Source organism: Paenarthrobacter sp. RAF54_2 (assembly GCF_052113945.1).
In the GTDB taxonomy this organism is placed as follows: Bacteria; Actinomycetota; Actinomycetes; order Actinomycetales; family Micrococcaceae; genus Arthrobacter.
The window spans coordinates 1-56,021 of the sequence record NZ_JBFRDV010000037.1 but is presented as its reverse complement, the minus strand read 5'-3'; the positions used below and the strand labels follow the sequence as shown (position 1 = coordinate 56,021).

Genomic DNA, 56,021 nt, shown 5'->3' with positions numbered 1-56,021 from the left:
TTATGGCCCCAACATTGTGGGTGCGGCGCTCTCCGTCGAGCGAGCCTACGACTACTTCATTGCATGCGATCCAAACCCGCAGGTGAACTACACCGTCCAGTGGCTGCGGGACGGTAAGCCGGTGGGGCCCAGTCCTGGGTATTCCCCAGCGCTCCATGCACTGACCATTGATGATGTTGGAACCAGGATCTCGGCGGTTGTCAGCGGTGCTCAGGAGTGCCCGCCCGTCCGGGTGGACGATCCAAGGGTGATCCGGAAAGAACCGTCACGGGCCGAGGGCTTCACGGGCCGGGGTGCCTTTGAATTGGAGGCCCGCCGCTCGGATGGGGTGCTGTTTTCGTATCTGGGCCAGGACGCGTCGCAAGGCTGGAAGAGCGTCCTGCGAATCGGGCCGGGCTGGGAGTCCTTTACGAGAATTATCGCCCCAGGAGACATCACCGCGGATGGCCTCAACGACATCCTGGCTACGGACCTCTCAGGCGCCCTCGTTCAGTACGAAGGTTATGGTGACGGCGCGTTCACCGCCCACTATCGAAATGTCGTCGGCTCAGGATGGAATGCGATGGATAAGGTGGTGGGTCCCGGGGATTTCGATGGAGATGGACTGAACGACCTTTTGGCGAGCGACGCCAAGGGAGACCTCTATCTATACCCCAGGGTTGACAGAAGTTCGTGGAGTCCGCGGGTAAAAGTCGGCCAAGGCTGGGGCACGATGGACTTGATTTTCGCGCCGGGAGACTTCAACGGTGACGGCAACGTAGATGTCATGGCGAAGGACAAGGACGGCCGGCTGTTCCTGTATGGCGGCAATGGCCGCGGCGGATGGATCACGCCGAGGCAGGTAGGGCAAGGCTGGAATGCCTTGTCCAAAATCGGAAGTGTCGGGGATTTCAACCACGATGGGTTCAGTGATGTCCACGGCGTAAATGCTGCCGGTGATCTGTTGATGTACTACGGCGATGGTCGTGGCGGGTGGAAAGGCGTGGAGACAGTGGGCCGCGGCTGGGGCGGTTTCAACGGGCTCTACTAAGGAAGCTGTCCGGCTGTAGTTGCAAGAGCTGGGAGAAATGTGGGCATGATCTCATGGAAAAATGACAGCTTCCGGCGTGCAAGCGCTGCGGGGCTCTTGGCGGTGCTACTTGCGGTTTCGGCAGTGGCCCCCGCCGCAATGGCCATCGATCCTGATGACGTCCACCTTGATGGGCGAACCATTGTGGGTTCGTATCTGTCGGTGGCCGGGTCCAACTACTTCGAGGGCTGCAGCGGAAGTTGGAAGCCCGACATGACAATTCAATGGCTGAGGGACGGCGTGCCCGTTCCTGTTGTTCCACCGGAGAACCCGTATTTGTATCGTTTGAGAACCCCTGATCTCGGTCACCGTATTTCTGCAGTCGTCACGGGATCGCCCGTGAACTGTGCCGATCGGACAGTAACCACGCCTCCATCGGACCCCATCAGGAAGGAACCCATGAGGGCCGAGGGCTTCACGGGCAGGAACGCCTTTGAGGTCATGGCACGCAAGCCTGACGGGACCCTGATGCTGTACCTCGGACAGGACAACGCAAAGGGTTGGAAGGACGTGCGGCAGGTTGGGCCAGGCTGGGAAGGCTTCAGCAAAATCATCGGGGCCGGCGATTTTGGGGCCGATGGTGTCAACGACCTCCTCACGCAGAACACTGAGGGGAGGATGTTCCAGTTCAATGGCACCGGCGACGGCGGCTTCCACACTTATCAGGATCCCGGAATCGACTATGGCTTTGGACCGGGGTGGAATGCCTTCGACAAAGTGCTGGGACCCGGCGACTTCGATGGCGATGGCCTGAATGACCTCCTCGCCAGTGAGGCCAATGGCGATCTTTACCTCTACCCTTCAGGTTTTGAGCGAGTCATCAAGCCGGGAGTTTACGTCGGCCATGGCTGGGACGTCATGGACCTCCTGATCGGGCCTGGGGACTGGGACGGCGACGGCAAAGTGGACGTCCTCGCCAAGGACAAGAGCGGGAGGCTCTACTTCTACGGCGGGGATGGCCACGGCGGCTGGACCACTGTGCGGCAGATCGGCCAGGGCTGGAACGCCTTGACGATGGTCGGCAGTGCTGGCGATTTCAACCGCGACGGTTTCAACGATGTCCACGGCGTGAACGCCGCTGGCGATCTGGTGATGTACTACGGCGATGGTCGCGGGGGCTGGAAGGGTGTTGAGACTGTCGGTTGGGGCTGGAACATCTTCAATGGGCTCTACTAGTCGGGGGCAACGTGTCGAGAAGCAAGTCAATCGCAAAAGCAGTGCTGCTGGCTCTGGCGCTCGCATTTTCTGCAACGGGTCCGGCCGCGTCCGCAGCAGAGGTGCCGGACGTGGAAATATCGGGCAACCCGATCGTGGGCGCGGTGTTGATCGTGGATGGGGCCCAGGAGTACTTCGAAGGCTGCGGCGGAAACGGGGACCCTGGGTACTCCATTCAGTGGCTTCGCGACGGGGAACCGATCGCACCGGATCCCCGTTTTAGCCCGTACCTCCATGTCGTGGAATTGGACGACCTCGGCGGTCGGATCTCCGCGGTGGCCAGCGGCTCGCCTGCCGCATGCGCCGGCCGGAAAGTGGTGACGCAGGAAACCGCAGTGGTAGAGAAAGAACCACTGCGGGCTGCAGGATTCACGGGGCGCGGAGTCTTCGAACTGCTGGGCAGAACCCATGACGGGACGCTCATGCTGTACCTCGGCAAGGACACATCAAAGGGATGGAAGGAAAGCCGTCGGGTAGGCCCGGGATGGGGACTGTTTACCAGGTTCATTGCCGGGGGCGATCTGACCCACGACGGCATTGCCGATCTGATGGTCGAGAACACCTCGGGGACGCTCTACCGGTTCCCGGGAACAGGCGACGGCGGATTCCACACTGATAACGCCAAGGGCACCTGGGAGTGGAGCGCCATGGACAACGCGATTGGGCCCGGTGACTGGAACGGGGATGGACCTAACGATCTGCTGGCCAGCGACGCAACTGGCGATCTTTTCGTCTTCCCTTCCCAGCCGTTCGGCGGCTGGGGTGCTCGGGAAAAGGTCGGCCACGGCTGGGACGTCATGGACCTCCTGATCGGCCCCGGGGACTGGGACGGCGACGGCAACGTGGATGTGCTGGCCAAGGACAAGACCGGGAGGCTCTACTTCTACGGCGGCGACGGCCACGGCGGCTGGACCACCGCTCGCCAGATCGGGCAGGGCTGGAATGCCTTGACAATGATCGGCAGTGCTGGCGACTTCAACCGGGACGGTTTCAACGATATCCATGGGGTGAATGCGGCTGGCGATCTGGTGATGTACTACGGCGATGGCCGCGGGGGCTGGAAAGGCGTTGAGACTGTCGGTTGGGGCTGGAACATCTTCAACGGGCTCTACTGAAACGCCACCAAAGCAGCCCCAACCAAACCAGCCCCTACTGAACCGGCCTTAGCCGCAATCCCTGCATGCCGCCGTCGACGGCCAGTGAGGTTCCCGACGTCGAACCGGACAGTGGGCTCGCGAGGTAGGCCACCGCGCCTGCAACCTCGGCCGGGTCCACCATCCGGCCGTGTGGTTGACGGGCATTGAGTGCGGCGCGCTCAGCTGCCGGGTCAGCGGCGGAATCCAGGAGGCGGCCCACCCAGGGCGTGTCCACAGTGCCTGGATTTACGCAGTTCACGCGGATGCCCTCGCGAACGTGGTCGGCAGCCATGGCAAGCGTCAACGACAGCACTGCGCCCTTGGACGCCGAGTACAGGGCCCGCTGGGGAAGCCCGGCGGTCGCGGCGATTGAGCAGGTATTCACGATCGAAGCGGCCGGCGACTCGCGCAGGTACGGCAGGGCAGCACGGCTGACGCGCGCAATTCCTACGACGTTGATGTTCAGCACCCGGAGCCACTCGTCGTCGTCGTTCGCGGCGATGTCACCTTGGGCGCCAATGCCGGCGTTGTTGACCACGATGTCAAGGCGACCGAACTCCTTGACAACACTCTCGACGGCGGTGCGCACCGAGGCGTCATCGGCCACGTTGCATTCCACGCCGAAGTGCGGGCTGGTGTCCGGTGTCAGGTCCAGGACGGCAACCTGCGCGCCGCCGGCGGCGAGCCGGTCCGCGATGGCCGCACCAATTCCGGAGGCCCCGCCGGTCACGAGTGCTGCCAGGCCTTCGAATTCCTGGCCCACTGGGGATGCCATCATGCGTTGACGTGGGCGGGGGCGGCGGAAACGGTCCCGGCCTGCGCGCGGTAGTATTCCTGCCGCTGGCGTCCCAGGCCGTCAATCTCCAGCTCCACCACGTCGCCGGGCTGGATGTAGGGGAATCGACCAGACAGGGCCACACCCTCGGGTGTGCCGGTGATGATGACGTCGCCAGGCTCCAGGACCATGTACTGGCTGAGGTGGTGAACGATCGTGGCGGGATCGAAAATCATGTCCGAAGTGTTCGAGTCTTGGCGGGCTTCGCCGTTCACCGAGGTCCTCAGCCGGAGGTTGCTGGCATCCACCTCAGATGCGGGAACCAGCCACGGGCCCAGGGGAGTGGAGGCGGGGAGTGACTTGCCCTTGGTCCATTGTCCCGCGGCTCCGGGGATCTGGTAGTCGCGCTCGGAGAGGTCGTTGGCCACTGCGTAGCCGGCGATGCATGCTTCGGCCTCGTCCAGAGAGGAAAGGTAGGACGCTTCCTTGCCGACCACTAATGCCAATTCCACTTCCCAGTCATACTTTTCCGACGACGGGGGGATGGGGGCAGCGTCGAAAGGACCGCTGATGGTGTTGGACGGCTTCAGGAAAACCACCGGTACCTCGGGCGGCGTGGCCCCGGATTCGGCGGCGTGCGCGGTGTAATTCAGGCCAATGCAGATGACGGAGCCTGGACGGGCCACGGGCGCTCCGATGCGCACCCCGTCCGCGGAGATTTCAGGAAGTTTCCCGGATTCCAGGGCTTCGCGGGTGCGGGTGAAGCCGCCCGAGGCGAGGAAAACGCCGTCGATGTCGTTGGTCAGCGGCGAGAGATCGAAGTATTTCTCTGTGCCGTCGGCGTCCTGGGCGATGACGGCCGGTTGTTCGTTTCCGGCCGTACCCAGCCTGGCGAATTTCAAGGTCATGGCTTCCTCCGTGCGTTTGGGACTAACATCCGAGCTCTAGTGTGCTGTTTCACTACATAATACGGAAATGTGACCCATTGACAAGGTAGACATCGGATGTTTAGCTCTACCTAGATCACAGACCGGCTGCCAAGCAAGGAGCGCAATGAGCGTCATTACCGCAGTGGACACTTTCGATATCCGCTTTCCCACCTCGCAGGACCTCGATGGCTCCGACGCCATGAACCCGGACCCCGACTATTCAGCGGCGTACCTGATCATTCGCACCGATGCCGGTGATGGTCATGAAGGCCACGGCTTTGTGTTCACGATCGGGCGCGGAAACGAGGTTGAGACGGCAGCCCTCGACGCTCTTCGGGGCCACATCCTGGGGCGAAATGTGGAGGATCTCCTGGGAGACATGGGCGCCACGTGGAAGCTGATGGCCCACGATTCCCAACTCCGATGGCTTGGCCCGGAGAAGGGCGTCATGCACATGGCGATCGGCGCGGTGGTGAACGCCCTCTGGGATCTGAAGGCCAAGCGGGCGGGCTTGCCGCTCTGGGAACTGCTCGCCGCCATGAGTCCTGAGGAACTCGTGGCATTGGTGGACTTCAGATACCTCAGCGATGCCCTCACGCCGGATGAAGCGCTGGGGATCCTGCGCGCAGCGGAGGCGGGCAAGGAAGTACGTAAAGTGGCACTTCGCGCTGAAGGCTACCCCGCATACACCACGACGCCGGGCTGGCTGGGTTACAGCGACGAGAAACTGACCCGCCTGGCCAAGGAAGCCGTGGCCGACGGGTTTGCGCAGATCAAGCTCAAGGTAGGCGCCTCTTTGGAGGACGATATCCGGCGCGTGGGAATTGCCCGTGAGGCGGTGGGTCCGGACATCAGGATCGCTGTGGACGCCAACCAGCGCTGGGATGTTCAGGAAGCCATCGATTGGATGGCCCACCTGGCCCCTTACGACATCGCCTGGATCGAGGAACCCACCAGTCCCGACGACGTCCTGGGGCACGCGGCCATTGCCCGCGGTGTGGACCCTGTCCCTGTGGCCACCGGGGAGCACGTCCAGAACCGGGTGATGTTCAAGCAAATGCTTCAAGCCGGTTCCCTCCAGGTCCTGCAGATTGATGCAGCCCGGGTAGCTGGAGTCAACGAGAACATCGCCATTCTGCTGCTGGCTGCCAAGTTCGGTGTGCCTGTCTGCCCTCATGCCGGTGGTGTGGGGCTGTGCGAGGCCGTTCAGCACCTGTCCATGTTCGACTTCGTCGCCGTTTCAGGGACAAAAGAAGGCAGGATGATCGAGTTCGTGGACCATCTGCACGAGCACTTCATCACCCCCGTGGATGTCCGAAGCGGCGTGTACTGGCCGCCGTCGGCTCCTGGCGCGGGCAACGAAATGGTCCGTGAAACACTGGCCGAATACGCGTTCCCCGACGGCCCCGTCTGGGCTCGATAACGTACCGCGACAGCACGTGCACGCTCACAAGGAAGTGATCGCATGACCCAGCAAGCACCACCACTGCTCTCCCTCCACGGAGTCAGCAAGACTTTTCCCGGAGTCCGCGCCCTGAACAACATGGGACTGGAGCTTCGCCACGGTGAAGTCCTTGCGCTCGTGGGAGAGAACGGTGCCGGAAAGTCCACGCTGATGAAGCTTCTGTCGGGCATCTATACACCGGACAGCGGTACTTTCGAGCTGAACGGTACGGCCTTTGTGCCGGACAGTCCCAAGCACGCGCAGGAACTGGGCATCAGCATCATCCACCAGGAATTCAACCTGATGCCGGACCTCACCGTGGCGCAGAACATTTTCATCGGCCGCGAACCCCGGCGCTTCGGAGTGCTGAACGAGCGGGCCCTTAACCACCAGACGCAGGAGCTGCTGGACAGGATCGGCCTGCAGCTGAATCCCCGTCAAAAGGTGGGGCAGCTGACGGTGGCCAAGCAGCAGATGGTCGAAATCGCGAAAGCACTGAGCCACGATTCCAAAGTGATCATCATGGACGAGCCGACGGCAGCCTTGAATGACGCCGAGGTGGCAGCGCTGCACCAGATCATTCGTGGGTTTATCTCTCCCGGCACCGGCGTCATCTACATCTCGCACCGCATGGACGAACTCAAGCAGATCTCACAACGCATCACGGTGATTCGCGACGGCGAGTACGTCGACACAGTCAGCACGGCGGAGACCACCATGAAGGAAGTCATTTCCCTGATGGTGGGGCGCCAGATTTCGGGAGAACAGCGTCCGACGGCGGTCCCCGCCGAGGTGGCTAACGACGTCGTGCTTTCGGTTGAGGGGTTATCGACGCGAACCCTGCTGCGGGATGTCGGCTTCGACCTCCGACGCGGCGAAATCCTTGGCTTCGCAGGGCTCATGGGAGCAGGTCGGACGGAAGTGGCGCGTGCCTTGGTTGGCGCTGATCGTGCCACGTTCGCCCGGCTAGAGGTACGCGGCGCTGATGCGGTCATCCCGAACCCTGCTGCTGCCGCGAAGCTGGGCATCGGCTACCTGTCCGAGGACCGCAAGCATCTTGGCCTCATGCTTGAGCGGGACGTGAAGGAGAACATCATGCTCTCTTCGCTCGCCGCGAATGCACCGGGCGGGTTCATCAAGGATTCCGCGTTGCGCCGGACCGCTGAGGAATACAGCAGGAAGCTGCGGATCAAAACGCCATCCATTCACCAGCTGGCGCGCAATCTCTCCGGCGGCAACCAGCAGAAGATCGTGATCGCCAAGTGGCTCGTCAAGGATTGCGACATTCTCATCTTTGATGAACCCACGCGAGGAATCGACGTGGGTGCCAAGGAGGAAATTTACAGGCTCCTTAACGAACTGGCCGCCGGTGGGAAATCGATCATCATGATCTCCTCGGAGCTTCCCGAGATCCTGCGCATGTCCCACAGGATCGCCGTCATGGCCGAAGGCCGGATCACAGGCTTCCTCAGCAACGCTGAAGCCACCCAGGAACAAATCATGGAGCTGGCCACCCGCCGCGCCATCGCCACACCAGGAGCAATGACAGCATGAGCCTTGTAGAGACCCCCGCGTCCCGCAACCAGGGTACAAAGCCCGGACCCGCCGAACAGAAGCCGGTACGTGATCTCGCTACGAGGTTCCGTTCCTCCCTTCAACAGCTCCTGGCCTTCGGTTCACTCATTGTCCTGGTGATCTTTTTCGGCGCAATAAACTCGCGATTCCTGGTGCCGAGCAATCTTTCGGACATCCTGCTCTCCACAGTGGTGATCGGGTTGCTGGCCCTCGGCGCAACGTTCGTGATCATCACCGGCGGCATTGATCTCTCCGTCGGTACCGGCATGAGCCTGTGCTCGGTGATGACAGGCGTGATCCTGACCTATCTCGGGCTGCCGCTGTGGGCCGGCGTCATTGGCGGCATCCTGATGGGAGCCGTGATCGGTGCCGTCAACGGGTTCCTGATCTCCTTCCTGAAGATTCCACCGTTCATCGCCACCCTGGCCACCATGCTCGTTGCACAGGGAATGGCGCTGGTAGTCTCCGGAACCAAGCCGATCTATTTCACCAGCACTGAAGGCTTCGCCAACCTTGCCCTTGGCAAGCCCATCCCGGGCCTGGTGGTTCCCAACGCGGTATTCATCTTCTTCGCAGTGGCCGTACTGGCAGGGCTTGTCATGAGCAAGACGCTCTTGGGCCGCTACACCTTTTCCATCGGCTCCAACGAGGAAGCCACGGCACTTTCAGGCATCAACGTCCGCAACTGGAAGTTGTGGATCTACACGGCTGCAGGAGCTTTCACAGGCCTGGCCGGCGTCATCATCGCAGCCCGCCTCAACTCCGCCCAGCCGGGGCAAGGCATGGGCTACGAGCTGCAGGCGATTGCCGCCGTCGTGATCGGTGGGACATCCCTGGCCGGAGGCAAAGGCTCCATCGTCGGAACAGTGATCGGCGCCCTCATCATGTCCGTCCTGACCAACGGCCTGCGCATCATCTCCGTGCCGCAGGAATGGCAGAACGTGGCAATCGGCGTCGTGATCCTCGTAGCGGTCTATCTGGACATGCTGCGCAGGAAGGAGACCGCCAAATAGCCGCTGCGCTTCCGCTCCAACCACATGCATCCTCTCCAGAACGCATCCTCAGAAAAAGGGAGTCTTCAATCGTGAGCAAGTCCATCCACAACCGCCGTTCCTTTCTTACCCTCACCGGCCTCGCCCTCGGTGCCGTCGCTATTGCCGGCTGTGAGGCACCAGCCGGATCCGCCGGCGCCAGCGGAGCAGCAGCAGACGGCGCCAAGCCGTACATCGCCGTCGTGTCCAAAGGTTTCCAGCACCAGTTCTGGCAGGCCGTTAAGCAAGGCGCGGACAAGGCTGCCAAGGAATTCAACGTCGATATCACCTTTGAAGGCCCGAACACCGAGAAGGACGTTGACCAGCAGATCCAGATGCTTACCACTGCCCTGGGCAAGTCGCCTGCAGCTATCGGCTTCGCAGCGCTGGACTCTCAGGCCGCCACGCCCCTCCTGGAGCAAGCCAAGAGCAAGAACATCCCCGTCATTGCGTTCGACTCCGGCGTCGACTCCACCATCCCGGCCACCACGGCCTCCACGGACAACAAGGCTGCAGCAGCTGAGGCCGCCAAGCACCTTGCTGAATTGATTGGCGGGTCAGGCGAGATCGCCATCATCGGCCACGACCAGACGTCCAAGTCCGGCACCGACCGCCGCGACGGCTTCAAGGAATACATCGAGAAGAACAACCCCGGTGTCAAGATCGTCGCCATCCAGTACGCCGGTGGCGACCAGCTGCTCTCGGCAGACGCAGCCAAGGCAATCATCACCGCCAACCCGAACCTCAAAGGAATGTACGGAACGAACGAAGGCTCGGCAATCGGCGTCGTCAAGGCCGTGGAAGAACTCGGCCTCAAGGGCAAGCTGACGATCGTCGGATTCGACTCCGGCAAGGCGCAAATCGACGCCATCAAGTCCGGACTCATGGCGGGCGCCGTCACCCAGAACCCGGTCGGCATCGGCTACGAAACCGTCAAGGCAGCCGTTGCCGCCATCAAGGGTGAGAAATTGCCGAGCAAGATCGACACGGGCTTCTACTGGTACGACTCAAAGAACATCGACTCCGAGACCATTAAGCCCAACCTCTACGAATAGAATCACGCCTGGATTGGGTGGGGCCTGTGCCCCTCAGTGCCCCTCCCAATCCTGCCCTGTCGCTCCAAAAGCACCGCCAACTCCCGGCACACGGAAGGTATCCCGTTGATCCAGCACGCACCTTGGTTTGAAGAGTCCCGCTTTGGCATGTTTGTCCATTGGGGCCTCTACGCGCTGCCTGCCCGGCACGAGTGGGTGATGAACCGGGAGGAAACCACTGTGGAGGAGTACTCCAAATACTTCCGGCGCTTTGACCCCGATCTCTACGATCCAAACGAGTGGGCACGCGCAGCGCGTAAGGCCGGCATGAAGTACGTGGTCCTCACCACCAAGCATCACGACGGCTTCTGCCTGTGGGACTCCGCTCTGACCGACTACAAAGCCACCAACACGCCAGCCGGCCGTGACCTGATCGCACCCTACGTTCAAGCGCTGCGGGCTGAAGGGCTCAAAGTCGGCTTCTACCACTCGCTGATCGACTGGCACCACCCCGACTTCACCATCGATGGCGTGCACCCGCAACGCAACATCACCGACGTCGAAAGCCTCAACGCCGGGCGCGATATGGCACGCTACCGCGAGTACCTGCACGGCCAGGTCCGTGAGCTCCTCAGCAACTACGGCACCATCGACTACCTGTTCTTCGATTTCTCCTACGACGAAGACGAACACGCCGGCTTCTGGGGCGCCAAAGGCGCCAAGGACTGGGACTCCGAAACGCTGCTCGCCATAGTGCGGGAACTCCAGCCAGGCCTCGTGGTCAACGACCGCCTGGGTATCCCCGGAGACTTTGTCACCCCTGAGCAGTACCAGCCAGCAGGTCCCATGATGGTCGACGGCGCCCCGGTCAGCTGGGAAGCCTGCCAAACGTTGAACGGCAGCTGGGGTTACGACCGCGACAACCTCAACTACAAATCCGTGGACCTGCTGATCCGAATGCTGGTGGACGGCGTCTCCAAGGGCGGAAACCTTCTGCTCAACGTAGGCCCAACAGGCCGCGGCAGCATCGACCCCCGGGCGCTCGCCTCCCTCGAAGGGATCGGCGAATGGATGCAACTGCACTCCCGCTCGGTTTATGGTGCAGGAACTTCGCAGTTCACAGCACCACCGGATACCCGCTACACCCAGCGCGGGAACCGGCTGTACGTGCACCTCTTCGCCTGGCCCTTTGAATACGTCCATCTCCCGGACCTGGCTGGCAAGGTGGAGTACGCCCAACTCCTCAACGATGCGTCCGAAGTCTTCCTGCAAGAAGGTGACCCCGGACAGCAAGCCATCAACATCACCCCCGGCGGCCAGCCGGCCGGGACGCTGACCATCAAGCTCCCCGTCCAGCGGCCCGACGTCGCTGTGCCCGTGCTTGAGCTGTTCCTGAAGCCGGGGGACTTCAATGACTGAAAGCATCGCCCTCCACACCCGCCTCAAACCCGGAACCGAGGAGGAATACGCCCACGCCCACGCGAACATCCCACCCGAACTGGTCGAAGCCCTTAAAGGAGCCGGCGTGCGGAATTGGCGGATCTGGCGGAGCGGGCTGGACCTTTTCCACGTGGTGGACGTCGAGGACTACCAAGCCATGCGCCATGCGCTCGCGGATCATCCGGCGAACGTCCCTTGGCAAGCCCGGATGGCCGAACTCCTTGAGGTTCAGGACGATTACTCCGGGAACGATTCGGGTATCCAGAAAGTATGGGAGCTGCCATGAACCTGGAACCACTTAACCTCGGCCGGCTCGGATTCGGTGCGGCCGGCATCGGGAATCTGTACAAGGCCATCCCTGATGGGGAAGCCATGGCCACTGTCCTGGCCGCTTGGGACTCCGGCTTTCGCTATTTCGATACCGCACCGCACTATGGCCTGGGCTTGTCTGAGCAGAGATTGGGCGCTGTCCTCCGGGACAAACCCAGGGACGAATTCGTCATCTCCACTAAAGTGGGCCGCTTGTTGGAAGCCAACACCGGCGGCGCCGCGGCAAAGGACGGTTCAGTAAAGGACGACGAAGGCTTCGACGTCCCCGCCACCACCAGGCGGGTGTGGGATTTCACCGAAGCCGGCATCCGCCGTAGCATCGAGGATTCCCTGGAACGTCTGGCCTTGGACCATGTGGATATCGCGTACCTCCACGATCCCGATGTTCACGATCTCCAGGCCGGGATCTCCCAGGCCCTTCCAGCGCTGGAGAAACTGCGCGAAGAAGGGGTGGTCAAAGCCATTGGCGTTGGCACCAACTCCGCGGAGGCAGCCTTGGAGTGTGTCGAGGCCGCGGACCTGGACCTCGTCATGCTCGCAGGCCGCTACACACTGCTTGAGCAGCCCAGCGTCCCGCTGCTTGACCGGTGTGTGGAGCGCCGCACCGGCGTCGTAAATGTTGGCGTCTACAACTCCGGACTGCTGGCTCGTCCCGAAGTGCCCGACGACGCGCATTACAACTACGACCGCGCCCCGCGTGAAGTGGTTGAGCGTGCGCGGGCGCTTGCTGCGGTCTGCCGGGATTTCGGCGTTGAACTTCCGACGGCGGCGCTCCAGTTCCCGCTGCGGCATCCGGCCGTGGTGAATGTGACAGTCGGAGCCAGCAAACCTGAACAAGTCACCTCGAACGCCAACCGTATGCAGGAATCCGTGCCGGAAGAATTGTGGGACGCGTTGGAGGCTCTGGGGCGTGATTGACGCGCATCTGCACCTGTGGAACCTGGATGCCTTTGTAACCGGAGGTGTCCGACCCTACTCGTGGCTGGGCCCGCAGCACGGCGCGCTGTTCCGCAACTTCGGGGAGGATGAGGCCGCCGAGGCCTTGGCAGCAGCTGGGATCAGGGGAGCCGTGCTGGTCCAGGCAGACGACACGCTTGCCGATACCCAGAGCATGCTCGGCGTGGCCGCCCGCCATCCATGGGTGCTCGGCGTCGTGGGGTGGGTCCAACTGGACTCGCCGACCCTGGCTGCGGAGCAGCTGGACGCGTTCACCGCGCATTCCATGTTCAGGGGAGTCCGGCACTTGGTGCACGACGATCCCCGCGATGACTTCCTTAACCTGCCTTCGGTACGGAAATCCCTGGCCTTGGTTGCTGCACGCGGCCTGGCCTTCGATGTTCCCGATGCCTTCCCGCGTCACCTCGGCGCCACCGTCCGGCTTGCCCGCGAACTTCCTGAGCTGACTGTGGTCCTGGATCATCTCGGGAAGCCACCCCTGGCGGACTCGGTCGCGATGGACACCTGGCGCTCTGATTTTCGACAACTCGGGCGGCTGCCCAACACTGTGGCTAAATTGTCCGGGTTGCACCTGCCGGGCGTCGAGTATTCCGCCGATTCGTTGCGGTCACTGTTCGACGAAGCGCTGGAAGCCTGCGGCCCTTATCGCTTGATGATCGGCAGCGACTGGCCAGTGAGCACCCTCGGTGCGCCCTACGGCAGGACGCTGGATGTGTTGTTGGAACTCGTGTCTTCACTGAGCGTCCCGGAACAGCATGCTGTGCTTGAGGCGACAGCCATTCGTACCTACCGGCTACCGGTAACGCCGCTTCCCCAGGATTAGGGCTTCCCAGGGACTACGCTTTCCAGGGATTAGAGCGCCTGCCGCAGCCAGTTCTCCACGCCGCTGATGTGGACTGTCACGAGTGCCCGAACCAGCTCGGCATCGCCGCGTTCCAAGGCGTCGGCGATCGCGCGGTGTTCGGCAAGGGTGTGCGCCACGGCTTTTTCCTGCGTCAGGCCGCGCCAAATCCGCGCACGAACGGTGCTGCTGGACAGGGCTTCCAACAGGCTGCCAAGGTAGTCGTTCCCAGCGGCTTCGGTAATGATGCTGTGGAACTCGAGGTCGTGGGCAACCAGTTCTTCGACGTCGGTGTTTTCATCGATGCCATCCATGGTGGCGCGTAATGCCGTGAGCTCGGCCGGTCCAATCTTGCCGGCAGCGAGGTGGGCGGTGGCGGGTTCCAGGATTCGTCGGACCTCAAAGAGTTCCAGGATAGAGCGGTCTTGATGCAGGTCAACCACAAAAGCCACAGCTTCGTTGAGCAGCTTGGCGTCAAGGCTGGTGACGTAGGTTCCATCGCCGCGGCGGACGTCGAGCACTCGGATCAGCTCCAGCGCCTTTACCGCTTCACGCAGTGAACTGCGCGAAAGCCCGAGCGCCCTGGGAACAACCACGGCTACTTGGGCCCGTTAGCCAACGACGGCGGCACTCAGGTTCCGATGTTACGGAACCCGGGTGCCGCCGTCGGGCGCTGCTTGGGGCTTGTTAGGAGTCGCCGCCGCGCATGGGGCGGTTGGCAACCACCGGAGCGCTGCCGGTGTAGCCGTCGCGGGTCGCAGCAAGCTCGTGGATCTGCTTGCGGCACAGGTACCAGCCGACCACCATCAGTGCGCATGCGATCGCGGTGACCAGCATGGTGAGTGGGGAGTCGATGAAGACCATCACCAGCACGCCCACCAGGAACAGGAGCGAGAGGTAACCGGTATACGGCGCACCAAACATCCGGAAGGACGGGCGCTTGAGCCAGCCCTTGTCTGCCCAGCGTTTGAGCTGCATCTGGCACAGGACAATGGTTGCCCAGGTGACGATGATGCCCACCGAAGCAACGTTCAGGACGATCTCGAACGCCTGTGACGGGACGAGGTAGTTCAGCGGAACGCCGAGCAGCGAGACGCCTGCGGTGATCGCGATGCCACCGTAGGGGACACCAGCCTTGTTCATGCGCTGGGCAAACTTCGGTGCGGAGCCGGCAACGGACATCGAGCGCAGAATACGGCCGGTGGAGTACAGGCCGGCATTCAGCGAGGACAGTGCGGCGGTGAGAACCACAAGGTTCATGATGACGTCCACGCCCTGGATGCCGATGGATCCGAAGAACGTTACGAACGGGCTGACGCCCTTCTCGTATGAGGTGTACGGGAGCAGCAGAGCCAGCAGGATGACCGAGCCAACGTAGAACACTGCGATACGGAAGACCACGGAGTTGATGGCCTTGGGCATGATCTTCTCAGGGTTCGGGGTTTCACCGGCGGCGGTGCCGATGAGCTCGATCGATGCGTAGGCGAACAGCACACCCTGCATGAGGATGATCATGGGAAGGATGCCATTGGGGAAGATGCCGCCGTTGTCCGAAAGGAGGCTGAAGCCAACTTCCTGGCCCTCGACGGGTGTGCCGAAGATGACGAAGTAGGTGCCCACCACCAGGAACGCCACCAGTGCGGCCACCTTGATGATGGCAAACCAGAATTCAAGCTCGCCGAAGACCTTGACCGATACGAGGTTCAGGCCCAGGACCACGACAAGTGCGATCAGCGCCCATGCCCACTGTGGAACCACGCCGATCCACGGGACGTATTTGCCGAAGAAGTTCATGTACAGCGCCGCTGCTGTGATGTCCACGATGGTGGTGGTGGCCCAGTTGATCCAGTAGAACCAACCGGAAACGAACGCGGCCTTCTCACCGAAGAACTCACGGGCGTAAGAAACGAAGGATCCCGACGACGGGCGGTGGAGAACGAGTTCACCGAGCGCGCGGAGGATCAGGAACGCGAAGAAGCCACATACGGCGTAGGCGATGACGAGCGAAGGGCCGGCAGCGTTGAGGCGGCCACCTGCGCCGAGGAACAGACCGGTGCCGATTGCACCGCCGATCGCGATCATCTGGATCTGGCGGGGCTTCAGATCCTTGTGGTAGCCCTTGTCCTCTGTGTGGAGGGCTTTCTCGCTGGCATGCGCTTGGGCCGGGACCGTGTGGTCCGTAATGGGTGGGTTGGTCATTGGAATCCTTAGGGGTGTCCTGTTGGGGGTGTCCTGGACGCGTCCGGTCGGGGGCCGGAGCGCAGGACAGGGCCTCGGGGGTGTGCCTTATCGGGCGGGACGGCTCTTTTGAGCCGCTGGGCTTACTGGCCGGTTTCGGCTTACTTGCTCAGGTTTGCCAGACGTTCCGGGCTGAGCAGTTCCTCAAGCTGGGCAGCGGTCAACAGACCGTGCTCCAGTACGAGTTCTGCAACACCCTTGCCGGTGGCCAGCGCTTCTTGGGCGATGGCCGTGGCGGAGGCATAACCGATGTGGGGGTTCAATGCCGTGACGAGACCGATCGACTGCTCCACGGTAAGCCGTAGCCGTTCGGTGTTTGCGGTGATTCCCCGGACGCAGCGTGCCGTAAGGGTGCGGCACGCTGCTTCCAGGTGGGAGATGCTCTTGTGCAGGCTGTGCACAATGATCGGTTCGAAGGCGTTCAGCTGAAGCTGGCCCGCCTCCGCGGCCATGGTGACTGTGACATCGTTGCCGATGACTTCGTACGCCACCTGGCTGACCACTTCCGGGATCACCGGATTGATCTTGCCGGGCATGATCGACGAGCCGGACTGTACGGCCGGCAGGTTGATCTCGCCCAAACCCGCACGCGGTCCAGAGGACAGCAGGCGGAGGTCGTTACAAATCTTGGAGAGCTTCACTGCCACGCGCTTAAGGACGCCGGACAGGTGAACAAAGGCGCCAACATCCTGGGTGGCCTCAATGAGGTCCGCGGAGGTAAGGAGCGGAAGGCCAGTGATTTCAGCGAGATGACGGCACGCAGCATCCGCGTAACCGACTGGCGCATTCAGGCCCGTGCCAATGGCGGTAGCCCCAAGGTTGATCTCGTGGATCAGCATGTGGGACTCGTCCAGGCGCGCCCGGTCCTCGGCAATGGTCACGGCGTATCCGCCGAATTCCTGGCCCAGGGTCATGGGAACGGCGTCCTGAAGCTGGGTGCGGCCCATCTTCACTACCGTGCGGAATTCGCGGCCCTTCTCGGCAAACGCCAACTCGAGTTCTTCCAGGGCGAGGAGGAGTTCCTTCACCGAGAAGATCGTGGCAAGGTTCACCGCCGTCGGGTAGACGTCGTTGGTGGACTGGCTCAGGTTTACATGGTCGTTCGGGTGCAGCTTGGAGTAATCGCCCTTGGGGTGGCCAAGGATTTCCAGCGCGCGGTTGGCGATGACCTCGTTGGCGTTCATGTTGGAACTGGTTCCCGCGCCGCCCTGGATCACGTCCACCATGAACTGCTCCTGGAGCATGCCATCCATGACGTCCTGGCAGGCCTGCTCGATGGCTCCGGCACGTTCAGCATCCAGGAGGCCGAGCTCGTGGTTGGTGCGTGCTGCCGCCATTTTTACCGCGGCGAGGCCGCGGACCAAGTGACGGTTGGTGGACAGGGGCTGTCCGGTGATGGGGAAGTTCTCGATAGCCCGCAGGGTGTGGACGCCCCAGTAGGCGTTCCCGGGAATGTCGCGGTCCCCCAGGAGGTCGTGTTCGGAACGGATGGGGATCGCCTGATCGACGGTGGTCATAGCTGTCCTTGGTTTAGTTCTTGCTGAAAAATTGCGCTGCGCGGAGCTCGCCGACCGGATGGCCGCCGCCCAGCACCGGTGGGCTTTGAAGCGTGTCCAGGCTGCCGCCGTCGACGCCCAACTGGCGGAGAACCTCAACGGTGACGGGCATGCGTGCGCGGTCACCGCCGTCGGAAATCTTCACGGCCGCGCCACGGCCGTCCGGCAAGCCCACCAGCTGGAGGCCTTCAAAACCGTCCTTGGCCAGCAGCCCCGGGACGGCGCGCATCAGCGCGGTGACGTCGCGGCCTTCGCCTGCGACCATCTCGGGGAAGCGGCGCATGGCGTGGGCAACCTTGCCCTCGTCGGTGCTTTGGTCAGCGGCGGCGATGCGGCCGTAAGCGCGGGCCATGCCGTGAAGTGTGTGCGCAAAAAGCGGAGTGCCACAGCCATCCGTGCTCACTGCGGCTGCATCCTCGCCAGTGAGTTCGGTGATGGTGTCACGAACCAGGACCTGAAGCGGGTGTTCCGGGTTCAGGTAGCCCTCCACGGGCCAACCGTTGATGACGCACACAGCGGTCATGGAGGCGTGCTTGCCGGAGCAGTTCTGCGCAAGTTGGGTGGGGCCGTTGCCGGCGCGGAGCCACTCTTCGCGCTCAACGACGCCGTACGGCAGGTCAGTGCTGTTGCCCAGCGCCGCTTCGGTCAGGCCGTGAAGCGCCAGGATTTCGGCGGCGCCGTCGCGATGCGCTTTGCTGCCCGAGTGGCTGGCCGCCGTCAGGGCGAGGAGGTTCTGGGGGATGTCCAAGCCTGCACGGAGGAGGGCTACGGCCTGCAGCGGCTTAAGGGAGGAACGCGGATACATCGGCGCGTCCGGCTCGCCGGCTTCGATGGCACTGCTGCCATCGGCGTTCAGGGCGATCAGCGATCCATAGTGGATGCTCTCCACCAAGCCGTCGCGGGTCTGTTCGACGAGCGGGACGTGGTTGGGTGTTCTCTGTGCTGTTTGGGCCGCTGCTGCCGCGGTCACTTGGGGCATGGTGTCCTTTGGGTGGTTCATTTGCTGAGGATCGTGTCCAGTGCGACGCTGACGGCCTGAAGGTGATCGGCCATCGCTTTGCTCGCTGCTTCGGCGTCGCCTGCTTCGATTGCGTTCAGCACGGCAACATGTTCCTCGTCCGAGCGGTGTTGCCGGTCGGCGACGAGGTTGAGGGTTTCAGACTGGTGGGCCAAGGCCTCGCGGATATCGGAGACGACGCTGGCGAACACCCGGTTGCCACTGGCCCGGGCGACGGCGGAATGGAAGCTGGCGTCCAGGTTTACCCAAGATTCGGGGTCGTTCTCATGGAGCATTTCCTGGACGATGTCCTTCAGATGCTCAAGTTCTTCTTCGGTGCGGCGCTGGGCTGCCAGGCCGGCTGCGGGAATCTCAATGTGCGGACGTGCCTCGTTCAGATCACGTGCACTGTACTGGCCCAAGGTAAGGTCATTGGCGACCTTGTTGGCCACAATGAACGTGCCCTTGCCGGTCTTGGTCACGGTCAAACCCAGTGTGTTGCACGAGCGCAGGGCTTCGCGGATGACCGAGCGGCTTACGCCGTACTGGGCTGCCAGCGTTGCTTCAGAGCTCAGCTTGGTGCCGATATCGAACTGTCCGCCCTCGATAGCCCTTCTGAGCGCCGCGAAGACAGCCTCAGCCGCGGAAATGCGCGAGATCGGGGTGGGCCCAGCGGGCTTGCCCGGTGCGGGCTGTCCGGCTGTCCGGCTGTCTGACAGGTTCACGTTATCGAATATGGCACGGGTCACAAGGCTGTGTCAACGCTGAAAGGCTTGTTTCAGGCTTTGGGGGTCTTGGCGATCGGCTGGCTCACTGGACCAATGGCAGCTTGCGTACGTTGGCCACTGTATCGTCGGCGACTTTCGGCAGCCGCCCCATGTGGTTTTGCAGTTCGTCTTTGGCGGCATCAAACGCTTCCACCAGCTGCCCACAGTAGTTTCCAACAATCTCTTCCGCTACGTCGGGCGTGACGCCGAACTGCCTACCCGTGGAGACCAGCATTTGCCTGCTGATTTTCTGTAGACGGTATTCGCCCTTCACGCTCATGGCGAGATCGATGCTTGACTCTCCATCCCAGTAGGGAGCATATGTAGCGAGGTCATAAAGCGGTGCTATTTGCACTTCACTGCCCCGGAGCAGGATCGAGTAGTTCTTGGCGTGAGCATCCGTGCAACCGGCCACAGTGTTGAACACGAAGGCCCGGTAAAGTGCTTCTCCAGCTTTGCGGCGGTCTCTTTCGAGGGGAAACGACCGCGCAAGTGAAGCCATGTCGCCGGCCCCAGGACCCCCGTCGCGATGCTGGTACTTCTTTGCCGGCGAAACGCTCAGAGACTGGCAGAGGTCCTCTTGGTGAATGCGGCGCCAGACGCTATCGGTCAGTTGACGGTCATAGCGCCGTGTCACGAATACGTCCCAAGAACCGATGCGTGCAAGTTCGGAGCTCGCCACCTCAAGGCCGAGCAAGGCTGCCGCCCTCATGGTCAGCTGCTCGACGACGTCGAGCCTGCTGAAGTTCCCTGCTGTCGGCTTCAAGATGTGAGTTGTTGGTGTCGCATCTGCCGGGACTCCCCACGTCCCATCGGGGAGTTGATGAAGGGCGATTTTCGGTTGTGCTCCTGCAAGACTGAAACGTCCTGCTGCATCGTCGTATGGCGTGCCATCCTCATATTCAGCCACGACATGATCCAGCATGGTGGCAACATCGGATTCCGAGACCGGGGTGACCGAGTTCCTGGCGAGCCCGCCGTCCGGGGATTCTGTTCCCGGACGCATGAATTGGAGTGCGCCAGCGACATCTGCACCGATGTACTCAAGGATGGCGAAAGGGTTTGATGGGGAGACCCCAAACCTCCTCGCTATGGTCCGCAAGGCTCCGTCGCTGTCCGGGAGCAAGCCTTGCAGGAAGGGCAGGACTGCGCGCTTCTTGTGTGAAGCGGCGGCCAGTGGCATGGAAAGCGATAATGGTGTCGCGTCGGGGATTGCCTGATATTCCGGTTTATAGCGGAATATCAGATTTCCTGAGGGCGTCTGCTCAACCCGACCACAGGCTGCCCCATCCATGAACACGTCGAGTGCACGGCTATTTACCATCTGACGTAGCCGGTGTCGCTGTTGCGTACGGCAAGCTCGAACCCCAAAGCTTGGAAGACGTCCATGAATTTTGACGTCTCCACTGTTGCCTTGCCGGATTCAAGGTCGATCAAGAAGGTTCGCGAAACGTTCGCTCGGCGGGCAAGCTCTGCCTGAGACCAGCCACGCTCCTCACGAAGCTCACGTACCAGTGGGCCTGCCTCCCGCACTGTGCGCATTCTCGGACTCCTGTCGCCGTACGGCAACTTTCGAAAATGTCGCCGTACGACGACTTTAGCATTTGTTGCCGTACGGCGACAGTGTCACGCTGTCCTTGATAATGATGCGGGCCCCTGCGTGACGCTCAGGACCAGGAAGGAAGCAAGCAGCGCACCGCAAACGTTCGGTTGACACAATGGACCATGCTCTTCACCAAAAAGTCCCTCACCGCCGAAGGTTTCACGGGCTTTCGAGCCTTGGACGAACTCGACGTCATGCGCGTCCCCCAGGGTCCCGGGGTCTTTGCCCTGCTTTGCCCCGCTGGTTTCAAGCCCGTCTTCCTCAACCAGAGCACCGCGGGCACCTTCAAGAAAAAGGACCCGTCCCTCAAACGGGAAGCTCTGGAGGCGGAGTGGGTTTCCGACGCTTCCCTGTTGTACCTGGGCAAAGCCAGTGCCGGAAGCCAGGGAAATCGGGGGCTGCGGAAGCAGATCCAGGAGTTCATGGATTACGGTCGCGGGCGACCCACCGTCGTCTGGGACGCCCGGCTCATCTGGCAGCTCCGGGATGCTCTGGACCTGATCATCGCGTGGAAGGAACTCCCTCCTTCCGAGGTGAATGCAGCCGAGGCTGCCTACCATGCTGATTTCGTTGCCACCTATGGCCGCCTACCGTTTGCAAATCTGGTTCAAGCCCGCTCCAAGAAATAGGGCGTTAGGCACGACGGCGGCAGCGGGCTTCTGTTGGGGGCCTGCCATGGGAGCCGCGAGCGGCGCATAATGTCATGCATGACGGCCAGTAACCCCGCTGGAAGCAAACCGCATGGATCCCGCATCACCGTCGAGGTGCCTGTCTTCCGCATCGGCGCCGGGCAAACCGACTACGAGGGACTCAACCGCTACGTCGACTTCCTCCGGAAGCCGCAAGGACTCCACATGACGCTGCTGCACGTGGGTATCCTCGATGATCTGGTCCAGGACATTGAAGCCTGGACCAAAGGAATGTTCCGGTCAGAGAATGTACTTCCCGAGCTTGTGGGTTGGTTGACAGAGTTGCCTGTATTGCAGGGTTTTCTGGGGAAATCGGACAAACTCATCCCTCTGGGCGGTGGCCGTCTTATGGGACTGGAAGTGGACGTTCCTCAAGAGGTTCACGACTATCAGGCTCTTCTCGTTCAGGGGCTCCATGTGCTCTTGGATGACCTGGGCCTGGATAACATCGACGACTTCATCCTGAGCTCACCCGCCCTTGGCTACAGGTCACCCCGCTGGTTGCCCCATATCGCCGTCGGCAAGGCCCGGACCCGCCATGAGCCGCCCATGGAGATTGCTCCAGTGCCCGTTGAATTCGGGGATTCGCAGATCCGGCACCGGGACTCGCTTCCTCTCCCGGGGTGAACGTGTTTGTCCTGTCACGGTAAATTGGACGGGACTCCCGTTTCCCAGCCAAGGACTTCCATGCAGCCCCGCACCCTGTTTCGTACCGTTGCTTTTGCCGAAGCTGTGACGTGGACGCTGCTGCTGATTGGGCTGTTCCTTAAGTACGTCACCCACACCACGGAGGTAGGCGTCAGCATAGCCGGAGGCATTCATGGCTTTGTCTTCCTTTGCTATGCAGCAACAGCCGCTTTCACTTGGATCAACCAGAAATGGCCGGCCCGAACGGGTCTGCTTGCCATCGTCTCTGCCGTGATCCCGTACGTCACTATTCCCGTGGAAAAGTCGCTCGACCGTCGGGGTCTCCTTGCCGGCGGTTGGCGCTTTGCCCCTGGGGGAGAGGAACCTCAAGGCGGGCTGGAGAAAGGGCAGGCTTGGATCCTGGGAAACCCGATCCTGGCCATTGCGATTGTCTTGGTGGGCGTGGCTGGCGTGTTCAGCTTCCTCCTGTTCATGGGCCCGCCGGATACCTGGTTCTCCTGATCCAGCTTCGCTCTGTGGCTTCCTGACCTTCTTTGCACCCGCTCTTCGGCGACCAAGCTTTACAAGCGATGGGAAGCATATTGGACATGCTTCCCATCGCTGCTCTTGAAAGCCTGACTTGGCTCATTTCCTTAGTGCGTGATTTTTGGACCGTGGATCGCGTCGAGGATGGCTTGCTCGTCGGTGGAAATGTCGGGAGCGAATCTCTGTTTGGTGCCGTTGATGGCGATGGTCGCTGAGCGCAGGGGCCGGAGTTGTTTGACGACGTTGGCGATCGCCAGTCCGGTCCTGTTCTGGACGGTTCTGGATACTGCCAGCGCGGTGAACACGATCGTCAGGTGTGCCTCGATCGCGTCCCGGGTGCGGTGAAACATGGGCCTGGCCCGCAGGTCTGTCTTGCTCATTCGGAAGGACTGCTCGACATGCCACAGGTCGTGGTAGGAAGCAATGACTTCCGTCGCGGCCATGGCCGTTGCGGGGATGTTTGTGACGTAGCCCTTCAGGCCGGCCAGCTGCCGGGCGCGTGTCAATGATGCCTCGTCGAGGCTGCGTTTGCCGCCGGCTGTCTTCACGAACCGCGGGGTGCGGGCAGCTTTCTGTCCCTCGATGACCTCGCGGGCCCGGTTCTCCTGGGCCGTGAGGGTGGTGGCGTCGCGGACCGCTCTCTTGCGGGAGTAGGCCCACACGGCCCGCCACGAGCCGGGGTGGATGGCGGGGTCCCAGACGGGCTCGGCGCGCAGGTCGGGGTTGTTCTCCTTGGTGTGGCCGGTTCTGGGGGTGATGGTGTCGATCAGCTGACCGTCGCTGAACGCGTCGCCGTGCCAGCGGAAGTGCGAGGCCAGGTCGGTCGGGGCCTTCGTCATCCGGGAGCCGACGATGAAGCGCAGGTTCGCCTCGTCCAGTTCGCGAAGGTTGCCGGCGGAGAGCATGCCGGCGTCGGCGACGACGACCATGTCGGCCAGGCTGTGGCGGGCCTGGAACTGCTTGATGATCGGGATCATGGTCGCGGTCTCGGCTTTGTTGCCTTCGAAGCAGCCGATCTCCAGCGGGAAACCGCGCCGGTCCACGAGCAGGCCGACGACGATMTGGGGGTCGACCCTGCGCTCCTTGGAATAGCCGACCTTGCGCAGTTCGTCTTCGTTCTCGGCCTCGAAGTAGAGCGTAGTGACGTCGTAGAGCACCAGGGAGATGTCCCCGTCGGTGCTGGCGTGCTGGAAGCACCAGGTCGCGATCCGGTCGCGGTACTTGCCCGCTGCGGCCCGGCCCAGGGTGCGTTTCATGGTCGCGTAGCTGGCCGGAGACTGGCCCAGGTCCCGAAGGATTCTGCCGGCATCCAGCAGAGATGTCGGTTCCACGACACGGGCGATCACCAGGTCCCGGAACACCTCGTCGCCGAGGCCATCGAATCCCAACGCTGTAAACACGCCGGCCAACGCATCGAACAGGATCCGCGAGTCCGTGCCGACCACCCGTCCCGGACCATCACGACCGGCTGGCGTCACCGCGCCGGCCGCCTCGAACAAGCCCTGCCGGGCAGGGACAACCAGGCCCTTCACTGCAGGGGTGGGCTCAACACCGAGATCCAGGACGCCCTGGGCAGGATTATCCAGCAGCTCACGGGCGCGCTCGAGCAGCATGCCAAGCTCTGCCTCCGTATGCGCCGAGCCGACGTGCTCCACGATCCGCTGACGGCCGCGAACATACTCGGCGATCTGCACTGCCGTCGCTCCCGAGGCCGTCCGCACCCTCCTGATGAACACCACACCGGTGACACTAGAACAAAACCCCTTAGTGCGTGAAAAAGCAGCATTCCGCCAACATCACCGCAGGTCAGAGCCTCGACCCACCCCGAAGCCACGAGCCGTGAGCCAAGTCAGGTGAAAGGCAGCCCTTTCGAAGCAGGAACTTAATTCCAGATCAGTGCAACATTAAATCTTTCAGCGCGAACCAGCGGCAAACCCCCCGCAGTACAGGGCTAGGATTGGGTACGGAATTAATTGTTACAAACCGTTATCGAAAGTTCTGAGTCGTGAAGCCGATCGAGTTTCCAGAGTTTCCGTTCAACTCTCCCCTGGCTAAGTCCATCATTCAGCTTGAGCGAGTACGAGCCGATCTGGGCGAAGGAACCACACCGCCGGAGCTTTACTCTCAGCTCCGGAAGTTGTTCCAGTTACTCTCGAGCATCATGAGTGCCCGGATCGAAGGGAACAGGACTTCAATTGTTGATGCCGTCTCAGGGGTCCAACGGGCTGGTCGCGAAAACATCAAGCAAGTCGATGATGTTCAGGAGATCGTGCAGCTGCAGGAGGCAACCACTTTCGTCGATTCAGTCGTGGAGCGCGGGACCAATCTGACCCATGGCTTTGTGAGGGAACTGCACAGAATCTCAGTCGAAGGATTGGAGCGCGAGGGAGACAGGACGCCGGGAATGTACCGTGTGTCGGATGTGACCATTAGTGGCTCGGCTCATCGTCCTCCTTCCCCGGGAGATGTCCACAGTGACATGACCGCCCTTCTCGACTTCATTAACGCCGACGTGGACCAGAACTATGAGTTGTTGAAGATTGCTTTGGCCCATCATCGCTTCGTTTGGATACATCCCTTCGGAAACGGAAATGGTCGTGTAGGCAGGCTTTTGACCTATGCCGCGATGCGTAGGCAAGGCTTTTCGGAAAGCGCGGGTTACCGGACCCTGAACCCGACAGTCGTGTTCGGAGAGAACCGGGAACTCTACTACGAGCGGCTGGAGGACGCTGATTCCCTTCTGCCCGATTCATTGATTCGATGGGCTACATACGTTCTCGAGGGCCTGCTGAACGACCTCACCAGACTGTCAAAGCTGGGGAACAAAGAGTATGTAACGAACTCTCTATTGATTCCGGCCATCCAGCGCGGGCTGGAAGTGGCGCGTTTTACTAAGGCGGAAACAGATGCTCTCATCATCATTGCCCAGAAGACTGAGGTGAAGGCGGCGGACCTCCAACCCGCGTTCCCTGGTTCTGCGGCATCCCGGAGCCAAGGAATCCGGAGACTCTTGGAGCGAGGAGTCATCGAACCCATTGGTGACGGAAGGCGAAGCTACCGGCTTCGCCTAGCGCCCAGTGAATTGACACCGCTCTTGGTGAGGGAACTGGACAGAAGGGACTTCCTACCTGCCATTCTGCAGGAGTCACTCTAAAGTCCTGGAGCGTCGGGGCAGCCCCAGGATTTGGGGTTTTCCTGGCAGGTGTCGGCGACGAGCGCTTTTTCTGTTTTCCAGACCTGGATGGTTTTGGGTGCTGTGGTGAGGTCCAGGGTTCCGTTGATGGGCAGTGGGGGTCCGTTGTTTACGGAGTAGGTTCCGGTGAAGCTGGTGGTGATGGTGGCGGGGTAGTTCCCTGTTGCCGTGTAGATGTGGCTGGTGCGGGTGTCGTTGAGGAGCCAGTCGGCTTCGGGGATGGCGTAGCCGGCTACCGGGGTGGGGCCGAGGGTGGTGGTGTCGCCGAAGTTGTAGGTGTAGCTGGCCGGGGTTGCTGTCAGGTGGACTGCCTGGCCGAGGATGGTGACGTCGAAGGCTTGTTCGGTGGCGGTGGTGTAGAAGTTCGTTGGTCCACCCTTGAGGGTGTGGGGGAAGGGTTGGGCTTCGAGGGTTCCGGGGTTGACGGGGAGTTGGCGGAAGTCGTTCAGGATCCGGGCTGCGATGTTGGCCAGGACGTTCTCGGGTTTGGCGTCGTACAGGCACGTGGGTCCGCTGATTGCCCTATAGTCTGTCCAGTCCGGATTTGAGATGGCCTTTGGTGCTTTTTTCCACACAACAGGAGTTCCTTCTGCGCCTCCCTCCGTTGTGGGTGGGCACTCTAGTCCCTGGCAGCCCAAGCCTCCACCGCCGGCACGGCAAAGCGTATCTGGCTTGTACTGGTAGGGATCCTCGGCTCCGGACGAACCGTCCAGCTTTGGCGCCGATTTTCCGGTGGCGGGATCGAATTGCCACACAGCGCCCACATAAGCCGAGCCCTCCTGGAAACCTGCGTCCGGGGCAGATTCTGCCTTGGACTGGGTCTTCGGTTCCAGAGTGACCGTGGTGGCTGCTGCGTACTCGAAGGTTGGAATGACAAGTGTGACCGCAAGTAAAACAGCGTACGAAGCCTTCAGAAAAATCATCGGATGATGCCCACGTCTGTGGTCCGCCAAGAACCGTCACGATAGTCAGCAAAGAAGGCAGCCGCGTCATTGGTTGCTACGGTCGCCGAACGACTTTCCGATCCACCGGGATCGAAGTAGTGAATTTCCTGCTGAATTACCTGCACCTTGCCCTGCTGCGAAGACAATGCTGGATCCCAGAGGACCTCGACTACCGGCGTCTGAAAGCTTCCCCCCACGAGCCAACGATTGTCGGTGTGGTTGGCGTTTATGGATTTTACGAGGTGTTCGCAGAGCACACATGTCCTCGAAGAATGCTCCGTCACGCCAGTCGTTTCGCCTGTCTCGTATGCGTAGCTGAACAACTGAAACCAGTACCGGATAAAGGCCTCAAGCCCAGCCTTCGAGTTCTCCTTCGCCAGCGCGGGGATCACTGGCACCGGCACGTTCTGTGCTTTGCCCTTCGCGTCGGCTGGCCTATACGCAGCGGCGGGAGTGGCACGCCCTGAAGATTCAGTAGCCGAAGGACCTGGCGACAAAACGCCCGAGGTAGGCGTCGTCGTCGAGCTTGATTCGGAAGGAGAGCCGCCGGGCGGCCCGCCCTGACAACCAGTGAGAAGCAACGCGGCTGTGAGTCCGAAGACCGCTCCTCGAATGCGGGCATGTGAAGAATAGGCAAAAAGGCGTGACATGACAGGCTCCCCCAGCAACTGTTTGGCGATGTGTCGGCCAGTCTAGGCGGGGGAAAGGGAGGGTTTCACGTCGAAGGGGACCGCTTGTGGATAACTATTGTTCGTGGAGCTGTTGCCCGGAGTTTACGAGACGCCGCGCCGAGGGCTCTCTGCTGCGAGCTGCCTGACCCAGTCGGGAGTTTCCTTTCCGAGGCGTCGGTCTGTGACCAGTCGTAGCTGGGCGGCCGCGATTTGCACCCCGCGGTCACGCGCCGCGGCGCCACGGTCGATTCTGCCGGTTTCCCCGGTCCCTGCGCCGTGGTGTGCTGGTGCTCTCATTGGCTCCGTCATCGCCAACCCCTTATCTGGTGTCGCTTGCCGTCGGTTCATTGTTGCCCGTTTTCGGGTTGGGGTCCAGCTCAACATCGAGGTCCGGGTCGGGGTAACTGGGCGGGACTTCGGGTGGCGATAGGCCATCCATCTTTGTCGATTCTGCCGCTTCTTCCAGTGGATAACTCCAAGCCACAGTTATGAATTCAACTTCTTCACGGCTTGGTGTTGATTCGGCCAATACAGTCATTACCTGAAGGCCCACCTGTGCGCGGCGGGGTTCTTGGGAAAGGATGCTGTCGAAAGCCCACTCAGCCCGTCGCCACCATTCGGCCCTGTTATCGGACCCGGTCTTTTGTCGCAGGGACCTCCACCAAGCTAAATGGCCGCTAGCCAGCAATACAGCCATCGGGGGCTGTATGTGGACAATTAACCCCGCAATTTCTCCATATCCCGCCTGTCCTTCTTGGTGGGTCGGCCGGCACCGCGGTCGCGCTGGGGAAGGCCAAGCTTCGGGGCAACGGGCCGCGGGGGAGTGTGGTCGGTGAAGCAGTGCGACGCAGCCTCGGCGCCGACGCGTTTCGCGATTAGCCGCCGTACTTCGAGGATCCGTTCCCAGCCCGATTCGCGGACCCGGACGGTGTCGCCGATGATCACGGTTTGCGAGGCCTTCACCGAATTTCCATTGATCCGGATGTGGCCGGCACGGCAGGCGGCGGTGGCCGCGGATCGGGTCTTGTAAGCGCGGATCGCCCACAACCAGGCATCGACGCGGACGTTTGCCGGGGATGATGTCGGGATACTCATGATTGGGAAGAGTCTAACCGGCGCTAGCAAGACCCGCGAGAACGCCGAAACGTGCGAGTACAAGGGGAAGCCACCGAGCACGCCGGAGAGTTCCGGCGATCACGCAGCTCACCGGCGTTCCCGGCGAGAAAAACCTACCGAACCGTCACCTCAACCCGCTGGGCCATGTTGTTCCCGATGCCCTGGTAGTTCCACACCTGGTCACTCGGCTGCAGCGCACCCGAGGAGTCCATCGCACGGCACCGCAACTCGTGCTCTCCCGGGCTCGCGACCCACACCATAGTCCAGGATCGCCAAGCAAAGTCACCTACAGCAGGTTCCAGATGGCCCGGCATCCATTCGCCGTCGATCCCCACCTCCACCCGTTCCACTTCGCCGTGACCGGACCACGCCCTGCCGTGCAGCATCACAGGACCGGCATCCACTACCCGGCGTCGGGTAAAGAAATCAGGAATCCCGGGCGGCACCATCAGGGAGCGGACGCGAATGTGCGACACGGGCAAACCTGGCCCATCGGGTCCCTGAAGGTAGTGATACGCCACGGCCTGTTGGAATCCCATGAAACGTGAAGTCACTGCATCGATGGAGGTCAACCACTTCACGCTTGCCATGCCATACCAGCCGGGCACCAACAGCCGCAGCGGGAAACCGTGCTGGATCGGTAGCGGGTTGCCGTTCATGGCGTAGACCAACATGACTTCGGGATGCATCGCTTCGGCAATCGAAAGACTACGGGCGTATGGTTCCTCCACTCCACCCTGGATACCGCTGTCGGCGCCGGTAAAGACAAGTTCGACGGCGTCACTCGCCAACCCTGCCTCCTCCAGCAGTGGTGCCAAAGGAGTTCCAGTCCATTCCGCAGTGCCTACAGCTCCCAACACCCAGGGCTGGCTGAGGGGGCGAGGCTGCAGGAGCGAGCGTCCATTTCCGGCGCACTCCATGGTGACGGGCATCGTGACAGAGGGCCGCGACTTGATGTCGTCGAGGCTCAGTTCCAAGCTGTGATTAACCGCCCCACCGAGCCGCAGGCGCCATGCCTCAGCGGAAACGTGCGGGATGTCGAAGTGAATCAGCAGGTAGTGCAGCCCCGCTGGCGTGATGTCGTCGTGGAGGGCTTCGAGCGGCATTGAATGGTTGCGGCCAGAGAGCTGCAACTCTTCGCGGGTCAGGGGGCCTTCGGTCGGCTGTCCCGTGATGACGGCTTTCGCCGCGTCTTGCTTGACATGGTGTTTGGACATGGGAGGCGGCGTTCTACTGGACCTGACGCTGCGGGCGTGCCGCAGCACTTAGGACAAGGATCACGCGGGGACCCAATGCCGTCAATAGGCGATTGCGAGGCCCGGTATGCGTTGTCTGCGAGCAAAGAAGCGCGCAGGGCGGGCCCGCAACGGGAGCCGAGCTAGCGGCGTCGAAGCTCCGGGTACTCCAGATGGGGAGCAACCGTGCCGGCGTCCCGCTCAAGGAAGTTGACGGCGGGGGCCACGATGTCATCGATTTCATCCAAAACCGCGTCGTTGAGCACCACATCGGCGGCCTTCAAGTAGTCGGTGAGATGGTCCTCGGTCCGCGGTCCAATGATCACACTGGTGACGGCTGGATGGTTCAACGCAAAGGCCACAGCGAGCTGGATGAGGGTCAGTCCGTACCTGGCGGCCAGTTGTGCGAGTGCGTCTGCCCCGTGCAGCTTGCCTTGGTTGAAGGGCGCGTTCACATCGAACCGGCCGGGCACAGCGGCCGAACGCGAGCTTTCGGGCTGGCCCGCGCCAACGCGGTAACCGCCAGCCAGCCACCCGCCGTCGAGCGGTCCATAACTCAAAACCCCGACGCCGTACTGCTGGGTGATGGGGAAAACGTCGCGTTCGTTGGCGCGAACCAAAAGCGAATAGGGAACCTGATCCACCACCGGCGGCGTCAGGTGGTTGGTGTTCGCGATCCACTGTGCCTCGACGAGCTGCGCGGGGCTGAACACCGAGGTGCCGTAGTAGAGGATCTTGCCCTGCCGGATGAGATCGTTCAGGGTGGTGATGGTCTCAAGGAGATCGGTGTTGTAGTCGGGACGGTGCGCTTGGTAGAGATCGATCCTGTCCGTGTTGAGCCGCCTCAAGCTGTCCTCCACAGCCCGGACAATCCACCGACGCGAATTTCCGGCATGCGCTGGGTTGGACCCCATCTGGCCATGGAATTTGGTGGCGAGGAATACGTCGTCGCGCCTTCCTTGGATTGCCTGGCCTACCACGACTTCCGCCTCGCCCTGCGAGTAAATATCGGCGGTGTCGATGCTGGTGATGCCGCCGTCGAGCGCAGCCTGGATTATGCGGATGCTCTCCGCAGGTCCCGTGGGAGCGGTGCCGGTGCCGAAGTTCAAGGTACCCAGGGTGAGAGGGCTGATCAGGGCGCCAGTGCGTCCAAGCGTTCGTAGCTCGTTGAGGCTCATGTCGGCTTCCTGTGGTGGGTCAAGGGGATGTCCAATCGAGGCTACACACGGCCGTAGGACGCCCAAATGCAAACGGTAGAACTTCTTCGTTTTTCGTCTTGCGGGGTAATGGAAGGGGCATTAGTTCGCGACATTTCTTGACATGCGGCAACACAAATGTCTTTCGAATCAACAAATATTGCGGTTGCCGGAAGCGGGTGAATTATGGGAAAGGAACTCAAGCAACGCACGATAGGGGACAGCAAAAATGACACAGACGACCGTGGAAGAAACGGCAGCCATCAAGGCTGCATTTGCGCAGTTCCCGTCCGGAGTGGCTGCCTTCAGTGCCATGGTGGATTTCACGCCGGAGGCATTGGTGGCATCGTCCTTCACGGTGGGAGTGTCACTGGAACCGCCGTTGGTGATGTTCGCAGTGCAGAACTCCTCCACAACGTGGCCCAAGCTTCGGCAGGCCAGCCGGTTGGGTGTGTCCGTGCTGGCCGAGGGTCAGGAAGCGGCCTGCCTTCAGCTGTCCTCCAAAACCCGGGACCGCTTCGCGGGATTGTCCACCAGCGTCAGTGACTCAGGGGCCGTTCTGATCGACGGCGCGGTGCTGGGTTTCGAGTGCGAGGTTGTCTCCGAGACGCCCGCCGGGGACCACGCGATCGTTGTCCTCGAGGTCAAAGCGACCACCATCAACCACGAATCCAAACCACTGATCTACCACGGAGCAGCGTTCCGGCAGCTCGCCGCTTAGGAGTTGCGGCTTACCCCGCTGAGCGAACCCTTACGGACCGGGCTCGAAGACTTTCCATTCTTGGAAGTGTTCGGGCCCGATTTCTTGGAGTTGTTCCCTTGGGCCGAGCTGTTTCCTTGGCCGGATTTCGTGGATGCGGGACCGGACTTTTTCGGTCCGCTGTCCCCAATCGGACCACTGCCGGGAGACTGCTGCGCATCCGGGGCCTTCGGGGCGGGTGGTTCCTCATTGCTGGACGGCGGTGTTGGCTCGCCCACCTCACGGACCGTTACCTTGATGGCGGGCGGTTCCTCTGCCTTTGCGCGCTCGGCCGCCCTCCGGTCAGCTTCCGCGACGGCGTCGGCCCAGTCCTTCGCAAGCACGGGGGGTTCCTTGCTGGCGGCCACGAGCAAGGGGTGGTGGGCGGTCTGTGTTTCGACCACTTCCTTAACCTGGGCAGGCTTGGGTACCTTCCTGGGGCTAACCTTCCACGCACCGTCCTTGACGGCAGAAGCGGCATCCGAGGCCCGGCGTCGAACATCGCCAAAGCGATCCTTCTTGGGCTCTGCCACAACAGGATGGGCTGCCACCTCGGCAGTGGAACCGGTAGGAACGTAGGCAAGATCTTCAAGAGGTGACTCAACAGCGTGACTGGAGTAATCGACGTCGTCACCCGCCAAAGCGGGTACGTGTTCCGGAGCAGGAGGCAGATGAACGATGGCGACCGTTTCCTTCTTGGGGAAGACGCCGATCATCGCCAGGAGAATCACTGACACAAGCCGTCCGACTCCGGCAACTACCAGAGTGATGATGATGACCAACCCGAGGCCCAGGAACATGAGGATAGCCATCCCCACCGTGCCCAAATATGTCAGGTTGATGGCGAGTGTTGTCGGATCCTCCACGTAGCCTCCCCTGGCAGTCGTTTTGCGATGCGCGCATTGCCCACCCAGCTTGCACATCTAGCCTAAGGTCCAGCACCGACGGAATCACGCCCCGCACCACCCTCTGGCAGGGGTTGTTTCGAAGCTGTTACATGGCGTGGGAAAATATGTTGTCCAGCTCTCATTTTCAGCCTCGGATTGGGACAACGTGACCCCTGATTTCAGCCGACTCCGCAACGGTGCGTGCCCCTGCCTCTCGGGGGAGCAGTATGAGGATTGTTGTGGACGCTTCCATGGCGGCGAGACTGAAGCGCCCACAGCCGAGCAGCTCATGCGGTCCCGGTATTCGGCGTTCGTCGTCCTCCATCCGGAGTACCTCCTGCGTACCTGGCACGCCTCTACTCGCCCGGCTTCCATGGAGCTGGACGCGGACATGCAATGGAGAAGGCTCGACATCCTGGGTAAGTCCAAGGGTGGGCCTTTGGACACCACGGGGACCGTTGATTTCGCTGCGCACTACCGGTCCGACGGCGAACGGGGAGTGCAGCGCGAACACAGCCGTTTCGTACGCGAGGACAAGCGCTGGTATTACGTGGACGGGGACGTCCTGTAGCGGGCTACCGATACTTGCGGTGCAGGTTCTCCTTGCTTGAGGCGCCCGGGGAAGCATCGGCGATCCACGGCCCGGTTCCTTCGGACTGATCCAGGACCCCGGCCTCCAGCCAGGCGTAATCGCCGGCGAGGACTTTGCGCGAAAGCTGGTGGTCGCCGTCGTCGGTGTTTCGCCACAGCTGGTCGAAGTATTCGTCCACCCGCACACGGGCCTGCTCACAGTAGGCATCGGCGAGCTCAAAGGCCGCCGCGCCGTGTTCCGGGTGCGTACGGAGCAGCATTTCGGCCCGAGAACAGCATGCCGCCATGGCGAACAGTTCGGCGCCGATGTCCACGATCCTGCCCAGGAACGCTTGTTTGTGTTCCAGTTTCGCTTGCCAGCGCCCCATGCCGTAGAAAGTCTGCCGGGCGAGCCGGCGCGAGGACCTTTCAACAAACCGCAGGTGCTTGCCCAATCGCCCGAACTCACCGTAGGAGCGCGGATCCATGCCTGCTCCGGCAACGAGTTTCGGCAGCCAGCGTGCATAGAAACCTGAAGCCCCGACGGCGGCCCTCGCCTTGTCCTGCAGGCTGGCATCCGCTGAGGCGAGGTCGCCCGCGGCGGCAAGGTGTGCGTCCACGGCTTCGCGGGCGATGAGGAGTTTCATGATCTCGCTGGAACCCTCGAAGATCCGGTTGATGCGGAGGTCCCGGAGGAGTTGCTCGGCAGCTACGGYGCGTTCCCCCCTTGCTTCAAGGGATTCGGCGGTTTCAAAGCCACGGCCGCCGCGGATCTGAACCAGTTCATCGGCGATCCGGCAGCTCAGTTCAGTGGACCAGAGCTTGGCCAGCGCGGCTTCGATGCGCACGTCCTTTTGGCCGGCGTCTGCCATCTCGGCTGACAGTTCAAACACAGCTTCCAACGCGAAGGTGGTGGCGGCGATGAACGCAATCTTCTTTCCTACGGCCTCGTGCTTGCCCACCGGGCGGCCCCATTGTGTCCGCGCGTTGGACCATTCACGGGCGATCTTCAGGCTCCATTTTCCAGCGGCAACGCACAGACCAGGGATGGAAAGGCGTCCGGTATTGAGGGTGGTGAGGGCGATTTTGAGGCCTTGACCTTCGCGGCCCAGACGGTTCTCCACCGGCACACGCACTTGGTGGAAACGGGTCACACCATTCTCGATGCCGCGCAGGCCCATAAAGCTGTTCCGGTTTTCCACGGTGATGCCCGGGGAGTCCATCTCCACGACGAACGCGGAGATGCCGCCCTTGTGCGTGGTGCCGTCGGCGTCGGTGTGGGCAGGAACCCTGGCCATAACAACCACGAGCTCGGCGATCACCCCGTTGGTGGTCCAGAGTTTCACGCCGTCCAAAAGGTAAGACCGGCCGTCGTCCGAGAGTACGGCAGTGGCGCCCATCCTGGCGGGGTCGCTGCCGACGTCGGGCTCCGTCAGGAGGAAAGCCGTAATGGCGCCGGCAGCGCAGCGGGGAAGGTATTCCTGCTTTTGCTCCGGCGTGCCGAATTCCTTGACCGGCTCCGGAACCCCGATGGATTGATGCGCCGAAATCAGTGCGCCAAGGCTCGGATGAACGGATCCAACCAGAGCGAGTGCGCGGCCATAGTAGACCAAGGACAGTCCCAGGCCGCCGTACTCGCGGGGAATTTTCATGCCGAAAACGCCAAGGTCCGCGAGGCCTGCAAGGTACTCGTCCGGGATCTTCGCGTCGCGTTCGATCACCCGTCCGGACATGGACCTGCAGAACGCCTCCAGCTTGGCCATGAACTCTTCGCCGCGCTCCACGTCCTCCGTTTTGGCTTGTGGCCATGGGTGGATCAGGCTGAGGTCGAAGCTACCCAAGTACAGGCCCTTGGCAAAGCTGGGCCGGTTCCATTCAGTTTCGCGGGCGGCCTCGGCGACGGCGCGGGCTTCTTCTGCTGTGGCGTTGACGCTTGCGGCGGTGAGACTGTTGTCAGTAGCGGACGTCATGGGATAACTCCTCTAGCCGGTTGTGCCGGATGGAGCCAGGGTCCGCCTCGGGTGGGGAACCCTTCAGCTGTCCCTCAATGCTACCCGCGAGTAGCTACCCGTGCTAGGGGAAACCTGGGGCTGGAATTCGGCCGGGATTTCGACGTTTCCTGCATGGTGGACCAAGCTGTCCCACGCAAAATTGATGCCATGCACCAAGCCGCCCAGCACTGCCTTGACCGTGTACCAGGCCATGCCCATGGCGCCGATGAGAACGATAGTTGCTATGGCTGCTGCTGCGATGAACGCCACCAAAATGGCGGCGAAGGCCAGCGTTCCTATGAATACGTAGGTGGCTGTTTCCAGAGCGGTAAAGTCGAAATCCATGGTTCCCCCTATGCGACACTGCTTGGGTAGACGCGGCGTGGCTGCGTCGATGATCTGACACTAGGGGTGGGCGTAGTTTTCGGCCAGCGCAGAATCGCGTCGCAGGCGTGTCGATATGTGATCGAAACCGAACCGGGCGGTATGTTACGGAATGGTTGCGGGGCCAGCCTTCTGATCGTGCTTGGAAGGCTCGACGGCGGCCCTTTCAGTACCGCCCGACGCGGCGGTGATGCTCTGCGTTAACCTTGTACGGGGCAGTTTCCGCTGCCAGCCAGGTTTCGCAGCAGCTGAAGGAGAGTAGTTGTCCCGTTCAGCCATGTCCTCCGCCGACGCCATCAGTGCCCGGCTTCGCGACCTCGAGCAACTAACCAAAGGTCCAGCCTGGGCCCTCACACGTTCGGCCCCTTGGGTGATCGCGGTGCTGCAGGCTTCCTTCACCCGCACCCGGCCGCAGCTTCCGCTGGAAGAGTTCCATGCCGACGTCGACGCCTTCCTTGAGCAGCTCCGCCGCCAGGAACCAGGGCTGGGCGGCCAGCAGAATGGCAAGGCCTTCGGCGACGAATGGACGCGCAAGCAGTTCCTGACACGCCGCAATCAGTCCGGCCAGATCGTCTACGAGGTCACCGAAGCAGCGGCGCGTGTGCTCGCATTCCTGGACAGCCTCTCAAGCGAGCGTTCCACGCTCAACGGTTCCCGCTTGGGCACCCTGCTTGGGGATGTGGAGAAGCTAGCCAACGAGACAAACCCTGACCAAAGCGCACGTTTGGAGGCGCTGGAGGAAGAAATCCAGGAGCGCCAGCAACTCGTCGAAGACATCAGCTCCGGCCAGTTCGACGGCCTCCTGGACGACGAAGAGGCTGTTGAGGCAGCCGGCAACATCCTTGACCTCGCAGCCAGCCTTCCCGCTGACTACAAGAAAATGCGTGACCGCATCGAGGAGTTGGTGGGCGAACTCCGGAACCAGATCATCGAGGAGTCGCTGAGCAAGGGCGCAACCATGGCCCAGGTTCTGGAGGCCGACAAACGTCTGCGTCAAAGTCCCGAAGGCCGAACGTTCCGCTCCTTCACAGCCTTTCTGGAAGACCCGCAGCAGCAGTTGCGTTTCCGCTCTGCGATCGGGGAGGTCCTGAGCCGTCAGTTCGCGGACGATCTTTCGCATGAGGACCGCGAAACGCTGAAGAACCTCGTGGCCGAACTGCGCACCCAGCACAGCCAGATCCAACGGATCTACGGCAAGCTCTCCGAGAGCCTGAACACTTACATCCAGAGCGACGACGTCCGTCAGTCGGTCAGCCTGCGCAAGGTCTTAGCTGAGGCAGAGCAAGCCATCAGGTCCATGCCCTACGAACGTGACCGGCCAGGCCTGGTCCGCGGCCCCGTTCTGTACAACGCCGGCTTCGAGTCATTGGCCATGGTCAAGCTCTTCGACCCCGACGAGTTCGCGACCCCACCCCGCTTGGCGGACCCCATCGCCTTCAGCGATTCGGATCGGGTTCGGTCGGCACGCACCGGCAAGGCCAAGCCTGCTGCTGTGCGGGCCGCGATGGCCGGCGCCACTACGTTGGGCGAGGCGTGGGAAAACCTGCCAGCAGAGGAACGACACATCAACACCGTCCGAACCCTGTTGTCCATGGCGCTGCATGGTGGTGCGGCCTTCGACCGGGCCGCTTGGGAACACATCGACTTCGAACAAATCGACGGCAGTATCCGCACTGCGTACCTGCCTGTCGTCACGCTGAATGAGGATTCTGATGACTGAGGAAATCACGACGACGGACGTCACCGAGGAGGGGCACGTCACCGTTGAGCACGTTGCCGACGAGCACGGCATCGTTGAGGCGGCTGAAGTCGCGGCTGAAACGGCGTCTCACGCCAGCCATGGTGACCCATTCCGGGTCACCCCGCGGGACACATTCGTTGACGGCGCCGCGCTCTTCCCGGGCGACACAGGCGTGCTGACGATGAAGGTCCGTCACGCGCTGGTCAAACTGCTGAAAGGCCCCTACATCGACGGCGGCCGCGACGAGAAGCTCTGGACCACACTCCTGGACAACCAACTCATCCTCCGCAGCCGCCTCTCCGAACTGTTCCTCACTCTCCAGCTCGATCACGACCGCAAGATCGCCGTCCTCCGCCCCGTCGACCCGGAAATCATCGGTGCCAGCTCCCGGTCAAGCATCCTGCGGCAGCAGCGTGCACTGAGCCGCGTGGAAACCATCGTCCTCCTCCGCCTGCGCCTCCTCCTGGACCGTCACGTCACAGCCCAGACGGACCCCACCATCACCCGCGAAGAGATCTCAGACCTCGTCGCCAATTACACCCCCGCAGGCCAACAGGATGCACTCCGCGACTCCGACGTCGTCACCCGCACCATCACCAAACTCCTGGCCCGCCAACTCCTCCTCCCCACCCCCTTGGACGACACGTACACCATCAGCAACGCGCTCCCGCTGGCCCTCCCCTTCGAAAACGTCGGCGACATCCCAGCCCAAATAGAGGCCCTCATAGCGGTAGCCGCCGACGAATCAGGAACAGAGCCGCTGCTGGACGTGGATTCATCAGACACCTCAAACGAGGACGACGCTGCTGACGGGGACGACTCTGATGGTGAGGACGACGACGCTGCTGACGGGCACGACTCTGATGGTGAGGACGACGACGCCGATGCCGCCCCCGCCCCTTCGCCGGACGACTCTGCTGCAAGCAGCGAGCCGCCCGGCTCCGGCAKGCCCGATGCCACTCCCGGGGCGGCATCGGCGTCGTCTACCTTGGGTGCCGACCTCACCGACGTGGACGTACCAGAAGTCCTCAATGCAGCGCCGTCAGCCGCCAACGCTGACCACGAAAATGAAGATGGTGCCGGGGTCAATCCAGCCAGCGGCCTCGACGATCCAGCGCCGTCAGCCGCCCTCGCTGACCATGAAAATGAAGATGGTGCCGGGGTCAATCCAACCGACGACCTCGTCGATCTTGCTAAACGGTTTGACGCGGGTTCGGAAGCCGGGAACGGCACGAGCGGCGATCCCGGAGACATGCGGCAGCATGCGTCTAAGGGAGGAACGACCGAGCATGCAGAGCATGTGTCCGGTACCGCCGCGAACGCAACCAGCACCGACGCAACAAGCACTGACGGGACACAGAAGTGACGATCGCAACCATGCTCCCGCTCGGCGAGCTCACGAACCCCGGACAGATGCGCCTGGCACTCGTGCAGGTGGTCAACTGGGGCACGTTCCATGGGGCCCACACTATGCACGTGGACCGCAACGGCACCCTTTTGACGGGCAATTCCGGCGTCGGCAAGTCGACGCTGTTTGATGCCATGCTCCGGGTTTTTGATGCCCGTCCGCGGTCCAATGAGGCTGCTGCCCAGCGGTCCGGCGGTGCTGTGGAGGACAAGAGGACCACGTTTACTTACATGCGCGGCAAGGTCGGTGATAAGGCTGTTGGCGATGGTTCGGCCAGTGCCTTCCAGCGCCCGGGTGCCACCTGGTCCGCCGTCGCGCTGACGTTTGATAATGCGGCCGGCACGAAGGTGACGGTCTCGGCGCTGTTTGATTTGCCGAAGAATGGTACGGAGTCCAGCGTCGGGCGTTTTTACGTGATCGACAACAAGCCGCTGGACTTGGAAGCGATCGAGGGGATTGCCCAGAAGAGGTTCACCAAGGGTGCCCTGGAAGGGATCTTCCCGGACGGCCAGGTGTTCGACGTTCACAAGGCGTTCGCCGAGCGGTTCCGCAGGCTCCTTGGCATCAACTCTGACCAGGCGCTTCCCCTGCTGCGGGTGATCCAGGCCGGGAAGGGCCTTGGCGGCAGCGTTAATACGTTCTTCCGTGACCAGGTACTTGATGCTCCGGCTACGTTGGCTGCGGCTGATGATGTGGTGGAGGAATTCAGCAACCTGATGTCCATCCGGCAGCGGTTGGAGGATGTCCGGCAGCAGCGCGACCAACTGGCGCCGGTTCCGGGGCTGAACAAGGACTATGCGCAGGCGTTGTTGGATGCGAACAGGCTTCGCGAGTTGGCTGGCGAGGAATTTGAGGCGTACAAGCAGCAGCTTGCGGTCACGGTCCACGCCAAGACCTTGGCGCGTTTCAAGGAGTTGGCGCAGTCCAAGGCGCAGGAACTCGCTGCCGAGCGTACGGTCCGGGATGCTTTGGCCAAGGAGCTGCGTGAACTGGAGCTGGATTACAACAACCGCGGTGGTAACGCGATTTCGGCTATCGAGCAGTCGCTGGAGAACGCCCGTGTAAGCCTGAAGTTGCGCCAACAGGTGGAGGAATCCGCCAGGAAAGCGTTGGCCGATGCCGGGCTGAACCTTGAATGGTCGGCCGAGGGCTGGGACCAGGCCCATGAGCAGGCTGCCACGCGTTCAGCGGAGTTGAAGGACGATTCGGAGGCTTTGAAGGAGCTCCGTTTCGAGGCCTTCGACGGCCATGCAACCAAGAAACGCGAGCTGGCTGCGGCTGAGCAGGAGCTGCTGTCGTTGCGGTCGCGCAAGTCTTTGCTGCCGCCGTCGAGTATTGAGAACCGAGCCGCGATCGCAGCCGCAACCGGCATCCCCGAGGAGCGCATGCCGTTCGGCGGTGAGCTGATCGACCTCGCCGAGGGCCAGGATCAGTGGCGTCCGGCCGCAGAACGTGCGCTGCGCAACCTCGCCACCACACTGTTGGTCCCGGGAGAGCACTTCGCTGCTGTTACGCGGTACTTGAACGACAACACGGTCCGTGGCGCACTGCGTGCCGTGGATGTGTCCAAGCCCGTTGCCGGTGGCGCGCTGGCTGTGGAGGACGTGTCCGACGGCGACCTCTTGACTAAGTTGAGCATCCTCACCTCGGGTGCCAATGCCGACGCCGGGGAGTGGATCCGCGAGCGGATCGCCTTGGACTTTGCGTACCCGTGCGTGGAGGACCCGGACGAGCTTGCTTCGATGGACAAAGGCCTCAGCCTGGGTGGCGTGGTCAAACGCAACCGGCACACCGTGGAAAAGGACGACCGTTTCACGAGCCGACAGGATTACGTCCTCGGCTTCGACAATGCGTCCAAGCTTGAACTGGTGGCCGCCCGGGTGGGCGAGCTGGAAAACGAGCTGGCCAAGGCTGCCGAATTGGCGCAAAGCCGTGAGGATTCCCACCAAGGGATGGCCCGGCAACTGGAAGCGCTTCGCCGCGTCGCTGAGGATGAGCGTCCATGGGAACAGGTCTCCGCAGCGGTTGCGGCGGACGAGCTTACCCGGATTGAGCAGCGGCTGACGGACGCCCTGGCTGCCCAGGCGGACCTGGAACCGTTGCGCGCCAACATCGAGGCCGTACGGGAAAAGCACCAGTCCTCCACAGGCGCGGCCGCCGTGCTGCAGAGTGAATACAAAGCGCTCGACCAAAAGATGGTCACAGCTGACGGCCTGCTCGATGCCGCGAGGTTGAAGCTTGAGCAAGCACCGCCGTCGGGCTCTACCGTTGCCGCGCTGGAACCGTACTTTGCCGGCGTCGGCGAGGTGTCCGAACTTTACGAACTCGACAACCTGGCCAACAGCGTCCGCAACAAGCTGCTCGACGAGCTGCACGCCGCCGAATCACGCAGCCAGGCTACGGCAGAGCGTCTGACGCGAATATTCGAGGCTTTCGTGCGCGACTGGGGCAGCGCCATCAGCGCTGACTATGGCACGTCCATTGGTGCTGCCGGGGACTTCGAATCGCGATATCACGCGATCGTGAGCGATGGCTTGCCCGCCCAGGAGGCGGAGTTCCGGCTGTTCTTCAACCAGCGCACGCACGAATCGTTCAGTACGCTCCTGCACCTGCTGGACGAGGAGCGCCGGAGCATCACCAGCCGGATCCTGCCCCTCAACGGCATCCTGTCCGAGGTCAATTTCCACGAAGGCAGCTATCTGGAACTGGACATCAAGCAGACGCTTCCGGCTACGGCCAAGCAGTTCAAGGATGCGATCCAGAACGCGCTGAAGGCCAAGCACACGCGGCCCTCCCGCAGCGCATCTGCCGCGGTTGGAACAGAGGCCGACGACGACGCCGAGCTCACCGCCCGCTACAAATCCCTGGAGACCCTGGTGAAGCGTCTCGGTTCCCAAACTCCAGAGGACCGCCGTTGGCGCGCCGAGGTTTTGGATGTCCGCGGCCACCTGTTTATCCAGTGCAAGGAGCACCGGGAGATTGGCGCAAAGTCGGCGAAAACCGGCAAGGCCGGCAAGAAGAAGACCGAGGTCTTCATGCATGCCGATACCGGTTCCATGTCCGGCGGTGAACGTCAGCGCTTCACGGCGTTCATCATGGCAGCGGCCTTGAGCTACCAACTGGGCATTGCCGAGCAGGGCTTCACCACCTACGGCACCGTGATGATGGACGAAGCATTTGTCCTGGCATCCGAGGAATTCGCCGGGGCCGGAATCAAGGCCCTTCACGAATTCGGCTTCCAGTTGTTGCTGGCCGCGCCGGAAAACGTGATCGATCTGTCCCGGCACCTTGGCTCGGTCACGGAAATCCTCCGCGACAAGCGGACCAACCGGTCCGGCGTGCTCACGGCTCCCGTCATTGCAGGCCCTGGCGAGCCTGGAGCCTGGCGGTCCGAAGCCAACCCCGTAGACATCGTCCTCCGATAAAGCAACGCGGGGTCACTTAGGGCCCATGGTGGAGACCTTAATGGGTCACAAGTGACCCCGCGTTGGCTTTAGCGGGTGGAGGTCCCGCGGACGCGGTCCAGGAACTGGGCCGTCCGCTCTTCGAGCCCGGCGATTTGCCGAACCACGACGACGGCCGGGTCCGGGTTGATTTCATTGGCGGGCGGTTCCTTGCGCACATTGGCGCTGCAACCGAACTCGGCACAGATCAGGGTCCCCACGGTGTTGCCGTCCTTGCCTGACTGTCCGGCCTTCTTGGCAACCCACAGATAGACGTCGTCTTTGGAGAAGACGTCCCGGCACAATTCACAAAGGACCACGCGCTTCTTTCCGGAGCCACCTTCGGGAGCGCGAAGCATGATTCCGGTGAGCTTGTCCCTGTGCGGGACCACAAGATACCCGCGCTGGGGCATCTTTTCGTCGCGCCAGCCGAGGAATTCACGGTTGTCCCAGTCGATGGTTTCAAAGTCGCGGGGAAGATTGAGCTTGGCAGCTTCGGAGCGGCTGGCATTGATGAACGATGAACGGATTTGTTGGGCAGTGATTTTCTGCACGGCACAGCTTCTTTCGGAGATGATCGACGTCGCGCAAACAGGAGCGCGTTAACTGGCAGGGGGCGTCGGTCACCAGTGAAAGCGAGGCACAGCAAAGAGACCCAAAATAGGGGTGCCAGGGCTGGGAGCTAGAGTGATGCCGACGGGTGGGGGAGTGCCAAGCAGGCCAAAATGGCCACCTCGCCAACCATGGCTGCTGCAACGGAATCCGTGCGCACGCTCATCTCCTCGTCGTTCCCTCTGGAACTCGTCGTTCTCTCTGGAACTCGTCGTTCTCTCTGGAAGCGGTAGTCCGCTGCCGATATCTTAGCAATGCCCTGGTGAGGTGATTACGTGATGCAAACGTTTCGTAATTATTCAAAGGCTAGGCTAGCCTTACTTAGGTTCGCATCACTTACCTAAGGAGTCCCGTGGCTTCCCTTCTTCCACGCCGTGCCCTGCTGAAGACCGCAGGCACCGCCACAGCCGCTTTGGCCGCCGTCGCCCTTTCCCTCACCGGCTGCTCCACCGGGCCTGCCACCACCACGTCTCCGGCAACGGAGCAGGCCGAAACCGCTGCCTTCCCCGTGACCATCAAGCACGCTTTCGGTGAGACCACCATCAAGGAACAGCCCAAGCGCGTAGTCACCATCTCTTGGGTCAATGACGACGTCGCGATAGCCCTGGGCGTTGTTCCGGTTGGCGTCCCCAAGAACGAGTGGGGCAACAACGACAAGGGCTCCACGCCGTGGAAGGATGCCGCGCTGGAGAAGCTTGGCGCGGGCTTCGGTTCGGACAAAGCTCCCGTGCAGTTCTCCGAGGCGGACGGCATCAACTTCACTGAGATCGCCAAGCTGAACCCGGACGTTATCCTGGGCGCCTACTCCGGCCTGGAGGAAGCCGATTACAAGAAGCTTTCGGAAATCGCTCCCGTGGTTGCCTACCCGGAGCTCGCCTACGGTACGCCGTGGCAGGAAAGCACCACCATCATCGGTAAGGCCCTCGGCAAGGAAGCCGAAGCCAAGAAGCTGATAGAGGACACCGAAGCCACCGTCAAGGACAAGGTTTCCAAGTACCCGCAGATCAAGGACAAGACCTATATCTACGGCAACCTGGAACCGGCAAAGGGCGACGGCGTGAACGTCTACACGGCCATCGACAACCGCCCGCGCTTCCTCTCTGAAATCGGTATGAAGCTCGCTCCGGTAGTGGAGCAGAACACGAAGACCAACAAGGACTTCTTCATCCCGTGGTCCGCTGAGAAAGCCAACGAGCTCCAGTCCGATGTCTTCGTGACGTGGGTGCCGGAAGCCGCCACAGCCGATGCCATCAAGGCCGACCCCCTGTTGGGCCAGATACCTGCCGTCAAGTCCGGCGCACTCGTTGCCGACGCTGATCAGACCCTCACCCTGTCCATCTCCGCCTCCTCGCCACTGAGCCTGCCGTGGGCCCTGGACACGTTCCTGCCGCAGCTGGGCAGCGCAGCGGACAAGGCTGCCGACGCGGCAGGCAAGTAACTGCAATGAAATTGAGTACGACGGCGGCGGCTTCCGTGGGGCAGGTTGGCGGCACTTCTGTACCGGCTAACCAACGAGGTAGCGACCCCCGGAGCAATGCCGGGGGAGGGGGAACCCGTCCCAACGTGACAGGAGGGCGGAGTGCCTGGCTGGTGGTCGCCGTCGTCGTACTCGTCGCTGCGTGCGCAGCATCCTTGGCAATCGGCGCGCGCGGACTTCCCCTGACCACCATTTGGGAAGCTATCACCAACTTCAATCCAGACAGCGGCGACCACGCAGTGGTCATCGCACGGATTCCCCGAACAGTATTGGGTCTCCTGGCAGGCGCCGCCCTGGGCTTGGCCGGAGCGGCAATGCAAGGAGTGGCCCGCAACCCACTGGCTGATCCCGGCATCCTGGGAATCAACGCGGGTGCGGCCCTTGCGCTTGTCGTGGGCATCTATGTTTTCGGCGTCGGTTCGCTGACCGGCTACATTTGGTTCGCCTTCATCGGCGCCGCAGCGGCCGCCGTCGTCGTTTACGCGATCGCATCCAGGGGCCGTGACGGCGCGACGCCGGTCAAGCTCGCCCTCGCGGGTGCGGCGCTGAGCGCGGGCTTGTTCTCGCTGATGAACGTCATCCTGGTTTCAAGTCAGGACACTTTGGACCGATTCCGGTTCTGGCAGGTGGGAAGCATTGGCGGACGCGATTGGTCCGTCCTGTTGCCCGCACTTCCCTTCCTGGCCGTCGGCGCCGTGATCGTCCTGGCCAGTGGCCGCATCTTGAACAGCCTCGCCTTGGGTGACGACATCGCCCGTGGACTTGGCCAGAATGTTGCCCTGTCCCGCGGAATCATTGGCCTGGGGATCGTCTTGCTATGCGGATCCGCTACTGCGCTGGCTGGACCCATTGGCTTCCTCGGCCTTGTGATTCCGCACGCTGTTCGCTCGCTCACTGGTCCGGACTACCGCTGGATCCTGCCGTTCTCCACGATCTCGGCGCCCATCCTGCTGATCATCGCCGATGTGATCGGCCGCGTGGTCCTGCTTCCGGGAGAAGTTCCCGCCGGCATCATGACCGCGCTCGTGGGGGCGCCGGTCTTCGTTTGGCTCATCCGCCGCGGAAAGGGGGCCGGGCTGTGACCACCGTTCACAAACTCCCCACCGAGTTGGCACTTAACACCAATGATTCCCACAAACATGGGCATCAAATGTCACTTCGGCGCGTGCTGAGCCCCACGCTTTTTCTGGGCTTCGCCCTCGTGGTGATGTTCGCCGTGTACGTACTGCTGGGCAGCTACACCGTCACCATTCCCGATTTCTTCACCATCGTCATCAACCACCTGACCGGGGGCGAGAAAATTCCAGGAGCCAGCTTCATCGTGATGGAGCACAAACTGCCGCGCGCTACCGTTGGAACGCTGATCGGCGTGGCCTTTGGCCTGGCCGGTGCACTGTTCCAGACCATGCTGCGCAATCCGCTGGCCAGCCCGGACGTCATTGGTATCAGTTACGGCGCCAGTGCTGCAGCCGTGACGGCCATCGTGATCTTTGGTGCTTCCGGGGCCGTCGTTTCCTGGGCAGCTCTTGGCGGCGCGCTGGGTGTTGCTGCCATCATCTACGCGATTTCCCGCGGCGGCTCCGGGGCTGGTGGAGGCAGCCGCGGCAACGCTGCAGGCAACCGCCTCATTCTGGCTGGTGTTGGTATCGCTGCTGCACTTCATGCAGTGGTCAACTTTCTCATGACCCGTGCAGACATCCGTACCGCAGCGGACGTCCTCGTCTGGCTAAACGGTTCGCTGAATTCTGCCACTTGGGAGCGCGCCGGGATCCTCACGGCCTCCTTGCTGGTCCTGGTTCCGGCTGTCATCATCCTGGCCGGCCCGCTGCGCATCCTCGAACTCGGCGACGATGCAGCCGCCGGTCTAGGCATTAGGGTCAACGCCACTCGGCTGGGACTGGTGTTGACCGCCGTCGGGCTTGCCGCCGTCGCGACGGCCGCTGCCGGTCCCGTTGCGTTCGTCGCTTTCCTGGCCGGGCCAATTGCACGTCGTATTGTCCGGAAACCCAGCCTCCCGGCGTCGGCCTTTACCGGTGCGCTGATCGTGTTGGCCGCAGATTTCTTCGCCTCCAACATCGCACCCGTCATCCTCGACGGAACCGTCCTTCCGGTCGGCGTCATCACCGGCGCCCTCGGTGCTCCCTTCCTGCTGTGGCTGCTGGTCACCTCGAATCGAAAGGAAGCCTGACATGGCCGTCCTTAATGCCAAGGACCTGACACTTCAATACGAGCAGCGCAAGGTGGTTGAGGGTCTCACCACCGAAATCCCCGAAGGCAAAGTCACCATGATCGTAGGCGCCAATGCCTGCGGTAAGTCCACGCTGCTTCGTGGATTGTCGCGGCTGCTCAAGCCCGCCGGCGGTGCCGTCACCCTCGACGGCAAGGACATCCACTCCCGGCCTGCTCGCGAGCTTGCCCGCACGTTGGGCCTGCTCCCGCAGCACCCCACCGCTCCGGACGGTATTAGCGTGCGCGACCTCGTGGGCCGCGGTCGCTACCCGCACCAAGGCTTCTTCCGCAGCTGGAGCGATTCCGACGACGCCGCGGTGCAGCGCGCGCTCGACGCCACCTCCACGCTGGAACTCGCCGAGCGAAGCGTCGACGAACTATCCGGTGGCCAGCGCCAGCGGGTCTGGATTGCCATGGCCCTGGCGCAGGAAACCGACGTGCTGCTGCTTGACGAGCCCACCACGTACCTTGACCTCGCGCACCAGGTTGAAGTGTTGGACCTGATTACAGACCTCAACCGCAGCCGGGGAACCACCGTGGCGATCGTGCTCCACGACCTCAACCTCGCCGCACGCTACGCCGACCACGTCATCGCCATGAAGGGCGGACGCATTGTGGCCGAAGGACCCGCACTCGTTGTAGTGACCGAGCAACTGGTCTACGACGTCTTTGGCCTCGAATCCCGGGTGGTTCCCGACCCCATCTCGGGAACACCGCTCATTGTCCCCATAGGACGCCACCACGCACAGCCCGTTTCAACCAACGAACTGGAGATCGCCTCATGAGTGCCCAACCAACACGGACCCAAGCGAGCGCCGCCGTGGAACCGATGACCGTCGCCTTCGACGTCACCGTCTCGGCCGTGCAGGACTTGAGCCCGAACTTCCGCCGGATCACGTTTGGAGGCTACTCACTGCGCGGCTTCGGCGTTGCAGGGGACACTTTGGACCTGCGCGTGAAGCTGATGATTCCTTCATGCGACGCGGCCGGCAACGTCATTCCGCTGCCTCTGTTCAAGATGGAAGAAGCCGGGTGGTACCAGGAATGGTTGGCCATGGATGCTTCCGTCCGGGGAGCAATGCGCACCTACACGGTCAGGGCTGAACGTCTCGATGCCGTCTACCCCGAAATCGACATCGACTTTGTCATGCACTTCGACGACGCAGGTAACGGCGGGCCCGCGGCCAACTGGGCGGTGGGCGCGAAACCAGGGGACGCCATCACCATCATCGGCCCCAACAACCGCGCAGCGCAGTGCACCACGGCCGGTGCTTACGGCGGCATCGAATGGCGCCCCGGCCTGGCCCAGAGAGTCCTGCTCGCCGGCGACGAAACCGCCGTCCCTGCCATCAGCGCAATCTTGGAAAGCCTGCCCGCCGACATGACCGGCCACGCCTTCCTCGAAGTACCCGAAGCCGGCGACTTCCAGGACATCTCCACGGCTGCCGATATCGAAATCACCTGGCTCGCCCGCGGTGCAGCAATTGGACGCTCACGCCCCCACGGCGAACTCCTCAAAGAAGCCGTCAGCAAGGCTGTCCCCGTCCCCGGGTGGGTAGGCCTCAAGGGCACAGACTCCGCTGCCGGTCCCGAGCCCGAAGACGTCAACGTGGATCAGGACATCCTCTGGGAAACCCCGCAACGCATGGACACCGCAGCCATCGAAGCCACCAAGAACCCCACTTTGCCTGCCGGTGCGCTGCCCTTCTACGCTTGGATCGCCGGGGAAGCGTTCGTCATCAAAGAAATGCGGCGGTACTTGGTGCGGGACGTTGGAATTGATCGGAAGCAGGTTGCCTTCATGGGGTACTGGCGGCGAGGCAAGGCGGAGGGCTGAGCGTGTTGTAGTTGCCGGCTGGGTCCGTGGCTGGGTTGGGCCGTTTGGGTCCGGCCGCTTGGCGCGCATCCTCGGCGTGCTGCTCCTTCGTCGCTTTGACGCACGCTGCCGGATCCCCGCCAAGCGTCCTCGATGCGCTCCCACACAAAACTGCCGCTGCGGCCTTGCGGGCACGTCGCCTTTCCGATGCTCTCTCACTTCCCCCCGGTTTTTGGGGGACGTTCTCTCATTTCCCGCCGGTTTTTGGGGGATGTTCTTTCACTTCCCGTTCGTCCTGTTCACTTTGGGTTGGTTGGGGTGTAACCGGGGGTGGGTAGCTTTGGGTGGATRCTGGATAGTTGCGCGGCTGGGCACAGCGGACGACGGCGGTACGTCGCCCTTGGGGATTCCTTCACCGAGGGCGTGGGGGACCCGAGCAAGGTGCTGCCCAATGGGGTTCGCGGGTGGGCAGACCGGGTCGCCGAGAAATTGGCCAAAGCGCAGCCGGGCTGGGAGTACGCGAATCTCGCAGTGCGCAGTAAAAGGCTCCGGCACATCATCGATGAACAGCTCGAGCCCGCCCTGGCCATGGAACCAACACTCATCACCTTGTATGCCGGCGGCAATGACATCCTGGACTTTGGCACGGACATGGACGCGCTCCTTAATGACTACGAGTTGCTTGTCGCGCGCCTGAGCGAGAGTGGGGCCACTATTGTCCTTTTTACCGGCTTTGACGTGAAGGTCTCAGCCGTCCTGGAACCATTCAAAAAGCGCAACACAATGTATAACCAAAAGGTCCGTGATGTTGCTGCAAAATATGGGGCGATCCTGGTGGATTACTGGTGCTTCGACGCCTACAAAGATTCACGGATGTGGGCCCCTGACCGGCTTCACATGTCCAAAGCCGGCCATAAATACCTCGCCGCCCAGGTCCTGGACCACCTAAACGTCCCGCACAAGATTTCTCCGAAGCAATGGGACCCACCCCAAAGAATGACCATGCGCGAATGGGAACGCAGGCAGCGGCGCTGGGTGAACGACTGGGTGCTGCCCCTCTTTGGACGTAAACTCCGCGGCGTCACGCTGGGGGACTCCCTGAATCCCCGCTGGCCCCAGCCCGTGAAGGTCCCACGGAAGGGTGGGCTGAAGAAACTCGTCGAAAACCAGCAGGCTACGCAGTGAAGCTGCCCAGCAAGCCTCAGTCGTCCAGCAGGTTCTCGTAGCCCTCGGCCACGCTGGTCGCCGTGAATTCAATGATCTCGAACTCGGCCACGCCGTTGCTGAAGAACGGGTCTTTGGCCAGTGAGTCATCCAGCGTTGCCCGGTCAGCTTTGGAGAGCAACACGCCGCCCGTGGCTGGAACGCGACGCCCCGACGCAAGGAACACGCCGGCGTCGAACGCTTCCTTAAGCCAGGCCATGTGGCCTGGACGGTGGAAATCGACGATTTCGTCCGGAACTTTGTAGGTCAGGGCAACAACGAACATTCCGTCAGCCTACCGTTTGCGGCTGCAGCAAGGCCGGGCCAACCGGCTAATTCTCCTAAGATGGATCCATGACTGAACCCCGCTGGCTTAATGCCGACGAACGCCGTGCCTGGTTGGCCCTCCTGAGCATCAATACCTTGCTTCCGTCGGCGTTGGATACGCAGCTTCAGTCTGCCGGGAAATTGTCGCTGTTCGACTACAACGTGTTGGCGATGCTCTCGGAAACCGAGGGCCGGTACCTGCCCATGAGCGAGCTCGCGGCCCGGACCAGCGCCTCGCTATCGCGGCTGTCGCACGTGGTCACCAAACTCCAGAAGCGCGGCTGGGTGGAACGCCAGGCGCACCCGGGCGACGCGCGGGTCACCGTTGCCCACCTGACCGAGGCCGGCATGTCCACTATTGTGGCCCTCGCTCCCGGTCACGTTGAGTCCGTGCGGGCGCTGATGCTCGACTCACTTTCGCCCGACGACGTCGCGGACCTCGCGCGCATCGGCGAGAAAATCGTCTCCCGGCTGGACAATAACCACTGGATCCTGCGGGAGTCGTAGCTTTTTACCCAAACGGTCGGCTAATGGCAGACTGACGGCATGGATTTTTCTGCCCGTTATGTTGCCTTAGGGGATTCCTTCACCGAGGGCGTTGGTGACGACGACCCAACCCGCCCCAACGGCGTCCGGGGGTGGGCCGACGTCGTTGCCCGGCAGTTGGCCCACAGCAACGAGGACTTCGGCTATGCCAACCTCGCAATCCGCGGCAGGAAGCTCCGCCAAATCATGGCAGAACAAGTGGACGCGGCAGTTGCACTGAAGCCCACTTTGGTGACGATGTACGCCGGTGCCAACGACATCCTGCGGCCCAAGATCGATATTGATTCGCTTTTGGAGGATTACGACGCCGGCATCGCCAAGTTAAGCGCGACGGGAGCCACCGTAGTGCTTTTCACGGGCTTTGACGCCCGCGGTTCCAAGGTTTTTAGCACCATGCGTGGTCGGACCGCGATCTACAACGAGTTGCTCCGCGAAATTGCCGAGAACCACGGTGCCCTGCTGGTGGATTACTGGCGGTTCGATGAGTACTACGACGTCCGGATGTGGGCGCAGGACCGGATGCACATGTCGACGGCGGGCCACGTCAATATGGCCAAGCGTGTGCTGGACGTCCTTGAGCATGAGCATGTGCTCGAGGTCCCCGAACTCGCGCCGCTTCCCGCGCTGAACAGGTCCGAAGCCATCCGGGCAAATGCGCGATGGGTCCGGGAATTCGCCGGTCCGTGGGTAGTGCGTCGTGTGCGGGGAACGTCCTCGGGCGATGGGCTTAGCCCGAAGTATCCGGCTCTGATCCGCCCGGTCTAATGGGCGGGGCTCAGGCGCGGTTACGGAAACCCGGCGTGGCGAGCAAAGTCCCGGCCCTGCCAACCGCGAGTACTTCGACGCCCCATTTCTCCACTGCCTGGTCCAAGGTTCGCGTTCCGCCCGCGACGATTGCCGTTGCCAGGACGTCGGCCGTGACGATGTCCTGTGCCGCGACGGAAACCTGAACAAACTCCATCCGTTCGGCCCCGACGCTCCAAATGTGTTCTCCCCTTTCAGTCGAGCCAGACGTTGCCAAGGCGGTCATTCCGCCTTCGGCCGAGGCGCTGAGGCGGTATGTACTGAGCAGCTTCTGGCGATCGAACGGATCAACGATGCCCGCCAGCCACAGGTTGGGATCTTCAAAGGCAGAGTCCACGGGCCCGGCTGATCCGTTCACCAGCACGTCCCCGCCAGCGTTGAGGCACCAATCGTGCAGGCCGAGCGCACCTAAGGACAGTGCAGCTTCGCGCATGGCGTGGGCTTTGACGATTCCCGAAAGATCCAACGCGCCGTCCGGTCGCTCAGCCGTGAACGCACCTTCGGTGTCCACGCGCCATTCCGAGGCCTCCGCATAGAGTTCCTGTATTAACTCCGAGGCATAAGCCAACGTCAGTTCGCCACGGGCCAGCCGGCTTGCCTCAGATCCTTTGCGGTAAAGGCTGAACGTCAGGTCGAGCTGCGCAAATATCTCTTCGACGACGTCGACGGCGGACTGCAGCTCATCGAGGGCGGTTTGCGCGGACGTGCCGCTCGCCACGGTCAGGCTCACCACAGTGCCCATGCTGCGGAAGGTACGCGCACGGAGCTTTTCGCCGTTAAAAGTTGGCTGCATCGAGGGCCGCCTGGAGGGAGGTGAGATAAGCCTCACTGGTGACGGTCGCGCCACTGACTGTTTGTACATTGGCTGACTGGGCCTGTAGGACCTCGGATCGCAAGACCGGTGCTGCCCGGCTACTGATCTGTGCGGATTTCCGTTCCGCATCGGTGAGTTGCAGGGGCGTGACCTCGGTGATCTTGCCATTCTGGATTGTCACCTGCACCTGGACTGTGCCGAAACGGGTCCCGACCGACGCGCCGTCGTACGTTGCCGCCGTCGTGCTTTCCGTGCTGCTGCCGCCCCCGGTGGAGGTGCTGCCGTTCTCCGCCGAATCGCCTGCCGACAGGCTGCTGCTCAGGCTTGTTGTGGTGGAAGTACCTGTTTCGGCCACATGGGCGCCTGATTGCCAGCCCGCGAGCAGGATGCCCGCGGAGGCCAGGGCCGTTGCCATTGCTGCCCGGATTCTCACCATTCGAACCTTTCGTAGTGGATTTGTTCTGGAGGTAGCCCGGCCGACTGTGCATCCTGCACCACTTTGCCGGCCCAGCCAGCAGGGCCGCAGACGTAGACGTCGGCGTTGGCCACGTCCGGGATATAGGAGCGGAGCGTGAAACCGGCTTGGACGGCTGATTCGGGCAGCCATTCGTTGGAGCGTGCGGAGCGCGGGCCGGTCAGGTGGAAGAGCGTTGCGCCGCGGGATTGGCAAAGGGCCATGATTTCCTTCCCAAGGAAGAGCTCTGATTCGTCGTGTCCGCGCAGCAAAACAGTTGCACTACCAGACTCAAATGGGGTGGATTCCAGCAGCGATCTCAGAGGAGTGATGCCAATGCCGGCGCCGATCATCACCACCCTGTTGCGGGACCGGGCTGCGGTGCTGAACATCCCATAGGGTCCTTCAAGGGCGACTCTGGTGCCGGGCCTAAGGCGGGCCAGCCGGTCCGATCCGTCGCCCAGGTTCCGGACCGTGATACGGAGTTTGCCCGCCGTAGTGCCCGTGGCCGGAAGGGGTTCGGCGGACAGGCTGAAGGGGTGCGGCTGCCACCAGAATCCGGGAGCCAGGAACCTCCAGATGAAGAATCTCCCGCCGGAACCAGCGAGCTCGTCGAGGCGCAGTCCAGTCATTTCGATGCTGAAGACGTCTGATGCAACACGGACCACGCGGCTGACCCTGAGCTCATGCCGGAATGTCGCTGCGAGTGGCTTGTAAATCCTGTAGAACAGGAGCGCCGTGCCCGTTCCGATGCAGATGGCCAGCCAATACCAGCGCTGCCAGGTTCCTTCGGCAAAGAGTCCGCCAACGCTGAACTGGTGGGGGATGGCCGTTGCCACGGCTGCATACGTCAGGAGATGGACGACGTACCAGAATTCATAAGGGAACCTGCGACGGATGGCCACCAGCGAGGTCACCACCACGGCGATGAACAGCGCCATAGCGACGAATGCAAGCCACATATCCGGCACGTTGACCCACAGGGACACGGCCTCGCTGACAGGGTCAAGCCCTTCTGCCGCGCCATAACCGACCGCGATGAGGAGCCCATGTGCAAGCAGCAGGTACAGGGCTGGCTTGCCCAGTGATTTGTGGGTCTCAAGAGCACGGTCATGCCCGATTGTGTTGTCGATCAACGGGATCCGGGCTGCGAGGAGCAGCATGAGGAGGACCACATCCATGCCGACCAAACCAGCCACGATTCCCAGGCCTGTCGCTGTTCCGGCAAAGGAGGAGAACCCGGCTGCACCGCCGTCTGCGAGCCACAAGGCGACCGCGACCACCGGTGACACCCACCCGAGGAAACCCAGAAGGTCGGCCCGGGCCAGCCGTCGTCGGGCTTGCGCCCGAAAGGGTTCGACGGCGGCTGGTTGCGTCCGTGGGCCCGGCGCCGAGGACCGTTCAGCACCCGAAACACGTGAGAGAAGCGATGTCATGATCCAAGACTCGCCAATGATCCTTTCGTTCTGCTGTGAAAGGGCTTGTGAGGGCTTATGATTCCTGATTGGTCTTAATTTGGCCTGGCCCGTAGAATAGTTAGGCGCTAGGTAGTGCGGATCGTGTGCAATTGCTCCGGTTGGCGGTGAGGTCAGTCTGACTGACATCCCGATGGCCGGTAGTTAGGGGCTCAAGTTGCGTGCATTCCTGTATTCGCCCGGTATCTCAGGATCTGTTCCAGTGTTTATCACTGCCCGGTTCTGAGGCCCAACCTTCTTCGCCGTACTTGATGCGGAAACTACCGAAATGGTATGGATCGGACGCGAACGCTGCCTGTCGCACGGTAACGCAGGAACATCTGCACACCGTTACATTCAATCTTTGGAGGAGAGTCATGGCAGCACACTGCCAAGTGACCGGGGCCGAGCCGGGCTTTGGACACAGCATTTCGCACTCGCACCGCCGCAACAAGCGTCGGTTCGACCCGAACATTCAGAAGAAGCGCTACTGGGTTCCGTCCCTGCGCCGTAACGTCACGCTGACCCTGTCAGCCCGTGGCATCAAGACAATCGACGTACGCGGCATCGACTCTGTCGTCGCCGACATCCTGGCACGAGGAGTAAAGCTCTAATGGCAAAGGACAAGGACGTACGTCCGATCATCAAGCTGAAGTCCACTGCGGGCACGGGTTACACCTACGTAACGCGCAAGAACCGTCGTAACGATCCTGACCGTCTGGTCCTGAAGAAGTACGACCCCAAGATCCGCCAGCACGTCGAATTCCGAGAGGAGCGCTAAACACATGGCAAAGAAGTCCAAGATTGCTCGCAACGAGCAGCGCAAGGTCATTGTTGAGCGTTACGCTGCCAAGCGTCTCGAACTGAAGAAGACCCTGGTTGACCCCAACGCGACTGACGAAGCACGCGAAGCTGCACGCCTCGGCCTGCAGAAGCTGCCCCGCAACGCCTCCCCGATCCGTCTGCGTAACCGCGACCAGATCGACGGCCGTCCCCGCGGCACCTTCCAGAAGTTCGGTATCTCCCGTGTTCGCTTCCGCGACATGGCTCACCGCGGTGAGCTCCCGGGCATCACCAAGTCTTCCTGGTAATCACGAAGCTCTGAAAGGGCCGGTAACCGTTATGGTTGCCGGCCTTTTCTGCGTTTAAGGCTGTTCTGGTGCCGGTTTGATGATGCCCAGGGGCGGGGGTCATCCTCTGCGCGCTCGCTCGTGCCTCGCTTGGACGCGCGCTGCCGGATGACCGCCGCCCCCTTCGGTTGTTCTCTCACATCCTGAGGCCTTTTGGCGGTTCTTCTCTCACGTAATCGTTGTTTTCGAGCATCCTTCTTTCACGTCCTGAGGTGTTTCGGGGATCGTTCTGTCACGTCCTGACGTGTTTCGAGCATCGTTCTCTCACGTCGTGAGGGGGTTTGGGTTGCGTGGTGGGGAGTTCGACGGCGGTTGCTGGGCTGGGTGCCGCGGCTGTCTGGGGCGGGGGGCTTTGGCTGGTGTGATGGGCTTCACGGAAGTTGTTTTGGTGCTTCCGGGCTGTTTCTGAGCCGTGGATGGTGTTGTTTGGCGTGTGTTTGCGGGGTATTGGGGTGGTGTTCGGGGCGATTTGTTCCGGGGCTGGTGGGCGTGTAATGTCTTCTGAGTCGCCGCGAGTGAGACAGCCTGGTGCTGGGAACTGCGGGGGCCAACCCCTTTGATAACAGCCTGGAAAATGGTGCGCTTTTGGGCGTGCCGGTGCCGGGTGGGGCCGATGTGGCGGGATCGAAAATCGCGGAAACGTTGATTTGCATGGATCCGGTTGATCGGGTAAGTTTGAAAAGTTGCTCCGGAGCGATCCTGTGGCCCTGTTAGGGGTTCTGGTGGTGCCGGTTAGTGTCTGTTGTTTGAGAACTCAATAGTGTGCCAAGTTTGTTGATGCCGATTGTTTTATTGATTGGTTGAAATTATGGCCAGGCCGTTGCGCACCCCCGTGTGT

General features: G+C 62.0%; 55 protein-coding genes and 1 pseudogene (1 of these 56 running past the window's edge). 31 read left to right on the top strand and 25 right to left on the bottom strand.

Annotated elements, in window-relative coordinates; all coding sequences use genetic code 11:
* The 3 genes in view from AB4Y87_RS24400 to AB4Y87_RS24390 are tightly spaced (at most 45 nt apart) and all read left to right on the top strand, a layout consistent with a single transcriptional unit that may run on beyond the window.
* Nucleotides 1-1,030, top strand: the 3' portion of a protein-coding gene (locus AB4Y87_RS24400) for an FG-GAP repeat domain-containing protein (RefSeq protein ID WP_442006811.1). The gene continues 95 nt to the left of window position 1, outside the view; 1,030 of the gene's 1,125 nt are visible here — the last part of the coding sequence; the start codon falls outside the window, past its left edge; its stop codon occupies nt 1,028-1,030.
* A 45-nt stretch (nt 1,031-1,075) separates the two neighbouring features.
* Entirely contained in the window at nt 1,076-2,245 is a 1,170-nt protein-coding gene (locus AB4Y87_RS24395; RefSeq protein ID WP_442006810.1) for an FG-GAP repeat domain-containing protein, read from the top strand.
* An 11-nt stretch (nt 2,246-2,256) separates the two neighbouring features.
* Nucleotides 2,257-3,399 (top strand): FG-GAP-like repeat-containing protein, encoded by a 1,143-nt coding sequence (locus AB4Y87_RS24390; RefSeq protein WP_442006809.1) that lies wholly within the window; start codon nt 2,257-2,259, stop codon nt 3,397-3,399.
* Nucleotides 3,400-3,433: 34 nt separating this feature from the next.
* Here AB4Y87_RS24390 and AB4Y87_RS24385 read toward each other — a convergent pair whose 3' ends face one another.
* Together AB4Y87_RS24385 and AB4Y87_RS24380 are read right to left on the bottom strand one after the other, a co-directional pair.
* The gene (locus AB4Y87_RS24385) at nt 3,434-4,195 is read right to left on the bottom strand and encodes an SDR family NAD(P)-dependent oxidoreductase (protein ID WP_442006833.1); all 762 of its coding nucleotides are present in this window, start codon (nt 4,193-4,195) and stop codon (nt 3,434-3,436) included.
* A complete protein-coding gene (locus AB4Y87_RS24380) occupies nt 4,195-5,103 on the bottom strand; it encodes a fumarylacetoacetate hydrolase family protein (RefSeq protein WP_442006808.1) in 909 nt (302 codons plus the stop codon). Before AB4Y87_RS24380 ends, AB4Y87_RS24385 begins: the two co-directional genes overlap by 1 nt.
* 145 nt (nt 5,104-5,248) lie before the next feature.
* On the opposite strand from AB4Y87_RS24380, the gene AB4Y87_RS24375 reads away from it, so the two are divergent.
* The 8 genes from AB4Y87_RS24375 to AB4Y87_RS24340 all read left to right on the top strand — a co-directional run bounded on the left by AB4Y87_RS24375 (nt 5,249) and on the right by AB4Y87_RS24340 (nt 13,758).
* Nucleotides 5,249-6,547 (top strand): L-fuconate dehydratase, encoded by a 1,299-nt coding sequence (locus AB4Y87_RS24375; RefSeq protein ID WP_442006807.1) that lies wholly within the window; start codon nt 5,249-5,251, stop codon nt 6,545-6,547.
* A 42-nt stretch (nt 6,548-6,589) separates the two neighbouring features.
* Nucleotides 6,590-8,122 carry a sugar ABC transporter ATP-binding protein gene (locus AB4Y87_RS24370; protein ID WP_442006806.1) on the top strand — a complete coding sequence of 511 codons (1,533 nt, stop codon included), beginning with the start codon at nt 6,590-6,592 and terminating at the stop codon, nt 8,120-8,122.
* Nucleotides 8,119-9,156 (top strand): ABC transporter permease, encoded by a 1,038-nt coding sequence (locus AB4Y87_RS24365; protein WP_442006805.1) that lies wholly within the window; start codon nt 8,119-8,121, stop codon nt 9,154-9,156. The genes AB4Y87_RS24370 and AB4Y87_RS24365 overlap by 4 nt, the downstream gene beginning before the upstream one ends.
* Before the next feature lie 71 nt (nt 9,157-9,227).
* The gene (locus AB4Y87_RS24360) at nt 9,228-10,229 is read left to right on the top strand and encodes an ABC transporter substrate-binding protein (RefSeq protein WP_442006804.1); all 1,002 of its coding nucleotides are present in this window, start codon (nt 9,228-9,230) and stop codon (nt 10,227-10,229) included.
* Between the two features lie 105 nt (nt 10,230-10,334).
* The gene (locus tag AB4Y87_RS24355) at nt 10,335-11,627 is read left to right on the top strand and encodes an alpha-L-fucosidase (protein WP_442006803.1); all 1,293 of its coding nucleotides are present in this window, start codon (nt 10,335-10,337) and stop codon (nt 11,625-11,627) included.
* Nucleotides 11,620-11,934, top strand: coding sequence for an L-rhamnose mutarotase (locus AB4Y87_RS24350; protein WP_442006802.1), 315 nt, complete (start codon nt 11,620-11,622; stop codon nt 11,932-11,934). The genes AB4Y87_RS24355 and AB4Y87_RS24350 overlap by 8 nt, the downstream gene beginning before the upstream one ends.
* Nucleotides 11,919-12,896: an aldo/keto reductase gene (locus AB4Y87_RS24345; RefSeq protein ID WP_442006801.1), complete on the top strand. Its 978-nt coding sequence runs from the start codon at nt 11,919-11,921 to the stop codon at nt 12,894-12,896. Before AB4Y87_RS24350 ends, AB4Y87_RS24345 begins: the two co-directional genes overlap by 16 nt.
* Complete coding sequence (locus AB4Y87_RS24340; protein ID WP_442006800.1) at nt 12,889-13,758, top strand: amidohydrolase family protein; 870 nt, start codon at nt 12,889-12,891, stop codon at nt 13,756-13,758. The genes AB4Y87_RS24345 and AB4Y87_RS24340 overlap by 8 nt, the downstream gene beginning before the upstream one ends.
* A 29-nt stretch (nt 13,759-13,787) precedes the next feature.
* Here the strand turns inward: AB4Y87_RS24340 and AB4Y87_RS24335 are convergent, their stop codons facing one another.
* From AB4Y87_RS24335 to AB4Y87_RS24305, 7 genes are all read right to left on the bottom strand, one after another.
* Nucleotides 13,788-14,372, bottom strand: a complete 585-nt coding sequence (locus AB4Y87_RS24335) for a FadR/GntR family transcriptional regulator (protein ID WP_442006799.1) — start codon at nt 14,370-14,372, stop codon at nt 13,788-13,790.
* A 91-nt stretch (nt 14,373-14,463) separates the two neighbouring features.
* The gene (locus tag AB4Y87_RS24330) at nt 14,464-15,975 is read right to left on the bottom strand and encodes an amino acid permease (protein ID WP_442006798.1); all 1,512 of its coding nucleotides are present in this window, start codon (nt 15,973-15,975) and stop codon (nt 14,464-14,466) included.
* Between the two features lie 140 nt (nt 15,976-16,115).
* Entirely contained in the window at nt 16,116-17,531 is a 1,416-nt protein-coding gene (locus AB4Y87_RS24325) for an aspartate ammonia-lyase (protein ID WP_442006797.1), read from the bottom strand.
* Between the two features lie 13 nt (nt 17,532-17,544).
* Entirely contained in the window at nt 17,545-18,570 is a 1,026-nt protein-coding gene (locus AB4Y87_RS24320) for an asparaginase (RefSeq protein ID WP_442006796.1), read from the bottom strand.
* Complete coding sequence (locus tag AB4Y87_RS24315; RefSeq protein ID WP_442006795.1) at nt 18,567-19,292, bottom strand: FadR/GntR family transcriptional regulator; 726 nt, start codon at nt 19,290-19,292, stop codon at nt 18,567-18,569. Before AB4Y87_RS24315 ends, AB4Y87_RS24320 begins: the two co-directional genes overlap by 4 nt.
* 85 nt (nt 19,293-19,377) lie before the next feature.
* Nucleotides 19,378-20,658 (bottom strand): type II toxin-antitoxin system HipA family toxin, encoded by a 1,281-nt coding sequence (locus AB4Y87_RS24310; RefSeq protein WP_442006794.1) that lies wholly within the window; start codon nt 20,656-20,658, stop codon nt 19,378-19,380.
* Nucleotides 20,652-20,876 (bottom strand): helix-turn-helix domain-containing protein, encoded by a 225-nt coding sequence (locus tag AB4Y87_RS24305; RefSeq protein ID WP_442006793.1) that lies wholly within the window; start codon nt 20,874-20,876, stop codon nt 20,652-20,654. Before AB4Y87_RS24305 ends, AB4Y87_RS24310 begins: the two co-directional genes overlap by 7 nt.
* Before the next feature lie 183 nt (nt 20,877-21,059).
* Between AB4Y87_RS24305 and AB4Y87_RS24300 the strand changes: the two genes are divergently transcribed.
* The 3 genes from AB4Y87_RS24300 (at nt 21,060) to AB4Y87_RS24290 (ending at nt 22,775) form a co-directional block, all read left to right on the top strand.
* Nucleotides 21,060-21,566: a hypothetical protein gene (locus AB4Y87_RS24300; protein ID WP_442006792.1), complete on the top strand. Its 507-nt coding sequence runs from the start codon at nt 21,060-21,062 to the stop codon at nt 21,564-21,566.
* 78 nt (nt 21,567-21,644) lie between these two features.
* Entirely contained in the window at nt 21,645-22,253 is a 609-nt protein-coding gene (locus AB4Y87_RS24295) for a hypothetical protein (RefSeq protein ID WP_442006791.1), read from the top strand.
* Nucleotides 22,254-22,313: 60 nt separating this feature from the next.
* Nucleotides 22,314-22,775, top strand: a complete 462-nt coding sequence (locus AB4Y87_RS24290; protein WP_442006790.1) for a DUF3817 domain-containing protein — start codon at nt 22,314-22,316, stop codon at nt 22,773-22,775.
* Between the two features lie 131 nt (nt 22,776-22,906).
* Here AB4Y87_RS24290 and AB4Y87_RS24285 read toward each other — a convergent pair whose 3' ends face one another.
* The gene (locus AB4Y87_RS24285) at nt 22,907-24,538 is read right to left on the bottom strand and encodes an IS1634 family transposase (protein WP_442006789.1); all 1,632 of its coding nucleotides are present in this window, start codon (nt 24,536-24,538) and stop codon (nt 22,907-22,909) included.
* 266 nt (nt 24,539-24,804) lie between these two features.
* Here AB4Y87_RS24285 and AB4Y87_RS24280 point away from each other — a divergent pair, with 266 nt between their 5' ends.
* Nucleotides 24,805-25,953 (top strand): Fic family protein, encoded by a 1,149-nt coding sequence (locus tag AB4Y87_RS24280; RefSeq protein WP_442006788.1) that lies wholly within the window; start codon nt 24,805-24,807, stop codon nt 25,951-25,953.
* Here the strand turns inward: AB4Y87_RS24280 and AB4Y87_RS24275 are convergent.
* The 7 genes from AB4Y87_RS24275 to AB4Y87_RS24245 form a co-directional block, all read right to left on the bottom strand.
* Entirely contained in the window at nt 25,950-26,915 is a 966-nt protein-coding gene (locus AB4Y87_RS24275) for a hypothetical protein (RefSeq protein WP_442006787.1), read from the bottom strand. The two genes, AB4Y87_RS24280 and AB4Y87_RS24275, sit on opposite strands and share 4 nt — an antisense overlap.
* A complete protein-coding gene (locus AB4Y87_RS24270) occupies nt 26,912-27,586 on the bottom strand; it encodes a DUF6318 family protein (RefSeq protein WP_442006786.1) in 675 nt (224 codons plus the stop codon). Before AB4Y87_RS24270 ends, AB4Y87_RS24275 begins: the two co-directional genes overlap by 4 nt.
* Nucleotides 27,587-27,709: 123 nt before the next feature.
* The gene (locus AB4Y87_RS24265) at nt 27,710-27,916 is read right to left on the bottom strand and encodes a hypothetical protein (protein ID WP_442006785.1); all 207 of its coding nucleotides are present in this window, start codon (nt 27,914-27,916) and stop codon (nt 27,710-27,712) included.
* A gap of 10 nt (nt 27,917-27,926) precedes the next feature.
* Nucleotides 27,927-28,145 (bottom strand): hypothetical protein, encoded by a 219-nt coding sequence (locus AB4Y87_RS24260; protein WP_442006784.1) that lies wholly within the window; start codon nt 28,143-28,145, stop codon nt 27,927-27,929.
* Between the two features lie 179 nt (nt 28,146-28,324).
* Complete coding sequence (locus AB4Y87_RS24255; RefSeq protein ID WP_442006783.1) at nt 28,325-28,702, bottom strand: RNA-binding S4 domain-containing protein; 378 nt, start codon at nt 28,700-28,702, stop codon at nt 28,325-28,327.
* 134 nt (nt 28,703-28,836) lie between these two features.
* Nucleotides 28,837-29,940: a sulfite oxidase gene (locus AB4Y87_RS24250; protein WP_442006782.1), complete on the bottom strand. Its 1,104-nt coding sequence runs from the start codon at nt 29,938-29,940 to the stop codon at nt 28,837-28,839.
* Nucleotides 29,941-30,101: 161 nt separating this feature from the next.
* Entirely contained in the window at nt 30,102-31,136 is a 1,035-nt protein-coding gene (locus AB4Y87_RS24245; protein ID WP_442006781.1) for an aldo/keto reductase, read from the bottom strand.
* 247 nt (nt 31,137-31,383) lie between these two features.
* On the opposite strand from AB4Y87_RS24245, the gene AB4Y87_RS24240 reads away from it, so the two are divergent.
* Nucleotides 31,384-31,875, top strand: coding sequence for a flavin reductase family protein (locus AB4Y87_RS24240; protein WP_431116957.1), 492 nt, complete (start codon nt 31,384-31,386; stop codon nt 31,873-31,875).
* Here AB4Y87_RS24240 and AB4Y87_RS24235 read toward each other — a convergent pair.
* Nucleotides 31,872-32,759: a hypothetical protein gene (locus AB4Y87_RS24235; RefSeq protein ID WP_442006780.1), complete on the bottom strand. Its 888-nt coding sequence runs from the start codon at nt 32,757-32,759 to the stop codon at nt 31,872-31,874. The genes AB4Y87_RS24240 and AB4Y87_RS24235 overlap by 4 nt on opposite strands.
* A 187-nt stretch (nt 32,760-32,946) precedes the next feature.
* Between AB4Y87_RS24235 and AB4Y87_RS24230 the strand changes: the two genes are divergently transcribed.
* Nucleotides 32,947-33,351 carry a YchJ family protein gene (locus AB4Y87_RS24230; protein ID WP_442006779.1) on the top strand — a complete coding sequence of 135 codons (405 nt, stop codon included), beginning with the start codon at nt 32,947-32,949 and terminating at the stop codon, nt 33,349-33,351.
* A gap of 4 nt (nt 33,352-33,355) precedes the next feature.
* Here AB4Y87_RS24230 and AB4Y87_RS24225 read toward each other — a convergent pair whose 3' ends face one another.
* Together AB4Y87_RS24225 and AB4Y87_RS24220 are read right to left on the bottom strand one after the other, a co-directional pair.
* Nucleotides 33,356-35,320: an acyl-CoA dehydrogenase family protein gene (locus AB4Y87_RS24225; protein ID WP_442006778.1), complete on the bottom strand. Its 1,965-nt coding sequence runs from the start codon at nt 35,318-35,320 to the stop codon at nt 33,356-33,358.
* Between the two features lie 63 nt (nt 35,321-35,383).
* Nucleotides 35,384-35,686, bottom strand: a complete 303-nt coding sequence (locus AB4Y87_RS24220) for a hypothetical protein (protein WP_431116953.1) — start codon at nt 35,684-35,686, stop codon at nt 35,384-35,386.
* A 301-nt stretch (nt 35,687-35,987) separates the two neighbouring features.
* On the opposite strand from AB4Y87_RS24220, the gene AB4Y87_RS24215 reads away from it, so the two are divergent.
* From AB4Y87_RS24215 to AB4Y87_RS24205, 3 genes and pseudogenes are all read left to right on the top strand, one after another.
* Complete coding sequence (locus tag AB4Y87_RS24215) at nt 35,988-37,445, top strand: DUF3375 family protein (protein WP_442006777.1); 1,458 nt, start codon at nt 35,988-35,990, stop codon at nt 37,443-37,445.
* A pseudogene (locus AB4Y87_RS24210) lies at nt 37,438-38,313 on the top strand (DUF4194 domain-containing protein); the annotation flags it as partial. The gene AB4Y87_RS24215 and the pseudogene AB4Y87_RS24210, both read left to right, overlap by 8 nt.
* A gap of 515 nt (nt 38,314-38,828) precedes the next feature.
* On the top strand, nt 38,829-42,299 hold the full coding sequence (locus AB4Y87_RS24205) for an ATP-binding protein (protein ID WP_442006776.1): 3,471 nt from the start codon (nt 38,829-38,831) through the stop codon (nt 42,297-42,299).
* A gap of 68 nt (nt 42,300-42,367) precedes the next feature.
* On the opposite strand, the gene AB4Y87_RS24200 is transcribed toward AB4Y87_RS24205, so the two are convergent.
* Nucleotides 42,368-42,871 (bottom strand): FBP domain-containing protein, encoded by a 504-nt coding sequence (locus tag AB4Y87_RS24200; protein ID WP_442006775.1) that lies wholly within the window; start codon nt 42,869-42,871, stop codon nt 42,368-42,370.
* 410 nt (nt 42,872-43,281) lie between these two features.
* On the opposite strand from AB4Y87_RS24200, the gene AB4Y87_RS24195 reads away from it, so the two are divergent.
* The 6 genes from AB4Y87_RS24195 to AB4Y87_RS24170 all read left to right on the top strand — a co-directional run bounded on the left by AB4Y87_RS24195 (nt 43,282) and on the right by AB4Y87_RS24170 (nt 49,636).
* On the top strand, nt 43,282-44,367 hold the full coding sequence (locus AB4Y87_RS24195; RefSeq protein ID WP_442006774.1) for an iron-siderophore ABC transporter substrate-binding protein: 1,086 nt from the start codon (nt 43,282-43,284) through the stop codon (nt 44,365-44,367).
* Nucleotides 44,368-44,372: 5 nt separating this feature from the next.
* On the top strand, nt 44,373-45,488 hold the full coding sequence (locus AB4Y87_RS24190; RefSeq protein WP_442006773.1) for a FecCD family ABC transporter permease: 1,116 nt from the start codon (nt 44,373-44,375) through the stop codon (nt 45,486-45,488).
* Nucleotides 45,485-46,594: a FecCD family ABC transporter permease gene (locus AB4Y87_RS24185; RefSeq protein ID WP_442006772.1), complete on the top strand. Its 1,110-nt coding sequence runs from the start codon at nt 45,485-45,487 to the stop codon at nt 46,592-46,594. Before AB4Y87_RS24190 ends, AB4Y87_RS24185 begins: the two co-directional genes overlap by 4 nt.
* A gap of 1 nt (nt 46,595) precedes the next feature.
* Complete coding sequence (locus AB4Y87_RS24180) at nt 46,596-47,420, top strand: ABC transporter ATP-binding protein (protein WP_442006771.1); 825 nt, start codon at nt 46,596-46,598, stop codon at nt 47,418-47,420.
* A complete protein-coding gene (locus AB4Y87_RS24175) occupies nt 47,417-48,472 on the top strand; it encodes a siderophore-interacting protein (protein WP_442006770.1) in 1,056 nt (351 codons plus the stop codon). Before AB4Y87_RS24180 ends, AB4Y87_RS24175 begins: the two co-directional genes overlap by 4 nt.
* 330 nt (nt 48,473-48,802) lie before the next feature.
* A complete protein-coding gene (locus tag AB4Y87_RS24170; protein WP_442006832.1) occupies nt 48,803-49,636 on the top strand; it encodes an SGNH/GDSL hydrolase family protein in 834 nt (277 codons plus the stop codon).
* Nucleotides 49,637-49,652: 16 nt separating this feature from the next.
* On the opposite strand, the gene AB4Y87_RS24165 is transcribed toward AB4Y87_RS24170, so the two are convergent.
* Nucleotides 49,653-49,940, bottom strand: coding sequence for a YciI family protein (locus AB4Y87_RS24165; protein ID WP_442006769.1), 288 nt, complete (start codon nt 49,938-49,940; stop codon nt 49,653-49,655).
* Between the two features lie 68 nt (nt 49,941-50,008).
* Between AB4Y87_RS24165 and AB4Y87_RS24160 the strand changes: the two genes are divergently transcribed.
* Together AB4Y87_RS24160 and AB4Y87_RS24155 are read left to right on the top strand one after the other, a co-directional pair.
* The gene (locus AB4Y87_RS24160; RefSeq protein WP_216927438.1) at nt 50,009-50,488 is read left to right on the top strand and encodes a MarR family winged helix-turn-helix transcriptional regulator; all 480 of its coding nucleotides are present in this window, start codon (nt 50,009-50,011) and stop codon (nt 50,486-50,488) included.
* 39 nt (nt 50,489-50,527) lie between these two features.
* On the top strand, nt 50,528-51,292 hold the full coding sequence (locus AB4Y87_RS24155; RefSeq protein ID WP_442006768.1) for an SGNH/GDSL hydrolase family protein: 765 nt from the start codon (nt 50,528-50,530) through the stop codon (nt 51,290-51,292).
* A 10-nt stretch (nt 51,293-51,302) separates the two neighbouring features.
* On the opposite strand, the gene AB4Y87_RS24150 is transcribed toward AB4Y87_RS24155, so the two are convergent.
* From AB4Y87_RS24150 to AB4Y87_RS24140, 3 genes are read right to left on the bottom strand one after another with little or no spacing between them, the layout of a single operon-like run.
* Nucleotides 51,303-52,124: an FAD:protein FMN transferase gene (locus AB4Y87_RS24150; protein ID WP_442006767.1), complete on the bottom strand. Its 822-nt coding sequence runs from the start codon at nt 52,122-52,124 to the stop codon at nt 51,303-51,305.
* Nucleotides 52,108-52,560 carry an FMN-binding protein gene (locus tag AB4Y87_RS24145; protein WP_442006766.1) on the bottom strand — a complete coding sequence of 151 codons (453 nt, stop codon included), beginning with the start codon at nt 52,558-52,560 and terminating at the stop codon, nt 52,108-52,110. Before AB4Y87_RS24145 ends, AB4Y87_RS24150 begins: the two co-directional genes overlap by 17 nt.
* Nucleotides 52,561-52,574: 14 nt before the next feature.
* The gene (locus AB4Y87_RS24140; protein ID WP_442006765.1) at nt 52,575-54,035 is read right to left on the bottom strand and encodes a ferredoxin reductase family protein; all 1,461 of its coding nucleotides are present in this window, start codon (nt 54,033-54,035) and stop codon (nt 52,575-52,577) included.
* Between the two features lie 395 nt (nt 54,036-54,430).
* On the opposite strand from AB4Y87_RS24140, the gene rpmB reads away from it, so the two are divergent.
* Genes rpmB through rpsN form a run of 3 tightly spaced genes read left to right on the top strand, consistent with a single transcriptional unit; the run spans nt 54,431 to nt 55,144 of the window.
* Complete coding sequence (gene rpmB / locus AB4Y87_RS24135; RefSeq protein ID WP_011776361.1) at nt 54,431-54,667, top strand: 50S ribosomal protein L28; 237 nt, start codon at nt 54,431-54,433, stop codon at nt 54,665-54,667.
* Nucleotides 54,667-54,834 carry a 50S ribosomal protein L33 gene (rpmG, locus tag AB4Y87_RS24130; protein WP_003798558.1) on the top strand — a complete coding sequence of 56 codons (168 nt, stop codon included), beginning with the start codon at nt 54,667-54,669 and terminating at the stop codon, nt 54,832-54,834. Before rpmB ends, rpmG begins: the two co-directional genes overlap by 1 nt.
* A 4-nt stretch (nt 54,835-54,838) precedes the next feature.
* Nucleotides 54,839-55,144, top strand: coding sequence for a 30S ribosomal protein S14 (gene rpsN / locus AB4Y87_RS24125; protein ID WP_216927432.1), 306 nt, complete (start codon nt 54,839-54,841; stop codon nt 55,142-55,144).
* Nucleotides 55,145-56,021: the final 877 nt, after the last annotated feature.

Excerpts from the sequence above, each read along its gene's own strand:
- AB4Y87_RS24290 (WP_442006790.1), top strand. The coding sequence starts at position 22,314 with ATGCAGCCCCGCACCCTGTTTCGTACCGTTGCTTTTGCCGAAGCTGTG.
- AB4Y87_RS24265 (WP_442006785.1), bottom strand. The coding sequence starts at position 27,916 with ATGACGGAGCCAATGAGAGCACCAGCACACCACGGCGCAGGGACCGGG.
- AB4Y87_RS24240 (WP_431116957.1), top strand. The coding sequence starts at position 31,384 with ATGACACAGACGACCGTGGAAGAAACGGCAGCCATCAAGGCTGCATTT.
- AB4Y87_RS24165 (WP_442006769.1), bottom strand. The coding sequence starts at position 49,940 with ATGTTCGTTGTTGCCCTGACCTACAAAGTTCCGGACGAAATCGTCGAT.
- AB4Y87_RS24370 (WP_442006806.1), top strand. The coding sequence starts at position 6,590 with ATGACCCAGCAAGCACCACCACTGCTCTCCCTCCACGGAGTCAGCAAG.
- AB4Y87_RS24385 (WP_442006833.1), bottom strand. The coding sequence starts at position 4,195 with ATGGCATCCCCAGTGGGCCAGGAATTCGAAGGCCTGGCAGCACTCGTG.
- AB4Y87_RS24140 (WP_442006765.1), bottom strand. The coding sequence starts at position 54,035 with ATGACATCGCTTCTCTCACGTGTTTCGGGTGCTGAACGGTCCTCGGCG.
- AB4Y87_RS24260 (WP_442006784.1), bottom strand. The coding sequence starts at position 28,145 with ATGACTGTATTGGCCGAATCAACACCAAGCCGTGAAGAAGTTGAATTC.
- AB4Y87_RS24365 (WP_442006805.1), top strand. The coding sequence starts at position 8,119 with ATGAGCCTTGTAGAGACCCCCGCGTCCCGCAACCAGGGTACAAAGCCC.
- AB4Y87_RS24310 (WP_442006794.1), bottom strand. The coding sequence starts at position 20,658 with ATGGTAAATAGCCGTGCACTCGACGTGTTCATGGATGGGGCAGCCTGT.
- AB4Y87_RS24395 (WP_442006810.1), top strand. The coding sequence starts at position 1,076 with ATGATCTCATGGAAAAATGACAGCTTCCGGCGTGCAAGCGCTGCGGGG.
- AB4Y87_RS24160 (WP_216927438.1), top strand. The coding sequence starts at position 50,009 with ATGACTGAACCCCGCTGGCTTAATGCCGACGAACGCCGTGCCTGGTTG.
- AB4Y87_RS24295 (WP_442006791.1), top strand. The coding sequence starts at position 21,645 with ATGACGGCCAGTAACCCCGCTGGAAGCAAACCGCATGGATCCCGCATC.
- AB4Y87_RS24155 (WP_442006768.1), top strand. The coding sequence starts at position 50,528 with ATGGATTTTTCTGCCCGTTATGTTGCCTTAGGGGATTCCTTCACCGAG.
- AB4Y87_RS24330 (WP_442006798.1), bottom strand. The coding sequence starts at position 15,975 with ATGACCAACCCACCCATTACGGACCACACGGTCCCGGCCCAAGCGCAT.
- rpmG (WP_003798558.1), top strand. The coding sequence starts at position 54,667 with ATGGCAAAGGACAAGGACGTACGTCCGATCATCAAGCTGAAGTCCACT.
- AB4Y87_RS24300 (WP_442006792.1), top strand. The coding sequence starts at position 21,060 with ATGCTCTTCACCAAAAAGTCCCTCACCGCCGAAGGTTTCACGGGCTTT.
- AB4Y87_RS24380 (WP_442006808.1), bottom strand. The coding sequence starts at position 5,103 with ATGACCTTGAAATTCGCCAGGCTGGGTACGGCCGGAAACGAACAACCG.
- AB4Y87_RS24180 (WP_442006771.1), top strand. The coding sequence starts at position 46,596 with ATGGCCGTCCTTAATGCCAAGGACCTGACACTTCAATACGAGCAGCGC.
- AB4Y87_RS24275 (WP_442006787.1), bottom strand. The coding sequence starts at position 26,915 with ATGATTTTTCTGAAGGCTTCGTACGCTGTTTTACTTGCGGTCACACTT.
- AB4Y87_RS24145 (WP_442006766.1), bottom strand. The coding sequence starts at position 52,560 with ATGGCAACGGCCCTGGCCTCCGCGGGCATCCTGCTCGCGGGCTGGCAA.
- AB4Y87_RS24375 (WP_442006807.1), top strand. The coding sequence starts at position 5,249 with ATGAGCGTCATTACCGCAGTGGACACTTTCGATATCCGCTTTCCCACC.
- AB4Y87_RS24255 (WP_442006783.1), bottom strand. The coding sequence starts at position 28,702 with ATGAGTATCCCGACATCATCCCCGGCAAACGTCCGCGTCGATGCCTGG.
- AB4Y87_RS24175 (WP_442006770.1), top strand. The coding sequence starts at position 47,417 with ATGAGTGCCCAACCAACACGGACCCAAGCGAGCGCCGCCGTGGAACCG.
- rpmB (WP_011776361.1), top strand. The coding sequence starts at position 54,431 with ATGGCAGCACACTGCCAAGTGACCGGGGCCGAGCCGGGCTTTGGACAC.
- rpsN (WP_216927432.1), top strand. The coding sequence starts at position 54,839 with ATGGCAAAGAAGTCCAAGATTGCTCGCAACGAGCAGCGCAAGGTCATT.
- AB4Y87_RS24150 (WP_442006767.1), bottom strand. The coding sequence starts at position 52,124 with ATGCAGCCAACTTTTAACGGCGAAAAGCTCCGTGCGCGTACCTTCCGC.
- AB4Y87_RS24345 (WP_442006801.1), top strand. The coding sequence starts at position 11,919 with ATGGGAGCTGCCATGAACCTGGAACCACTTAACCTCGGCCGGCTCGGA.
- AB4Y87_RS24250 (WP_442006782.1), bottom strand. The coding sequence starts at position 29,940 with ATGTCCAAACACCATGTCAAGCAAGACGCGGCGAAAGCCGTCATCACG.
- AB4Y87_RS24325 (WP_442006797.1), bottom strand. The coding sequence starts at position 17,531 with ATGACCACCGTCGATCAGGCGATCCCCATCCGTTCCGAACACGACCTC.
- AB4Y87_RS24245 (WP_442006781.1), bottom strand. The coding sequence starts at position 31,136 with ATGAGCCTCAACGAGCTACGAACGCTTGGACGCACTGGCGCCCTGATC.
- AB4Y87_RS24190 (WP_442006773.1), top strand. The coding sequence starts at position 44,373 with ATGAAATTGAGTACGACGGCGGCGGCTTCCGTGGGGCAGGTTGGCGGC.
- AB4Y87_RS24220 (WP_431116953.1), bottom strand. The coding sequence starts at position 35,686 with ATGGATTTCGACTTTACCGCTCTGGAAACAGCCACCTACGTATTCATA.
- AB4Y87_RS24320 (WP_442006796.1), bottom strand. The coding sequence starts at position 18,570 with ATGAACCACCCAAAGGACACCATGCCCCAAGTGACCGCGGCAGCAGCG.
- AB4Y87_RS24350 (WP_442006802.1), top strand. The coding sequence starts at position 11,620 with ATGACTGAAAGCATCGCCCTCCACACCCGCCTCAAACCCGGAACCGAG.
- AB4Y87_RS24305 (WP_442006793.1), bottom strand. The coding sequence starts at position 20,876 with ATGCGCACAGTGCGGGAGGCAGGCCCACTGGTACGTGAGCTTCGTGAG.
- AB4Y87_RS24270 (WP_442006786.1), bottom strand. The coding sequence starts at position 27,586 with ATGTCACGCCTTTTTGCCTATTCTTCACATGCCCGCATTCGAGGAGCG.